Below are 57671 nucleotides of genomic sequence, written 5' to 3' on the forward strand. Positions count from 1 at the left end.
CCGCCTGTCCAAGGACTACGAGTACCGGATCGACACCTCAGAGAACACGATCTACCTGGCCATGATCATGATCCTGCTCCACCGCCTGGGGAACGCCCCGAACTGAGCTTTTCAAACACCCTCTAGCGACATGAGCTTTCTCCGGGTTGAAGTGGGAATTGAGTGCCCGGTTGATCGGACGGCTTGAACAGCTCGTCTTCCTGGTCAGATGACTGACTCGCTTCGGACTGGAGTTTTCGACACAAGGTGGTCGAACCGGCTGGTGAAGCCGCCTTGTCGGTGGGGCACGCTCGGAAGGTGGTGCCGTCAGGCTCTACCGGCCAGTGTTAATTGCACGAATGCGATTCACGCGGCCTGACGGCACGTCGAAGTGGCCTGGATTTATCGCCGCGAGATCACGTTCTGTCCTGGAGTGTTCGCCGGCGCGCTGCCAGGAGCGTTGCGGCCACGATACCGACGGCGCCGGCTGCGCCGGTGACGATGTGTGGGTCGAGTAGTTCGGCAGCAAGGCCGCCGAAGGCGACACCGGCACCCTGGCCTGCATCGCGGTGATGGCGAAGCCGACGGTCTGGCCGCGGTGGGCGTCGGGTGTGCGCAGCACGAAGGTCGGCTGCGCGATGACGTGGTAGCTGGAGGCGGCGCCGGACAGGACGAACAGTCCCACGACGACGGTCAGCGGCGGGTCGAACAGGCAGCCCAACAGGGGTACGCCGGTTCCGATGGCCAGCAGCGGCATCAACCGGAGTTGAACGGGTTCGGGCAGTGCGGCGACGGCGAGCGAGGCCGCGGCGCAGCCGGTGGAGTAGGCGGCGAACAGGATGCCGACGACCGCCGGCCCGCCGCCCAGATGTGCGGAGTAGGGGGCGGCCAGGGTCGCACCGCACGCGTCACCCAGGTCGCCCTTGGACAACACGAGCAGGCCCGCGCGGTGTGGCAGGAGGCGCTGGAGCTGTACCGGGAACAGGGTCGCGACACCGACGCCGAACGCGTCCAACACCAACTCGCCGACCTCCACAACACCACCAACACGTGGGGCCCTCACCGAATCACGGGCACGAGCCGCCCACCGTTCGAAATCCCGGTTCACCTGGCGAACCTGCCTGCCGAGAGCTGAGTCGGGCGCCGCACTGTCGGGTGTTCGCCGGACACCGGAAACGTAGTCGTACTCCTACCTTGTGGGTAGCCGCGGCGTCGCGGCAGCGAACTGAGGGTGGAGTGCAGATGGGACAGACGACGCGCCGCGCCACGAGTATGGGGCTCATGGCCGGCCGCGAACGCGGTCGCCACCTGGTTCTACGCCGTGCCCACCAACGCCACGGACGTGGAGGTTGTGATGGAGGAGGAGCTGAGTGCCGGCGGCTACCTCCAGATCCGACGCGGCAAGTACGACGGCAGGACGTATCTCTGGGGCCGGGTCGCCTCGCCTGGGTCGAGGTACAACAGCGACCACACCCTGCGATTCCAGGTCGGCGCGTGCACTTCCTCCACGACGTCCAAGGACATCGACCGGACGACCTATACCGCCGCCGCGACGCGGGACACCGCCTGCATGTACTTCGCGAACATCGTCCAGAGAAGCACCGGCGAGGTCGTCGCGGGTCTCCAGCTCAACCGTCCCTGACTCGTGGACCCGGGAGCCCCGCCGCGAACCGCGGCGGGGCCCGTCCGCAGCGTGGACTGCCTGCTCATGTACGTCGGTTCCTGCACCAGCCGCAGCGTGGTGTCGGGATGCCCGCTGTCTGTGAACCCGCAACTCCGAAGTAGTTCCTCCACCCGCTGCCGGACCCGGTCTACCTTGTCCGAGTTCAGCGAAACCCGGTCATACGAAGCGAGCGCAGCCGACCTCGACAACACCACCAACCACGATCCGAACGGATCGGCTGACCCTTCACAGGTGGCCATCCAGGTGGGGAACGATCATCGGTAGCGCGGGAAAGACGCCAGTTGACGCCACCCGAAGTTGCTGGTCAACGGATTCCGTCGGCCGCCCCCCGGTTGCAGGGGGATCCCGAAGGGGGCGACGCCGAACGCCCGTGCCGACGACCGAATTGTTGACCTCGCAGAAAACGGCGCGCCGGAAATGCCGACGACGTGATGAGGGGGACATGTGCCGGAACTCATTAGTCTCGATGAGGCCGAGAAACTGGAAGTCGAAGACGTGCACGAGCTCTACCGCACGTACATCAACAAAAGTCAGGTCCGGTTGATGACCTCCTTCGGCTTCGGCCGGGAGTTGATCGACCACGCCGAGGGCGCCTACGTCCACACCCGTGACGGCCGCGCGATCCTGGACTTCACCGGTGGCGTAGGCGTGCTCAACCACGGGCACAACCACCCGCGCATCCTCGCCGCCCGCCGGCGTTTCCAGGAACAGCGGCGCATGGAGGTGCACAAGACGTACTTCTCGCCGTACCTCGCCGCGCTGGGGCACAACCTGGCGGCGGTCCTGCCCGGCGACCTCACCCGCTCGTTCCTGCCGAACTCCGGGGCCGAGGCGGTCGAGGGCGCGGTCAAGCTGGCGTACAAGTACCACGGTGGCAGGCGACGCCAGATCCTGCGGGCGGACAACAGCTTCCACGGCAAGCTGCTCGGTTCCGGCGGTCTCACCGGCGGGACGCAGAACCACTTCGAGTTCCCCACCATCCCCGGCATCCGGACCTTCGGGTACGACGACATCGACTCGGTCCGCCAGGTCCTCGCCGGCGCCCGGGACGCACGCGGGCGCAGCGACGTGTACGCGCTGCTCATCGAACCGTTCAGCGCGTCCACCATGCGGTGGTGCTCGGAGGAATTCCTGCGGGAACTTCGCGAGCTGTGCACGGCGGAAGACATCGTGCTCATTTTCGACGAGATCTACACCGGTTGGGGGAAGACCGGCAGCATGTTCTACTTCACCCGGTACGAAGGTCTCGTGCCGGACGTGGTCACGACCTCGAAGTCGTTCGGCGGCGGCAAATCCTCCATCTCCGCCTACGTGGCGCGCGAGCCGATCTTCCACAAGGCCTACGACAACATGACCGACGCGATGATGCAGAGCACGAGTACGACGTACTACGGCTTCGGTGAGGAAACCGCGACGGCCATCGAGGCGATTTCGATCGCGGTCGAGGACGATTACCCGGGACGGGCCCGTGCCCTCGAAGCAGTGCTCCGACCAGGGCTCGACCGGATTCGGAAGACCTATCCGGACCTGATCGCCGACGTGTGCGGAGCCGGTGCGCTCTTCGGGGTTTTTCTCTCCGGTGGTCCGAAGTTGCTGGACCTCGTCGGCAAGCTGCCGACCGGCGGTCTGGCCAACGACCCGCTGATCCGAACGAAGATCATCACCGCGGCGGTCATCCACACCCTGTACCGCAAGCACGACGTCTACACCTACAACACGCTCAACGGCCGCAGCCCGCTGGTGGTGAGCCCACCGCTGGTCGCCGGCCCTGAGGAGGCGGAGCGGTTTCTCGACGCCTTGGACGCCACGTTGGCCGAGGGCATGAACCGGCTGCTCGGCCGCTTCATCCGGGAGCGGGTGAGCTCGTGGTGACGAACGTCCTCCCCGCCCGTGTCGCCGTCACCGGTGCCGCGGGGGTGCTCGGCACACACCTGGTCGACCGACTGCTGCGGGAGGGCCGTCACGTCCACGCGTTCGACCGGCGGCCGGTGCGGGCGAAGCCCGGACTGATGTCGTTCGGCGGGGACATTCGTGATCCCGAAGCCCTCGCCGAGGCGTTCGGCGGCGTCGACGCGGTCGTCCACTGCGCCTCCGCGCTGCCCAGCTATCCCACGGCCGACATCAGGTCGATCATCGTCGAAGGCACCACCACCGTGCTGACGGCGGCTCGTGCGGCGGCCGTGCCCAGGGTCGTGCACATCTCCTCGACCGCGGTCTACGGGCTGCCCCGGCTGGTGCCGACACCCGAGGACCACCCGCACGAGCCCGTGGACCCCTACAGCTCCGCGAAGGCGGCGGCGGAGCAGGTCGCCGAGCGGTTCCGGGCGGAGGGGATGTGCCTGCCGGTGCTGCGGCCCAAGACCTTCCTCGGCCCCGGCCGGATGGGGCTGTTCGACATGCTCTTCCAGTGGGCCGAGGAGGGCAGGCACTTCCCCGTGCTCGGGCGGGGTGACGTGCGCATCCAGATGCTGGCGCTCGATGACCTCGTGGACGCGGTCGTGGCCGTGCTGTGCGCACCGGACGAGGTGGCCCGCGACACCTACAACATCGGCGCCGCCGAGTTCGGCACCCTGCGGGAGGACTTCCAGGCCGTGCTGGACGCGGCCGGGCACGGCAAGCGGGTGGTGTCGATGCCGAGCGGACCGGCGGTGGCGGCGCTGCGCACGCTGGAGCGGACGCGGCTGTCCCCCGTGTACGGGAGGCTGGTGTCCAAGCTGCTCGCCGACTCCTACGTCAGCGTCGACAAGGCCCGGGAGAAGCTCGGCTTCCGTCCCCGGATGTCCAACCGGGACGCCATTCTCCAGACCTACGACTGGTGGCGCGCGCAGCGTGCGGCGGCGACACCCGGCTCGGCGGGCAAAGGCGGCGGGCAGACGAGCCGGGATCCCTGGCGGCAGGGTGTGTTGGGACTCGTGAAGGTGTTCTTCTGACATGCCCGCCGAAATGCCCGTCGAAGACGTGGTGGTCGAAGAACCGCTGACCGACTCGCCCCCGCCCGTCGACCGTTGGCGCACGCTGACGCGGCTCGTGGTGGCGGTCACGGCGGCCTGGGCGGTGTTCCTCGTCCTGCACGTGCTGTTGACCGGCCGCTGGTGGCTGTGGCTCATCGTCGACGCCACTCCACCACTGGCCCTGGTGGTGGTGCCGGTGCTGCTGCTCGGGCTCGCGCTCTTCGCGAGACCGGTGCGCGGCCGACTGTCCGCGGTCCTGGTCGTCCTGTTGCTGGTCGGGGCTTATCTGGCCGGCTACGTGCCCACGTGGACGAGCGACGCCACAGGTGGTTCCGGTGGCACGGAGGTCAAGGTCTTCGCCTGGTCCACGGATTACTGGCAGATGTCCGACGACAAGGACGCCTTCTACGCCTTCCTGCGCCGGCACGACGCCGATGTGTACCTCCTGCAGGAATACCTGTACTGGGAAGGGGACGGGCCGATCCGCATCGACGACTCGGCCCGGCTGCGCGCGGAGTTCCCCGGCTACCAGCTGTCGGTCGACGGCGAGCTGCTCACCCTCACCCGCCTGCCCATCGTCTCGACGCACCACCAGCCGGACTCCGGCACGGGTACGGACTGGTACTGGAAGGGCACGAAGACCCAACGCACCGACATCCGGGTCGGCGAGCGCACGGTCTCCTTCTACAACGTGCACCTGCCGGTGCCCTTCCGGGTCGGCGACCACCCGTTGAGCAGCCGTTTCTACCGATTCGTCAAGGAGCAAAGCGCCTGGCGGCTCCGCGAGCTGGACAAGCTGCGCGCGGACCTGACCGGCAACCCCCACCCGGCCGTGGTGGCCGGCGATTTCAACTCGCCGTGGATGGAGCTGTCCTCGCTGGGCGGCGGCACGCAACTGCACAACCCCACGGACGGCGTGTCGTCCAGCCCCTCCTGGCCCGTCTCCGACTACCCGTTCCCGAGGCTGTGGCGGCTCGACTGGCTCTACACCTCGGGCGGCCTGCCGGTCCGCGGCTACCACTTCGGCGGCGGCGAGGCGTTCTCCGACCACGCGGCACAGGAGATCCGGGTGGTCGTCCCCGACCACCCCGCGCACACCCCATGAGGATCCAAGAAGGGACGCACCATGCTGCAACCCAACAGGTTCGACGTGACGGTGATGCTCGACTACTACACCCCGTACATCAGCGGTCTCACCGAGGCGGCGCGGCTGACCGCCGAAGGGCTCGCCGGTCGCGGCTGGAAGGTCGCGGTGGTCTGCGCCCAGCACGATCCCGCGCTCGCCCGTCATGAAGTCGTCAACGGTGTCCACGTCTTCCGGGCGCCGGTCCTCGCCAAGGTCAGCCGGGGCTTCATCAGCCCGCAGCTCCCATTGCTGGCCCGGCGTCTCGCGGCCCGTTCGGACATCGTGCACATGCACCTGCCCAATCCCGAGGCGGCGTTCGTCGCCGCGCTCAAGGGCAGCGCCCGGCTGGTCGTGACGCACCACATCGACGTCTTCCTGCCCGACAGCCCGGTCAACCGCTTCGGGATGTGGGCCGTCGACCAGATCTGCAAGGCCGCGCTGCGCAAGGCGGACCTGGTCATCACCAACAGCGCGGACCAGGCACGCGGGTCCCGCATCTGGCCGACGATCCGGCGTCGCCCCCTGCTGCCCATCCCGTCGCCGTGCCTGGACCAGAACGGCGGCGTGCCCCGGCTGCGTGACGGGGACGGGCTGCACATCGGCTTCATGGGCCGGATCAACGTGGAGAAGGGCATCGAATACCTCATCCGGGCCTTCCGCTCCATCACCGACCGTGACGCACGCCTGCTGATCGCGGGGGACTACACGTCCGTGGCGGGCGGCAGCAACATCGCCCAGCTGCGGGAAGAGGCTGGTGACGATCCGCGGATCCGGTTCACGGGTCTCCTGCGCGGTCAGGCGGTTCGGGACTTCTACGCGTCGATCGACGTCTTCGCGCTGCCGTCGATCGCGGAGTCCTTCGGGATCGTCCAGGTCGAGGCGATGATGACGGGCGTCCCGTCGGTGACCACCGATCTGGCCGGTTCCAGATATCCCGTCGAGGCCAGCGGGTTCGGGCGGCTGGTCCCGCCACGAGATCCGGAGGCGTTGCGGGAAGCGCTCCTGGAGATGGCCGAACTGCACCCCGACGACCGACAAGCGGGACAGGAGGCGGCAACGAAGCTCTTCGGCGGCGAGGCGTTCCTCGACGCGCACGAAGAGGCGTTCCGGCGGATCCTGAGCGGTACCCGGCCGTGAAGCGGCTGAGCAGCGAGGACACCGTGGGCGGCGCGGCCGCGGTGCCCGAACCCCGAGCGGCCGTGCCCCTCCCGGCGAAGCCCGCCCCGGACCCGATCCGGCGGCCGCGGTTACCGGCGGCGCTGGTGCTGCTGCGCCCGCGCCAATGGGTGAAGAACATCTTCGTCCTCATCGTCCCGTTGGCCGTGGACCCGGTGGCCCTCTGGCACAACATGGCATTGGCACTGGCCACCACGGCCACGTTCACCGCGGCCTCCGCGGCCGTCTACGTGCTCAACGATTGGCTGGACCGGGAAAAGGATCGCCTGCACCCGGTCAAACGCCACCGGCCGTTGGCCAGTGGACGGGTCGGTCCACGCGGTGCGCTGCTGCTGGGTGCCGGCTGCCTGGCGGTGCTGGCAGCCGGTGGAGCGCTGCTGCCACCGGGCGTGCAGGCCGCCGTCGCCGGGTACGCGGTGCTCAACCTGGCCTACTGCCTGGCGTTGAAGCACTACCCGCTGGTCGATGTCAGTGCGGTGGCGGCGGGCTTCGTCCTGCGTGCCGTGGCGGGCTGTCTCGCGGTGGCGGCGCCGTTCAACCCGGCCCTGATCCTCTGCGTGTACTTCACCTGCCTGCTGATGTCGCTCGGCAAGCGGCGGTACGAGCTGTCGCACCTCAGGGAACAGGCGGACGCGCAGCGGCCCGCCCTCACCGGGTACTCGGTGCCGCTGCTCGACCAGCTCGTCGCCGTGCTGCTGGCGGCCACGCTGGTCAGCTACGAGATGTTCGTCCTCTCCGGGCCGCATCCGCAGGCCGCCGTGCTGGCCGTCGTCACCGTGCCCTTCGTCGTGTTCGCCCTGTGCCGGTACGCGTACCTGCTCGCGGCGCACCGCGGCGGCGGGGAACCGGGCCGGGACGTGCTCACGGACGTGCCGCTCATCGTCAACGCCGTGCTCTGGCTGGCCTGTCTGGCCGTCGGCCGACTGCTGTGAGGTGCAACCCGATGCGACCACCCCCGGAAAGGCAGGGCGGCGACGGGCCGGCGGGCGGCCGGCCGCTCCAGGCGTGCGGCGGGGCGGTTGGCCGGTGACCAAGGCAGGCGTACCGACGCGGCCCGGCCGCGCCGTCAAGCTCCGCTCCTGGGGCCCCGCGATGGTCTCCGTCGCCGCCAGCGCGCTGGTGACGGTCGCCAGCCTGGCGATCGCCCGGTACGACGGCTTCGGCTCGTTCGGGCTGTTCGTGGCCGTGCAGGCGATCGGCGTCATCCTCGGCATCCCGATGCTGTGGGGTGTGCACGTCAGCGCCAGCCGGGCGCTGGCCACCGGGTCCGACGTCGGCACGGTCGTCCGGACGGCGGTGGCGGTCGTCGCCGCCGCGTGCCTGCTGACCTCGGTCGCCTACTTCGGCCTGCTGGCGCTGGCCCGCGACGTCGTACCGCTTGCCGCTGGGAACCTGTTGTGGCACGCGCCGGGGCTGGGGGCGTCGGCCGCGCTGATGTCCCTGGCCGAGTCGCTGCTGCGGATCCGGGGCCGCCAGCTGCTGGCCTCCGGCCTCCGGCTGGCCTGTGCCGGGGGGTACCTGCTCGCGGTGGCCGCCGTCCTGGACGGTGGGCAGGGCAGCCCCGCCGTGTACGCGGTGCTGGTCACCGGCGGCAACGTCCTCTGCGCGGTGCTCATGCTGATCGGCCTGCGCCGAAGACGCCCGACCGCCACCACCTCGCCTCGCTGGGACCAGGGGCTGGCTCGAACCTTCCTGCACGAGGGCCGGGCCTACAGCACGAGCCAGTCGCTGCTGGCCCTGCTGTTCGGGTTCGACGCCATCCTGTTGATGCAGGCCGGCGGCCCGGCCGCGGTCGCCGTCTACGCCCTGTACATCGGCAGCTGCCGCCGGCTGATCGGTGTCCTGTTCACCGACTCGCTCGCCTCGGTGCTGATCGCGTTGCTGGCCCGCGCGAAGGCGTCGACCGGCGGCCGGGCCGTCCTCAGGTACGCACCCCGCCTGTTGGCACTGGTCGGTGTCGGGACCGCCGTGCTGGTGCTGGTGAGCCTGGCCGCCGCCGATGCACTGCACCACCTGGTGGCCGGCTGGGTGGTGCTCGCCGCCGTCGGCTGCACCGCGCACGCGCTGGTCGTCGTGATGTTCTGCATCTTCACCGTCCAACCGGCACTGGGCCTGGCCCGCGTCCGCACGGCGCTGACCGCGGCGTTCCTGCCCGGCCTCGCCCTGCAAGCCGTGGCCGCCGCGGTCGGTGGCGCTCCCGGCGTGATGGCGGCGTTCGCCGTCCTCAACGTCGTCCTGGCCGGGTGGTTCCTGCTGGTGATCCGGCGTTCGACAGCCGACCTGTCGCGAATCCGTTGACACGAAGAGGGGATCCGACGATGACCAATCTGATCACACGTCCGCTCAAGTTGCTCCCGAAGGCGGGACTCACGCCCACGAGCACGGTCGACCACCCCCACTGGAACTACCTGCCGTTGCTGCGCAGCGTCCAGCGGTTGCGGTTCCGGATCATCGTCGAACTGCTGGGCGACACGCACTTCGATCGACTGCTCGAAATCGGCTACGGCAGCGGCGTCTTCATGCCGGAACTGGCCCGCCACTGCGACGAGCTCCACGGAATCGACCCACACCCCAAGCGCCGCGAGGTCGAGGCGAACCTGGCCCGACACGGCATGAACGCCACCCTGGCCACCGCAACCGCCGAATCCCTCCCCTACGACACGGGATTCTTCGACTGCCTGGTCTCCGTGAGCACACTCGAATACGTCCCCGACCTCGAAGCCGCGTGCCGCGAGATGCGCCGCGTGCTGCGGCCAGGAGGCGCACTGGTCGTCTGCACCCCCGGAGCCACCTCCATCTGGGACCTCCCGCTCCGCGTGCTGACCCGAGAGGGCCCAAGCCAGTACGGCGACCGGCGCGAGAAGCTCCAACCCACCCTGCGCGACCAGTTCGACCTGGTCCGCGAGATCCGCGTGCCCAGCCTCGGCGCCGGCGCACTGCGCCTGTACACGGGCTTGCGCCTGCGGGCCTGAAGCACCTTCGCAGGCCTCTCACCACGGCTTGGCCGAGCCCATCTCAAGCCACCCGGCTGTACCCACGGCACCACAACCACCCGGCACCCCACCACCGCTGGTGACCCCTGACCTGTCGCGGCAGGTCAGGGGCATGCCGTACTGGCGCCCCCGGCGGGATTCGAACCTGCGACCTCGGGATCAGAGCGAGACGCCTGTCATTGTTCGCCATGATCGCCGGATGTTAGTCCTCACCTGGACTTATGTCCTGCACCGGTCCAGCATCGCATCGCCAACCGTCCACAGCGGTCATCTGCCGTCGTTTCACAGGGGGTAAGGCATGGAAACGATCTCAACCCTGCACGGGGGCAAGCCTGTGGACTGGCTGATGAAGTCAAGGCGCTACAGGCGCGGGTCATGCGCCCGCCGACGCTGCTACGGCGTGTCACACGCCGCTACGGTGTGTCGCGCTGTGCAGCGGACCGGAGACCAGTCGAGTGGTCGAGTGTTGGTTCGGTCTCGGCCATGACTAGCCGCTGGAATGCCGGCTGCCCTGGACAGGTTCCAGAAGGTGCAGCATGCCGCCAGTGCTGCCTGGAGCGTTGGAGGAGGGCAGATGACCGTGTCTACGATCATCCACGAGGTCAGCGAAGCGCGCCAGGTCGCGAACGAGCTGCTGCCTGCCCGTGACTTCACCCGTCCGGGTGATGCTCCCATGTCTCTGGACGACGCGGCCCACAAGATCGCCATGGAGTACAGCGAAGCGCTGGGGATTCTTGGCAAGATCTAGGTGGCTGGTGTTTTGGGTTGCTAAGGATCGGGGTGCCGATGCCTCGTTCGGTGATCGGTTCGGCAGGATGTCCGAGTGACGTTGGGGCGGGCGCCGCGGCAGGGCGATCTGTTGCGGTCGACGGTGGACTACTGCGAGGGCCGGGTCGCGCCCGACTCGATCTACGGGGTGCTGCACCGGGAGTGCTTCGCGTTGTTCCCGGACGGGATGTTCGCGGACCTGTTCACCGATGTGGGTCGCCGGTCGGTGCCGCCGATGATCGTGGCAGTGGTGATGGTGCTGCAACGCATCGAGGGCCTGTCGGACCGGGAGGCGGTCGAGCGGTTCGCCTTCGACGCCCGGTGGAAGTACGCCGCCGGCGGCCTGGATTTCGATTACCCGGGGTTCGTGCACACGGTGTTGGTGGACATGCGGGCCAGGTTGGTCCGCTCGTCTCGGCCGGACCGGATCTTCGAGGCGGTCCTGGAGGTGGCCCGGCGGGCCGGTCTGGTGGGGCGCAGGCGGGTGCTGGACTCGACCCCGTTGTACGACGCGGTCGCCACGATGGACACCGTCACCCTGGTCCGCTCGGCGATCCGGGGCCTGCTGACGGCCGACCCCGGGTTGACGGCCGGGCTGCGCGGCCTGGTCACCTCGGGTGACGACTACGCCGACGCCGCGAAGCCGCGGATCGACTGGGACGACCAGGCCGCCCGTGACCCGCTGGCGCGACCTCACCCCACCGGTCGCCGACACGGCGCTCGACCTGTCCGCCGATTGCCGCGAACTCGGCCGCGCCCTCGAAGCCGCCATCAACACTGACCGCGACGACACCGGCTTCACCATCGCCCCCAACCTCCTGTGGCACACCGCCCTCGCCGTCGGCGCTACCTCCCCGCCCTACCGGGGACTGCGCCTGCTCGAACTCCCACCCCACGACGACGGCAAAGAGGTCGAATTCTCCCTGGACAGCCCACCCATCCCGATCAGCACACCGCCACCGGTCGACCTGCCGGAGGTCCAATCTCACCGGTGACTTCCTTCAGCATCACTGGGAACACTCAGTCCCAGAAGTTGAACATGGACAGCCAGGCCGACGTCGCCGCGGTAGGCGAGGGCGTGCTTGGCTTGTCGTAACGGGTGGCGATGGCGCGCCACTGCTTGAGGATGTTGCGCGCGGTACGGCCGAGGGCCCGAGTGCTGCTGCCGGCGCTTGGGCCCTCGATGAAAGGTGTTCAGGTCGTGGGGTAGAAGGTGTTGATCTCGGTCAGGACGCGGTCGGGTGCTTCGCGGACGAGGAAGTGTCCGGCACCGGGGACGTCGTCGGCGGTGGCGTCGGGGGCGGCGTCCTGGAAGGACGGCAGAAAGACCGTGATACGCGACCGTGACCTCGTCGAGGACTACCCGCTGGTCCAGCTCGCCGATGACGCTCCGGCAGCGGTGCGGATGATCGCCGAACAGCGTCGACCGGGGTCGTGGTCATCGACACGGACGGCCGTCCGGTCACCGTGCTAGCGGGATCACAGGTGCTGCGCTTCGTCGTCCGGTCGACCGGCGCACGGGTTCGTTCGGTCCGGGTGGTTGGACTGCTGCCGGTCGAGGGCGGCGGTCGTGCCGTCGATGAGCGTTCGCAGGCCGTGTTCGAAGGCGTCGTCGCCGGTGGTGCCGCCGCCTTCGCGGATCGCGACGAGCAGGGGGGCCGACGTGCCCGCGTCCAGTAGCTCGGTCAGCGCGGCGAATTGGTCGGCGGGGTCCTCGGTGGGCCGGCGGGGTTTGGTCTGCTCGGTGAGGACGAATCCGTTGACGTACTGGGAGATGGCGGTGATGGTGCGCAGGGCGAGGACGGGGGTGAAGCCGCGGTCGACCATGGCGGCCAGTTCGGTGTCGAACGTCCTGATGGTCGCCGGGCTGAGCCCGGCGGCGCCGGTGACGATGCGGGCGCCGTCGCGGTGGGCGAGCAGGGACCGGCGGTAGGCGCGGGCCCGGTGGGCGAGCCAGTCCTGCCACGGTTCGCCGTCGCGGGGCGGGCCCATCCCGGCGGCCAGGACGATCGCGTCGGCCATGCCGTCGAGCAGTTCCTGCTTGCTGCGGATGTGCCAGTACAGCGCGGGTGACCGGACACCGAGCTCGGTGGCGAGCCGGCGCACGGTCAGCCCCTCCAGCCCGACCTCGTCCAGCAGCCGCAGCGCCGTGTCGATCAGCGTCTGCCGGGTGATTCCGGGCCGTTTGGTCGCGCACATCGGTTGACACCTTAGCAGCGCTAAGTCCATCCTTAGCGCTGCTAAGGCAGCGTGGTCCGAGATGCCGCGAGGGAGCGCCATGGACACCACGACCTCGGCCGACGGAACCGACGTCCGAGTGCACGACGAGGGACACGGACCGGTCATCCTGATGGTCGGTCCCGGGCTGGACGACGGGACGCGGACCAGGAAACTCGCCGGCGTCCTCGCCACCCGGTTCCGGGTCCTGCGCCTGCACCGCCGCCAGTACCGGCTGGACCTCAAGACCGCCGGCGGGCCGTGCTCGATCGCCCAGGAGGTCGAGGACGTGCTGGCCGTGGCCGCCGCGGTCGGCGAGCCGGTGATCGTCTACGGCCACTCCTCCGGCGGAGTGGTCGCACTGGAGGCCCTCGCGGCCTCCCCGCCGTCGTTCGCCGGGGCGGTGGTCTTCGAGCCCGCCGCGGTGACCGGAGCGCCGCTGGCCGGCGCGCGCGGTGAGGTCATCACGCGAGCGCGGGCCGCGCTCGTCGCCGGCAAACCCGGCACCGCGCTGGCGATCTTCATGCGGGACACGGTCGGCATGCCACCGTGGCAAGCGTGGTTGGCCGGCGTGCTTACCGCACTCGTGCCGCGTTACCGACAGTTCGTCCCCGCCCAGATCGATGACCTCGAAGCATTGGACCGGCTGGGTGTCCGCCTCGACGTCTACGCCCGGATCACCGTGCCCACCCTGCTCCTGGGCGGCGACCGCAGCCCGGCACACCTGGTCGACCGGCTCGACGCCATCGCACGCGTGATGCCCCACGCCGAACGGGTTGTGATGCGCAAACGAGACCACGGCGCGGATCTCAAGGCCCCGGAACACGTTGCCCGCGTCATCGGGACATTCGCCGACAACGTGCTGCACCACCCGAGCAGCTAGCGGAGGTGGGCGTTCCGGCGGAACCACCGGCAAGGCGATGACCGCGGCCGACCCGTGAACGGCCGGTCCGGTGCCGTCGATTGAGGGCGGATAGGATTTCCGATCGCCATCCCGACCAGGTTGCGGCAGGTCCGGTGAGCACCAGGGTCAGCTTGCGGCGGCGGACGCCTGTGGGGTGCCAGAACTCTGCACCAGGTCGCTGAGCTGCGGTGATCGTGCACCGTGGATTACAAGAGCATGATCGTGAAGCGTGGCGTTACGACTGCTGTACCTGATCTTCGTTCGGCTCGGTGGTTGGCTGGTGCTTCTCGGTCGGTCTTCCGCGGCCAAGGACGTCGAGCTGCTGGTGTTGCGGCACGAGGTCGCCGTGCTGCGCCGGGCCACTCCCCGTCCGCAGTTGGACTGGGCCGATCGCGCGGTGCTCGCCGCGTTGATACGGCGCCTGCCTCGGCTGCTGCGCGAGCACCGGTTGGTGACACCGGGCACCGTCCTGCGCCGGCACCGGCGCCTGGTCACGAGGAAGTGGACCTATCCGAGTCGGACCGGGCGCCCACCAGTCGACGATGCCGTGGTGGCGTTGATCGAGCGCATGGCGCGGGAGAACAGCGGCTGGGGCTATCGCCGGATCCAGGGCGAGCTGCTCAAACTTGGCCACCGGGTCGCCGCGACGACCATCCGCCGCGTACTCAAGCGCCTACGCATACCACCGGCACCGGGGCGTGACACCGACCTGTCGTGGCGGCGGTTCCTGCGCGCCCAGGCCACGAGCATGCCGGCCTGCGACTTCTTCCACGTCGACTGCGCCGTCACCCTCAAGCGCGTGTACGTGTTCTTCGTGATCGAGGTCGCCACCCGGTACGTCCACGTTCTTGACACCACCACCAACCCCGACGGGGCATGGACCACCCGACAAGCCCGCAACCTGCTCATGGACCTCGGTGGTCGGGATGCTGACTTCCGGTTCCTGATCCGCGACCGGGCAGGCCAGTTCACCGCCTCGTTCGACGCGGTCCTCGCCGACGCCGGTATCGAGGTCGTGAAGATCCCGCCACGGAGTCCGCGAGCGAACTGCTATGCCGAGAGGTTCGTCGGCACCGTCAGACGCGAAGCCACCGACCGGTTGCTCATCATCAACGAGCACCACTTGAGATCAGTGCTGGACTGCTACGTGGCCCACTACAACCACCGCCGACCTCACCGAGCCCGACAACTCACACCACCACGACCGGACCACCCGATTCCGGGGCCGAGTCGCACGTCGGTACGCCGTCGACCGACCCTCGGCGGACTTATCAACGAGTACGAACCCGCAGCAGCCTGACCCGCAGGTCAGACCGCATGGCCGACTTTAGGCACCCCACAGCCACAACCGAGGCCGCGGGCACGTTCGAACGCGGCCTGGCGGTCCTCCGCGCCATCGCGACCCACCCCGACCCGAGGTTGCGCCGGGGCGACCTGACCAAGGCGACCGGCCTGCCGCGATCCACCGTCGACCGCATCACGGCGACCCTGCTCCACCTCGGCCACCTGCGCGCCGAAGGCCAGGACCTGGTCCTCGCCCTGCGCGCCATGGAACTCGGCAACGCCTACCTCGCGTCGTGCGGCCTGGTCGGCCCGCTCGCACCGCTGCTCACCCGGCTCGCCGACGAACTGGACGAGTCCGTGACCCTCGCCGTGCCCGACGTGGACGGCGCCCGGCTCATCGCCCAGTCGACCCGCCGGCGAGCCGTCTACCTCGCGTTCCACGTGGGCGGCGTGCTGCCCGACGACCGCACCGCCGCGGGCGTCGTGCCGGCCACGACCTGGGACGAGGAGCGGTTCGAGACGTGGCGGCACCGCCGCACCGCCGATCCGCTCGACGCCGGATTCCCCGCCGTGCCGATGCTGACGACCCCGGCCCCCGACCGCGAGGCCGTGTTCCGCGCCCGCGTGGAGACCGCCCGCGCCCGGGGTTGGTCACTGGACGACCAGTGGGTCGAGCCGGGTCTGCTGGCCGTCAGCGCCCCGGTGTGCAACCCACCCGGGCAAGACCCGACCGGACGGCCGGTGGCCGCGGTGAACGTGCTCAGCCACACCAGCAGGCACACCGCCGAGACCTTCCCGGACACCGTGCTGCCCCGGCTGCGCGTCGCGGTCGAGGACATGGAGGCGGCGCTGGGACAAGCCGCACTGACACAAGCCGCACTGACACAACCCGGCACCGGAACCGTCGAACCGGCCGCGCCCACCGCCGACGACCTCAAGTCCGCGAAAGCGGAACTCGGCATGGGCTTCCTGGAAACCCTCGCCCGGGGCCTGGCCGTGCTCAAGGCGTTCCGCTTCGCCCCGCACGGCGGCCTCACCATCTCCACCGCCGCCGAAGCCAGCGGCCTCCCACGCGCCTCCGCACGCCGTGCGCTGCACGTGCTGTGCGACGCGGGCTACGCGGAAACCGACGGCAAGCGGTTCACGCTGCGCCCCAAGGTGCTGGACCTCGGCTACGCCCGCCTGGCCCCGCTCACGCTGTCCGACATCGCCCAACCGCACCTGGCCGACCTGGCCGCCGCCGTGGGCGAGTCGGTGTCGATGGCGGTGCTCGACGGCGACCAGGTCCGGTACGTGGCACGGGTCCCGGCCGGCCGGGTCATGCGGGTCGACATCTCGATCGGCACCCGGTTCCCGGCGTACGCGACGTCGATGGGTCGCGTGCTGCTGGCCGGACTGCCCGCCGCCGACCTGGCCGACCTGATCCGTCACTCCGACCGCCGCCCGCTGACCAGCCGCACGCTGGTGGACGCCGCCGACCTCGAAGCCGCCGTCGACGCCGTCGCCCGGGACGGCTGGGCGATGGTGGACGAAGAACTGCACGAAGGCCTGCGGTCGCTCGCGGTCGGCGTGCGCGACCGGTCCGGCACGGTGGTCGCGGCCGTCAACATCGCCCTGCACGTCGGCCGCACCACGCCGGCGGAGACGGGGGAACGGCTCCTGCCCGCACTCCGGGCGACCGTCGCGCGGATCGAGGCAGACCTGGCGGTGGCGTTCGACCAGGCCCCGCTCGTCGTCCACTAACCCTGGTGGGCCCGCACCAGGTCCTCGACGGCCTGCGGGATGGTGGTCTCGAAGTCCAGCAGCTTCGCCCAGCGCGGTTCGATCCTGATCAGGACCATCTGCTCGTACAGCGCCCGCACGCCCGCCTCCCACGCGGCGAACTCGCCCGCGGGCACCAGCTTGCGGCTGGCCTCCACGTACTCGTACGGCACACCGTCCACCAGTTCGACGCTCGCCGTGCCGCGGATCAGCAGCACGTGCGGCGGGTACTGGCCCGCGGTGTCGATGGTCAACGACACGTTCGGGTTGTGGCGCAGCGCCCGCACCTTCGCCGACTTCGGCACGGTGCCCATGACGATCCGCGCCCCGTCCCACAGGAACGCGATCGGCACGACCCGAGGATCGCCGTCCACCCCGATGTACGCGAGCCGCGCCGGGATCGAGGAGGCCAGCAGCTCCTGGGCGATCGGCTTGTGCAGAACCTCGTTGAGTTCTTCGCGTTCCATGTCCGTCTCCTCCACTTCGCCGGGCGCCCTCGGTGGCGCTTGCCGGGCAGGACGGAGCCGGCGCGGCGTTCTCGACATCGGTGTCCGGGTGGTCTGCCCGAGCAGCACGCCGGACAGCACCAGCACGAGTCCCAGCACCTGGTGCCCGACGAGCGACTCACCGGCCAGCAGCAGGCCAAGCATCACCCCGGTCACCGGGTTGAGCAGCCCGATCAACCCGACCGTTCCCGCTTCCAGGTGACGCAGGCCGGTGAACCACACGACGAAGGCGATCGCGGTCGCCACCACCGACACGAACGCGAAACCGAGCAGGGCGGTGCCGGTGAGCGGCGGGGGAGCGCCCTCGACCACAAGCGCGGGCACCACGAGCACCGCACCACCCGCGATGAGCTGCCACGACGTCACGGACAGCAAATCCGTGCCCGCGCCCCACCGCTTGGTGAGAAGGTGCCCGAACGCCGACATCGCCATCGCCGCGACCGACACCACGACCCCGAGCGGGTCGACGGAGTCCACGCCCGACGCGAGCATGAGCACGACACCGAGGATGCCGGTGACCGCGCCCAACACCGCCCGGCCACGCGGGCGTTCACCGAGCAGCGGCCACGCCAACGCGATCATCGCGACCGGCGACGTGGCCATGATCGTCGAGGCCAGGCTGGTCGGCAGCAGCTGCGCGGCGAGGTAGACGAGGGCGAAGAACGCGCCCATGTTCAGCGTGCCGAGCACCAGCGACCGCCACCACCACTGGCCACGCGGACGTTTGCGCCGCAGGACGAGCAGCAGCACACCCGCCGGCAGGGCGCGCAGCACCGAACCCCACAGCGGGTGGTCGGCGGGCAGGAAGTGGTGCGTGACGTAGTACGTAGACCCCCACGCGATCGGCGCGATCGAGGTGATCAGTGCCCACCGGATATTTTCCACGGAAGACATTGTAGCTTCCGTGGAAGCTACACTCCCGTGTCATGCACCTCGACCGCGTCGCCCGGATCCAGGCCGAGTGGGCCCGTGAACGGCCCGACCTCGACGTCACGCCGCAGGGTGTGATCGGCAGGCTGCACCGCCTCGCGGACGTGCTCACCGAGCAGTTGGCCGTCGTCTACCGGCGGCACGGCCTCGGTGAGGGGGAGTTCGACGTGCTCGCCGCACTGCGCCGCGCGGGGGAGCCGTACGAACGCGCGCCGGGCGAGTTGGCGCAGCACACGATGGTGACCACCGGTGCGATCAGCAAGCGCATCGACCGGCTGGAACGGGACGGCCTGGTGACCCGCCGCCCCGGCCAGGACGACGGCAGGCGGCGCGTGGTCGCGCTGACCGACGCGGGCAAACGCGTCATCGACCAGGCGTTCACCGAGCACATGGCCAACGAACGGCGGCTCCTCGACGCCCTCGACGCCGACGACGCCCGGCGGTTGGAGCAGATCCTCACCACCTGGCTCGCCCGGTTCGAACCCCCGCACTGACCTTCGGTCGCACCTGGTCAGAGGCGTCGAGCCCGGGAAACGGCACGGACCACCCACACGTGCACGAACTTCGCGTTCCGTCGTTTGCGGTCACAGGCGCCGGGTAGTCGGACGAGAACTGAAGCGGGTTCTGCGATGCGACGGGAGTCGACATGTCCCGACCCAACACGGCAACGACGCGCACACCGATCCAGTTGGCCGCCATGGCCGTGGGTGCGGTGTTCGTGGTCGTGGGCATCGCCGGGTTCATCCCCGGGGTGACCACGGACTACGACACGCTCCAGTTCGCGGGCCACGAATCCCGGGCCATGCTGCTCGGCGTGTTCGCCGTCTCCATCCTGCACAACATCGTGCACCTGGCGTTCGGAATCCTCGGCCTGGCCATGGCCAGAACGGCGAGAGGCGCCTACTTCTTCCTCGTCATCGGCGGCGTGGTCTACCTGGTGCTGTGGCTGTACGGCCTCGTCATCGACCGGGACAGCGCCGCCAACTTCGTGCCGGTCAACACCGCCGACAACTGGCTGCACCTGGTGCTTGCCCTCGGCATGATCGCGCTCGGCTTCGCGTTGGGCCGCTCGGTCCGAGCAATCGGCGTGCCGCGGACACGGTGACGGGACGACCGCGGCGACCGGGACCTCACCCGGTCGCCGCCGTCGTGACAACAGGGGGTGGAGGCGGTGGACCCTGATCTCGATTACGGCGACGCGCCCGCCCGCGGCCTCCAGCGGTACGTGCGGGCGGTCGCGGCGGAGTTGGGGTTGGACGGGGAGTGCGCGTCCGCCGACCCCGGCCCACCCGCGTCCGCCTACCTCGCCGTGGACGGGCACCTACCGTCCTTCCCCGACCGCGACCTCGCCCTGATGTGGGACGAGGAGTACGGCTGGGCCGCCGCCGTGGAGACCCGCTCCGACGAACCGCCGGTCGTCATCGCCTACCTGGGCGGCGACGTGCTGCCCGCGCCGGGGACCGTGGCCGCGTTCCTGACCGCGTTGCTGCGCGGTGAACACCCCGGCGACCCCCGGCCGATCCGGCTGCGCGCGTACGGCGCGCCCGACGACCTCATGGACCGCCTCAGCGCCTACCCGCCGTGACCGCTCCTGACGGAGGGGACTACCCGTCCTGAGCCGACACCTCCAGGGTCTCCGGCTGACCGGCCGCCTGCCGGTAGACGCGCACCGTCTCGGCGGCGATCCGAACCGTGCTGTAGCGCGCTTGCACGCGGTCGGCGCCCGCGATGCCGTACGCCTCACGGCGGGCGTCGTCGGCCAACAGCGGGCGCAGCGCGCGGCCGAGCGCCCTCGCGTCGTTCGGCGGCACGAGCAGCCCGGTGACACCGTCCACAACCGTGTCGACCGCCCCGCCGACGGTCGCCGCCACCACCGGCACACCGCACGCCATGGCCTCCAACGGCGTGACACCCGACTCGTCCGACGCGGCGCACACGACCACGTCGGCGGACCTCAACAACGCGGGCATCGCCACCCGCGGCACCCGGCCGACCAACCGCACCCGGCCGCCGACCTCCTGCGCGCGGGCGTGCTCCCGCAGCCTGCGGACGTCGCCCGGCCGGCCACCGACGACCACCAACTCGGTGTCCCACACCGACCGCAGTGCGGTGATCACGTCCTCGGCGCCGGCCGCGGGCGCGACCACCTGGTGGGGCAGCTGCCGGTTGAGCCGCGGCCCGTCCGGCTTGAACCGCTCGACGTCGACCCCCGGCGGCACCACCGCGATCCGCGTCCGCGCCACGCCCAGCCGCACCAACTGCGCCATCTCGTCCGTGCACCACGCCACGAGCCGGCGCGCCTCGCGCCTGATCAGCCGTTCGGTGGACACCCGCGCCTCCGGCACGGCCTCAGCGCCGGTCTGCTGCTCCACCACGCCCAACGAGTGGAACGTCTGCACCACCGGCACGTCGAGACCGTTCGCGGCCAGCACCGACGCCACCCCGGACGTCCAGTAGTGGGCGTGCACCACGGCCGGCGGCTCGGTCCGCCACTGCTGACGCAGGAACCGGGTGAACTCGTCCAGGTGAGGCAGGAGTTCGTCCGGGTGAACCGGACTCGGTGGCCCGGCCGGCACGTGGACCACGTCGTAGCCGTCCCGGGTGTGCACCAGATCGGGCGGCCGCACCGAATCGCGCCGGGTGTGCACCACGACGTCGTGCCCGGATTGGGCCAAGGCCGCGGCCAGATCGGCCACGTGGACGTCCTGACCGCCCTCCTCGGCGTCGCCGAGCACGGACAGGGGGTTCGCGTGCGCCGAAACGACCGCGATTCTCATTGGGTGCCTCCAGCCGCGGATGCGGATGTCGCCGCGCCACTGACCAGGCTGTCGTCTCAACCCATTCCGGACCGTACAAGCAACCCCGGACCCCTGCCACTCAGCACGACCACGTCCGGGCGGTTGGCCGGGCGACTGCCGGGTATGGCACAGACGACCACTCTCGACACCGAGGAGGGGACCATGGCCACCGGCGAGACCGGGTTCGACGATGTCACCTACGACCTCATCTCCGTGCAGTACCACGCGCTCAAGGCGGGCCACGACTACGGCCAGTACGTCCGAGATGCCGAGAACGCGGGCCACACCGAGATCGCCGACTTCTTCCGCCGGGTGATGGAGGAGGACTCCGCGCGCGCCAAGCAGTGCCACGAATTCCTCAAGGACCTGACCATCCACCACGCCGCCGGCCCGGCCGTGACCTGAACCCCAGAGGTGAAGTCACAGCGGTACCGTCGGCGCCATGCGGGTAGTCGTGCTGGCCGACACCCACGCGCCCCGGCGGTGGAAGTCGTGTCCCCCGGAGGTGGCGAAGCACTTGCGCCACGCGGACGTCATCCTGCACGCCGGTGACGTCTGCGTGGCGTCGGTGCTCGACGAACTGGCGCAGTACGCGCCGGTGACCGCCGTGCGCGGCAACAACGACGGCCCGGACGTGGCCGAGTGGGGCGCACCGGAGACCGTGGAAGTGGACCTCGCGGGCCTGCGCGTGGCGATGATCCACGACAGCGGCCAGGCCACCGGCCGCACCGCAAGGATGCGCCGCCGGTTCCCCGAGGCGGATCTGGTGGTGTTCGGCCACTCCCACATCCCGATGGACGTCACCGGCGACGGCGTGCGCGTCTTCAACCCGGGCTCACCCACCGACCGCCGCCGCCAGCCGCACGGCACCGTCGGCCTGCTCGACATCGAGGACGGCGAACTCGTCGCGGCCCGGATCGTGCCGGTGACATAGACCGATGCCCTTGACCGACACCCCTGACCGGCGGCGTGGGCCAACACCCTGACCGGCGACTCGGACCGGCGGCGGCGCGCACCAGCGGCGGGGCCGGGCGCTGTGCGTCAGGTGGCGTGCGTCAGGTGGCGGGTCAGGCGGGGATCGAGTCGAGTTGGCGGCCCCACTCCGGGTACTTCGCGACCTTGGCCAAGTGCAGCGCGAGGACCTTCGCGCCGACCTCCGGGTCCCCGTCGTCGGAGAACCGCACGGCGCCGAACCTGCCCAGGTGCGGCAGGATCGTGTCGTCACCCGCCAGGTGGACCGGATCGTGCATGTACCGCTCCAAAGCGTCGAGATCCGCGATGCCCACCACGTAGGCGTGCGTGAACCCCTCGTCCGGAATGCCCAGGTCGCGACCGACCGTGGAGAACGACACCCATTCGAGCGTCGCCGTCCGCCGCATCGCGGCCAGGACCTCGGCTTCCTGCTCGGGCGTGGTGCCTTCGCGGAAGCTGAAACGAAGCACGTTGACGATCATGAACACCCCTCTCGATTGAACCCGTGGGTTCAACATACTGGTCCAGTTGATCCATTTACCAGTTGGTCCTGAAACTTGAACCCATGAGTTCATCCGGGCTACCGTGTGCCGGTGGTGGAGACGGCTTCACGGGCGCGGGTGGACAAGCGGCAGGCGATCCTGGCCGCCGCGTTCGACGTGTTCGCCAGGCGCGGCTACGCGCAGGCGTGCGTGAAGGAGATCGCCGAGGTGGCGGGCGTGGCGAAGCCGACCGTCTACAACCACCTCAACGACAAGGAAACCCTGTTCCGCCAGGCGGTGGACGCCGCCGCCGACGCGGTACTGGCACAGAACCTCGCCGTGGTCGAACGGCTGCGCGAGCCCGGCGACGACCCGCGGGCGACGTTGGAGGACGTCGCCTACCGGCTGGTCCGGACGTGCGACGACGAGCGCTCCCGATCACTGAAGTGGTTGACCTACGCCCAGGTGGCCCGCTTCCCCGACGTGGTCGACGCCGTGCACGCCCGCACCGGGCTGCGGTTGGCGGAGGCCCTGGCCGACCGCCTGGCCAGACTCGTCCTGGCCGGCCACCTGCGCCCGTGCGAACCGGCCGACGCCGCCGAACACCTGCTCGCCCTCCTGACCGGTCCGATGGAGGCCCGCTCGGGTTTCGGAATGCGCAAGGTCCCGACGGCACAGTTGCGGGCGGTGGCGGTCAACGCGGTCGACGTGTTCCTGCGTGCCTACGGCGCCTGACGTCGTCGCCGAGTGTCGTGTGTCCGTTCCGCGTCAGGCCGGTGGTCTACGACTCTTTCGCCTGGTCCGGCGAGGCTTGTGCGAGGGAGTCGATGATCAAGCGTGCGGTCTTGCGAGCCTGTGCCAGGGGATCTGAAGGAGCGCCTCGCAGAAGGCTGCCGAGCACGCCGTTGTAGAGCAGCAGCAGCATCGAGGCGACGGCGGCCGGGTCGGTGCACCGGGCGTCCTCGGCCAGCTGTGCAAGCCGTTCGGTCACCAGTTGGGTGTCCTGGCGGATCAGCTCGAACACCGGGTCGGTGCGACCGTCTTCCGGGGTGGGGCGTTCGGAGGCGGTGGCCAGGAAGCAGCACCACTGGGTGGGGTTGGCCGCGGCACGGAAGGTCTCGACGGCTTCGAAGATCGCCAGCAGGCGTTCTTCCGGGGAGTCGGCCCTGGCGATGGCCGCATCCCAGTGCCGGGTCCACGCATCGAGCCGGCGGGATAGCACCTCGCGCAGGAGGTTGTCCTTGGCCCCGAAGTGCTTGTAGAGCGTCACGATCGCCACTCCGGCCGAGGTGGCGACCTGGTCCACCCCGGTGACCGCGATGCCTTGCTGGAAGAAGAGCGCCTCGGCGGCGTCGAGGATGCGCTTCCTGGTGTGCTCGGGAGAGGCCACGCCTGCAGTGTAACGTTCGTTATGCCGAAACGACCGTTATGTCGAGATGAGGTGCCGGGATGCTAGCGACAACCCACCGACGCGGATCCGGTCTGGGTGCGGCAGTGGCGGGGATGTTGCTGGTCGCCGCCACCTACGGGATGGCCCGTTTCGGGGTCGGTCTGTTCGCTCCGCTGCTGGTTGCGCTGCGCCCGGACCTGATCGGCGTCATCGGCTGGGCCGCGGCCGCGCAGTTCACCTCGTACTCGCTGGCTGCCGCGGTGGCCGCCAGGTTGGTCGACCGGCGCCCCCGCGCGGGGCTGGTCCTCGCCGGTGTCACGTCGACCGCGGGGTGTCTGGGGGTGGCGGTGGCCTCGGACCCGGTGGTGTTCGTGGTCGCGGTCTTCATCGGCGGGATGGGTGGCGGATTCGCTTCTCCTGCTCTGGTCCCGGTCATCGACGCGGTCGTGGCCCGCCGCGCGACCGCAACGGCTCAGTCCGTGGTGAACTCGGGAACGGCTGTGGGCGTGATCGGCGCCGGTGTGGTGGCCTCGGTTGCCGCTTCGGTCGGCCCGGCATGGGTGTTCATGGCACTGGTGTGCGCGGTGACCGCGGTGGCGGCTTGGTATCCCGTGCGGGCACGCACCGACCTGACTGCTTCTCGGCACGCCACAACGGAAACGCCTTCGGGCTCGGTCCCAGGGTCGTGGCGGCTTCTCGTCGTGCCGGGTGCGGCCGCGGTGGTCGCCGGCGCCGGGGCGGCCCTGATCTGGACGTTCGGGCCGTTGTTGGCCACCGGGTCCGGTTCGGTGAGCCCCGACCGGGTGGGGTGGCTGTGGATCGCCCTGGGTTTGGGAGGAATGCTCGGAGCGCTCACGGGAGTGGTGGTCGAGCGGTTGGGACGACGAGGCGGGTGGTGCCTTTGTGCCGGTGTCCTGGCGCTGGCCAACGCCGGCCTGGCACTGTCCGTGGTTGCGGGCAGTTCTTGGGTGGCCTACGCCGCCATGGCGCTCTTCGGCGCCGCGTACATGGGCTTGTCCGGTGTGCTCATCCTCTGGGCCCGGCGGATCTGGCCGAACGCCGCGGGAGCGGGCACCTCGGTGCTGTTCATCGCCTTGGCCGTCGGACAAGCTCTCGGATCCGCCGGCTTCGGAATCGCCCGGGACGCCCTCAGCCCGGGACCCCTGGCGCTGCTGGCCGCGGGCTTCTGCGTCCTGGGCGGTCTCACCGCCTTGATCAGAACACGGTAGGAGCACCGGGTCCGGACTCCGTCGACTTCGGCCGGACAGGAGGACAGCCGAGTTGACCGGGGGAAGCGTCTCAGCGAGGATTGCCTCAATGGAAGTTGACGCCAACCTCCGGGATCGGGCGGCCCTGCACCGCGCGCTGGCCGATCCGGTCCGGCTCGGCATCGTCGAATTGCTGGCGGTCGGTGATCGGGCGCCTGGTGAGCTGGGGCAGGCCTTCGGCCTCACGTCCAACCTGCTGGCCCACCACCTCAAGGTGCTCCGCGAAGTCGGTTTGGTCGTTCGCGCGCCCTCGTACGCGGATCGCAGGCGCGCCTACGTCCGGCTCACCCCGGAACCGCTGGACAGGCTCGGGCTCACCGCGTCGGTCACCGCGCCACGCGTGGTGTTCGTGTGCACCCGAAACGCGGCCCGCTCGCCGCTCGCCGCAGCCGTGTGGAGCGCGCGCAGCACCATCCCGGTCACCTCCGCCGGCACCCACCCCGGTCCCCGCCTCAACCCGCGCGCGATCAGCACGGCGGCACGCCACGGGCTGCGCCTCGGCCGCGACGGCACCGCGCACGTCCGCGACGTGGTCGAGCCGGACGACCTGGTGGTGGCCGTCTGCGACAACGCCTACGAAGAACTCGGTCCCGGCGACCGGCGCGTGCACTGGTCCGTGCCCGACCCCGGCGCGGTCGACACGGACGAGATCTTCGAGGACGTCCTGGCGCAGCTCACCGAGCGGGTCGACCGGCTCGTGGCGATCGCGAGCGCACCGTGACCCGAGTCGGCCTGGCGACCATCGCCCGCGAGTGGGGGCGCATCGGCTGCATCGGCTTCGGTGGACCGCCCGCGCACATCGCGCTGCTGCGGGACCTGTGCGTCACCCGGCGCGGCTGGCTCACCGACCGCGAGTTCGAGGACGGCATCGCGGTGACCAACCTGCTGCCCGGTCCCGCCTCGACGCAGCTCGCGATCCTGTGCGCGTGGCGACTGCGCGGCACGGCGGGCGCCCTGGTCGGCGGCGTGTGCTTCATCGTGCCGGGACTGCTGCTGATCCTCGCGCTGGCCGTGCTGTTCCTGGCCGACAACGCCCCCGCGTGGGTGACCGGTGCGGCGGCCGGAGCGGGCGCGGCCGTGCCCGCCGTGGCGGCGCACGCGGCGTGGGGCCTGATCCCCGGCAGCCGGAACCGCATCGGCGCCGCGTGGGCGGCACGCGTCCGGTGGGTGCTGTACCTGGCGGTCGGCGCGGTCGCGGCGGCGGTGACCGGCCCGTGGCTGGTGCTCGTGCTCGCCGCCGCCGGTCTGGTGGAGATCGCGGTGCGGACGCCGTCCGGTCGCCGTGCCGCGTGGCCCGTCGTCCTGGCCCTGCCCGCCGCCGGGGGAGGCCTCGGCGCACTGGCGTGGGTGGCGGCCAAGGTCGGCGCGCTGTCCTACGGCGGCGGGTTCGTCATCATCCCGCTGATGCGGCAGGACGCCGTGCACACGTACAGGTGGATGTCCGACGCCCAGTTCCTCAACGCGGTGGCGCTCGGCCAGATCACCCCGGGACCGGTCGTGCAGACCGTCGCGGTGGTCGGCTACGCCGCGGCCGGTCTGGGTGGCGGGCTGCTGGCGGCGTTCGTCGCGTTCGCGCCCTCGTTCGTGTTCGTCATCGCGGGCGGCCCGAGGCTGGAACAACTGCGGGACAACGACAAGGCCCAGGCGTTCCTCACCGGCGCGGGCGCCGCCGCCATCGGCGCGATCGCCGGTTCGACCGTGCCGCTGGCCTGGTCGCTGCACGAGCCGTGGCAGTTCGTCCTGCTGGGTGCCGCCGCGCTGTGGCTGCTGGTCCTGCGCCGGGGCGTGGTGACCGCGCTGGTCGCCTGCGGCGTCATCGGGGCCCTGATCGCGCTGTTCTGACCGACTTCGCGGAGATGACGTCCGCAACCGACCGCCGCGCGGCGTCGAGGCCGCGCGGCGGTCGGAGCACAACCCGGCCTCAGTCCATCGCGGCACGCAAGGAGGCCGGCCGCATATCGGTCCACACCGCGTCCACGTGCGCCGAGCACTCGTCCTTCGTGCCCTTGGTGCCCTCGAACCGCCACCCCGCCGGCACGTCGTGGTGCGCCGGCCACAGCGAGTACTGGCCCTCGTCGTTCACCAGCACCTGGTAGGTGATGTCGTCCCTCATGCCTTCTCCTCCTCGTCGACTGGAACCGCCCCGTACCCGCGCAGAGTCGGGCTGACGGTGACGAATACGGTGATCAGGAAAATCCCCACCGCGCACACCACGACCGCGGTGCGGGCGGACAGGAGTTCGGTCAGCACGCCGCCGACCAGGGGCCCCAACGCCCCGGCCAGCCCGACGACCACCGCCATCACGCCGCTCAGACGTCCCCGCAGCGCGTCCGGGGTGAGCAGCAGCTGGTGCGTGCCGATGGTGGTGTTGGCGGTCGGCGCGAGGAACGTCATCAACGCGAACAACCCGCCCAGCAGATAAGCCGACTGCACCACCAGCGCGACCGGCGTCAGCAGGCACAGCACCCAGAACACCGACGCGATCGACCGGTGCGGCCCGAGCCTGCGGTGCAGCCACGGCGCGACCAGCGCACCGAGCACACCGCCCACCCCGAGCATCGCCGCCATCACGCCGATCTCGGCGGACGACGCGCCCCGCCCTTGCGCCAGCACGATGACCACCAGGTAGAACGCGGTGAAGAACAGGTTCAGCACCACCGCGCACACCGCGGTCACCCGGATCTCCGGCCGGCCCCACACCCACCGCAGCCCCTCACCGATCGACCGCAGGATGTGCGGCGGCCGAGACGACACCCGCTCCACCGGCGGCACCCGCAGGAACAGCAGCGTCACGAACGCCAGCACGTGCGTCACCATGTCCACCAGGAACGGCAACCACCGCGTCACGGCGAACAGCACACCGCCCAACGCCGTCCCCGACATCTGCCCCAACGACGACCGCGCCGTGTTCATCGCCACCGCCGTGGCCAACTGCGAGTCCGGCACGAGCCGAGGCAGGCAGGCGTCCTCCGCGGGCTCGAACAACGCCCGGCACACCCCCAGCACGGCCGCCACCGCGACCAGGTGCGCCACCGAAACCGCGTCCGCCCACACGGCCAACACCAGCCCGCCCAGCGCGAACGCCTGGGCCGCCTCGCAGCACAGCATGATCCGGCGCCGATCCCACCGGTCGACCAACGCGCCGGCGGGCAACCCGGCCACCAGCTGAGCGGCGGCATCGGCCGCCAACACCAGCCCGGACACCGCCGGCGACCCGGTGACCGCCAGCACCAGCAGCGGGAACGCGATCATCGAGGCGCTGAACCCCACTTCGGCCAACGCCTGACCGCTCCACAACAACGTGTAGTTCCGATTGCGCGCCAAGGACGTGGTCACATCGCACCCCGGCAATCCGCGGCGATCGCCCGGAGCGCGGTGGCGAAGTCGGCGGCCACCGACTCGATCTCCGCGCCCGAGTGCACCGACGGGTGGTAGTACCAGGTGAATCCCAACGTCCGACCGGCCTCGCCGACGACGTCGAGCACGTGGTCGCCGACGTCCGCCGGGTCGTGTTCGTGGCCGACCGACGGCAGCACCGCCCGGTACAGGCCGGTCGACTCCGCCGAACCGCCGTCGAACTGGCCCAGGTAGTTGAACGACACGGCGGGCCGCCCGGCGTCGGGCACCAGACCGTGCTGCCGCAGCGCCCCGTACCCGAAACCGTTGCCCGGCACGGCCCGCAGCTGCCGCCGCACCGCCTTCACCCGGTCCCGCCAGGTCCCGTCCGGCACGTCCAACGCCACCGGGAACACCGTGGTGAACCAGCCGACGGTCCGCGAGAGGTCCACGTCCAGCACGTCCTCCCGCCCGTGCCCCTCCAGGTCGACCGCGACCCGCGACGACCCGGTCCACCGGGCCAACGCCCACGCCAACGCGGCCAGCAGCACGTCGTTGATCCGCGTCCGGTAGGCGACCGGCGCACCGCGCAACAGCGCGTCCGTGTCGTCCGCCGACAACTCCACCGTCACCGCCTCCGCCGCACCGCGAGGCGTCGGACCGGGCGGGAACGTCGCGCTCCAGTGCGCGACCTCGTCGTCCAACCCGCCGCCGAGCACGTGGGCCTCCAACCGCCGCGACCACTCCTGGTACGAGGTCGTCTTGGCGCCCAGGTCCTCACCCCGGTACGCGGTCTCCAGGTCGTCCAGCAGGATCCGCCACGACACCCCGTCCACCACCAGGTGGTGCGCCACCAGCAACAACAGCGGCTGTTCGGCCCGGAACAACACCGCCCGGAACAGTGGACCGGACCCCAGGTCGAACGACGCGTGCACCTCGTCCGCGACCGCCTCCAACTCCTCGGCCCCGTCCACCACGGTCAGCACGTCGACGTCGACATCACGAACACCGTCGTTGTGCTGCCGCCACACCCCGTCGACCGACGTGAACCGCAGTCGCAACGCGTCGTGGTGCGCCACCAGCACCCCCAACGCCCGCCGCAGCGCCGCGACGTCCACCGCCGGATCCAGCTCCACCAGGTGCGACTGGTTGAAGTGGTGCGGGTTGCGCCGCCCGGACGTCAGGAACCAGTGCTGGATCGGCGTCAACGGCACGTCACCGACCACCGGCGCCCGCTCGGCTCCCGACACCACCTCCGCCGACACGTGCGGCGCCAACGAAGCGATGGTCTGGTGCACGAACAGGTCCCGCGTCGCGAACCGGTACCCGGCCTGCCGCGCCCGCGCCACCACCTGCATGCTCAGGATCGAATCGCCGCCGAGCGCGAAGAAGTTGTCCTCAACCCCGACGCGCGGCACACCGAGCACATCGGCCCACACCGCCGCCAACGCCTCCTCCACCGGCCCACCGGGTGCGACGTACCCGGCACCGGCCGGCGCCGAGAAGTCCGGCTCGGGCAGCCGCGCCCGGTCCACCTTCCCGTTCGGGCTGATCGGCAACGCCTCCACCGGCACGAACAGCGACGGCACCAGGTAGTCCGGCAGCGACTCGCCCAGGAACTCCCGGACCTTCGCCACCTCGCCGACGACGTACGCCACGAGCCGCTTGTGCCCACGCCCGTCGGCCCGAGCCACCACGACCGCCTCGCGCACGTCCGGGTGCCGCAGCAAGGCCGTCTCGACCTCGCCCAACTCGATCCGGAACCCCCGGATCTTCACCTGCTCGTCGGCCCGCCCCAGGTAGTCGAGAACGCCCGACCGCATCCGATCGCCGGCTCCGCCGACGGCGGTCCACCGCACCACGTCACCCGTGCGGTACATCCGCGACCCGGGTGGCCCGAACGGGTCCGCCACGAACCGCGACGCGGTCAACCCCGGCCGGTCCAGGTACCCGCGCGCCAACCCGACACCCGACACGTACAGCTCACCGGCCACCCCGACCGGCACGGGCTGCAACGCGCCGTCCAACACGTGCACCCGCGTACCGGGGATCGGTCGCCCGATCGGCGGCACACCACCGGGTTCCAGCGGCTCGCTCCACGACGTGACCACAGTGGACTCGGTCGGCCCGTACGCGTTGATCATCCGCCGCCCCGGGGCCCACCGCCGCACCAGATCCGCCGAACACGCGTCACCACCCACGACCAGCGTGCGGAACGTCGGCAGCTCCACATCCGGCACGGTGGCGAGCGCGACCGGCGGGATCAACGCGTGCGTCACCCCGAACGAGTCGATCACCTCGGCCAACTGGTCACCGAGCAGCGGCCCCGGCGGCGGCACGACCAGCGCCGCGCCCGCCGGCAGCGCCATGCACAGCTCCAGCACCGAGGCGTCGAAGCTGGGGGAGGAGAACTCCAGCACCCGATCACCCGGCGACACGTCGAAGTGCGCGATCTCGGCCGCCGAGAACGTCCCCAGCCCGGCGTGCGACACCACCACGCCCTTCGGCCGCCCGGTCGACCCGGACGTGTAGATCACGTATGCCGGGTGTTCGGGGCGCACCACCACACCGGGATTCGTGTCCGGCTGCCCATCCGACGCCACCGGCCCGTCCAGCACCACCAACGGCCGGGCGTCGGCCAGCATGAACGAGATCCGCTCCGCCGGGTACTCCGGATCGACCGGCAGGAACGCCGCACCGGCCTTCAACACCGCCAGCTCGGCCACCACCAGGTCCACCGACCGGGGCATCCGCAACGCGACGATCCGCTCCGGCCCGGCGCCCAACCCGATCAGGTGGTGCGCCAACCGGTTCGCCCGCGCGTTCAGCTCGGCGTACGTCACATCGACCGCACCGGTCAGCGCCAACGCGTCCGGCGTCCGCGCCACCTGAGCCTCGACCGACTCCACGAAACCGGGACCGTCGACAGCCGGACCGGCCGAACCCCACGCCGCCAACAACTCCCGCTCACCGTCGGGCAGCACCGGCAACGCCCACAGTGGGCGGTCCGCGTCGGCCGCGATCCCGGACAGCAGCACGCCGAGGTGCTCGACCAGCCGCCCGATCGTGTCCGCGTCGAACAGGTCCGTGTTGAACTCGACCGACCCGAGCAGCCCGCCGTCACCCTCCTCGGTGAACTCCACCGTCACGTCGAACCCGGTGCTCACCACGGGCTGCGCGACGTCGACCGCCTCCAGCCCCGGGAAACCGGGTGCCTGCGGCGCGTTCTGCAACGCCACCACGGCTTGGAACAACGGCGTGCGGCTGGTGTCGCGGTCCGGCTGCACCGCGTCCACCACCCGCTCGAACGGCACGTCCTGGTGCGCGAGCGCGTCCAGCACGGTCTCCCGCGTCCGGGCCAGGAACTCGGGGAACGTCGCGGACGGCGAGATCCGCGCCCGCAACACCACCGTGTTGACGAAGAACCCGACCAGGTCCTGCGTCTCCGCCCGCTCGCGCCCGGACGCCACCGTGCCCACCGCGAAGTCGTCCTGCCCGGACCAGCGGTGGAACAACACCTGGCAGGCCGCCACCAACGCCATGAACAACGTGCCGTCCACCGCCCGAGCCAGTTCCCGCAACCGTTCCGCCACCGGTGCGGGCACGACGAACTCGGTCTGCGCGCCCGCCGTCGTCTGCACGGGCGGCCGTGGCCGGTCGGTCGGCAGCTCCAACGCGGGCACGTCCGCCAACTGCTCACGCCAGTAGTCCAGCTGAACGTCCAACGGCTGTTCCCGTTGCCAGGCCGCGAAATCGCCGTACCGGATCGGCAGCGGCGGCAACTCCTCACCGTCGTACAGCGCGGCGAGATCGGACATCAGCACGCCGCCGGACCACCCGTCGGTGATGATGTGGTGCATCGTCAACGCCAACACGTGATCGTCCGGCCCGAGACGCACCAACACCGGCCGGAACAGCGGCCCTTCGGCCAGGTCGAACGGCTCCACCGCAGGCATCTCATCGACCACCGGCAGCACCACGTCCGCAGCCGACCGGACCACCGCCACCGGCAACCCGTCCACCGCCGGGAACGTCGTGCGCAACGGCTCGTGCCGCGCCACCACCCCCGACAGCGCCCGCTCCAACCGAGGCACGTCCAACCCGCCACGCAACCGCACCGCCAACGGCGTCACGTACTCGGTCCCACCGGGCGAGAACTGGTCCAAGAACCACAACCGCTGCTGCGCGAACGACAACGGCAGCTCACCCTCGACCCGCGAAATCACCGACCCCGCAGCACCGGACAACCGAGCCGCGAGTCCCGCCACCGTCGGGTGGTCGAACAGGTCGCGCGGCGACACGTCGAACCACGACCGCAGCCGCGACACCACTCGGATGCTGGAGATCGAGTCGCCACCCAGCGCGAAGAAGTTGTCCTCCACGCCCACCGCGGCCAACCCCAACACGTCGGCCCACACCGAGGCGACCACCCGCTCGGCCTCCGTGCGCGGCGCGACGAAGCCACCGGCGGCCGACGCCTCCCGTTCCGGAGCGGGCAGTGCGGCACGGTCCAGCTTGCCGTTCGCGTTCAGCGGCAAGCGTTCCAGCGGCACGTACGCGGTGGGCACCATGTAATCCGGCAACGCCCGCGCCACGTGCTCGCGCAACCCGACAGCGGACGCCGCCTCGGCCGGCACGTAGTAGGCGACCAGGCGGTCCTCCCGCACCACCACCGCGACCTGCGCCACGGCCGTGTGCGCGGCCAACACCGCCTCGATCTCACCCAACTCGATCCGGTACCCGCGGATCTTCACCTGCTGGTCCGCCCGCCCGAAGTACTCCAACCGACCGTCGACCCACCGGGCCAGGTCACCGGTCCGGTACATCCGCGACCCCGCCGGACCGAACGGGTTCGCCACGAACCGCGACGCCGTCAGCCCCGGCCGGTTGAGGTACCCACGCGCCACGCCGGGACCGGCCACGTACATCTCACCGACCACCCCGGCCGCGACCGGCTGCAACTCCTCGTCCAGCACGTAGACCCGCAGATCCGGGATCGGCACACCGATCGACCCGTCACGCCCGGAAGAGGAGACAGCGCTCCACGTCACGTGCACGGTCGTCTCGGTGATCCCGTACATGTTGACCAGCGCGCCCGACCCGCGCCACGCGGACAGCTTGCGCACGTCCAGCGCCTCACCACCGAAGATCACGTACCGGACGTCGAGATCCGGCGCCTCCGCGAGCAGTTGGTAGAACGCCGACGGCGTCTGGTTCAGCACCGTCACGCCCTCGTCGGCCACCAACCGGGCGAACTCGCGCGGCGACCGCGACACCTCGTACGGCACCACGACCAGCCGCCCGCCGTGCAACAACGCGCCCCACAGCTCCCACACCGAGAAGTCGAACGCGTAGCTGTGGAACAACGTCCACACGTCGTCCGCCCCGAACCCGAACCACCGGTCGGTCTCCGAGAACAACCGCACCACGTTCGAGTGCGGCACCACGACACCCTTGGGCCGGCCGGTCGAACCCGACGTGTAGATCACGTAAGCGGCGTTGTCCGGCCGCAGCGGCACGTCCGGCGCGTCCACCGGCAGCCCGGACCGGTCGGACAGGTCGGGAAGGGAGTCGAGGGTTGTCGTCGGCTGGGAGTCGCCGATCATGTAGGAGACACGATCGGCCGGGTACGAAACATCCAACGGCAGATAAGCCGCCCCCGCCTTCAACACCCCCAACACCGCCACGACGAGGTCCAGCGAGCGCGGGAACCTCAACGCCACCAACGACTCCGGCCCGGCGCCCACCCCGATCAGGTGGTGTGCCAACCGGTTGGCCCGCTCGTCCAGCTCCCGGTACGTCAGGTGAGCGCCCTCGCACGTCACCGCCACCGCATCGGGCGTGCGCGCGGCCCGCGCGGCGAACAGCGACGGGATGGTGTCCTCGACCACGGCCCCGGACACTGTGGCGCCGGACGGTGTGGCACCGGACGATGGGCCGTTCCACGACACCAGCACCTGGTCCAACTCGGCGTCCGACAGCCACGGCAGCTCGAACACCCGCCGGTGCGGGTCCGCGCCGATCCCGTCGAGCAGCCGACCCAGCCGGTCGCCCAGCGCGGCAATGGTGGAGGCGTCGAACAGCCGGGGGTCGTAGGTCAACTCCACGTGCAAGGCGTCGTCCACGTGCGCGCGCACGGCGAGCGGGAACGTCGTGGTGTCCAAGCCGTCGACCTCACCCACGCGCGGCGCGCCGTCGGGCGTGTCCTTGTCCACCGGGTAGTTCTCGAACGCCAGCAGGCTGTCGAACAGGCGGGTGCCCGCCCAACCCTGCACCTGGGCCAGCGACACGTGCTCGAACTGCCGGGACTCGCTCTGCGCCTCCTGCAACCGGCGCAGCCAGGCGACCACCTCGGCCTCGGACTCCACCGACACCCTGGTCGGCACGGTGTTGATGAACATGCCCACCATCGACTCGACGCCGGGCAGTTCGGCCGGGCGGCCGGACACCGTGCTGCCGAACACCACGTCCCGCCGGCCCGACATCCGCGCCAGCAGCAGCGCCCACGCGCCCTGGACCAGCGTGTTCACCGTCAGACCGTGCGTCCGGGCGACCGCGTCCAACGCGGTGACCGGCAGGTCCAGCACGATCTGCGCGGACGACTCGGCGCGGTGCGCCTCGGCGGGCGGCCGGTCGAACGGCAGGGGAGTGGGCGTGTCGAACCCGGCCAGCACACCCCGCCAGTACGACTCGGCGGCCGACTGGTCGAGTTCGGCGAGCCAGGCCAGGTAGTCGCGGAACGGCCGGCGCGCCGGTGCGGTGCCGCCCGCGTACTCGTTCAGCACCTCTCCGAACACCTGCGCGGTGCTCCACCCGTCCAGGAGCACGTGGTGCGAGGTCCACAACAGGTCGATCTCGGTGTCCGACACCCGCCCGATGGCCAGCCGCATCAACGGCGCGGTGGTCAGGTCCACGCCCGCCGCCGCATCGGCCGCCACCAACTCGTCGGTGACGTCGGCGCAGGTCACCGGCACGGTCACCCCGCGCCGCACGACCTGCACCGGCTCGTCCAAGCCCTCCCACACCACGCTGGAACGCAGGATCGGCGTGCGGTCCACGACCCGCTGCCACGCCGCGCCGAACCGCGCCGGATCATCCACACCGGACAGTCGCACCCGCAGCTGGTTCACGTACGCGGTGCCGTCGTCGACCAGGCTGTGGAACAACATGCCCGCCTGCAACGGGGTGAGCGGGTAGATGTCCTCGACGTCGGGGGAGGCGATCCGGTCCACCTGCTCGGCGGTGAGCTTCGCCAGCGGGAAGTCCGACGGCGTGCGGCCCCAGGCGTCGGGTCGGGCGCAGAACGCGACGATCCCGCGCAGCGCGTCCAGCATCCGGTCGGCCAGTGCCCACACCGCGACCTCGTCGTGGGCTTCGGTCGAGTACTCCCAGTCCACCACCAGCTCGCCCGCCGACACGGCGGCGGTGATGTCGAGCAGGTACGGGCGGGTCAGGTCGTCCGGCACCTCACGGCCGTGATCTGCTCCGGCTTCGGTGTCCGATCCGATCTTGGCGAGTTCGTCGTCCCACCGGCCGAGGTAGTTGAAGCACACCCGGGGCAGCGAGCCGGTCAGGCCGCGATCCCAGTGCTTGAGGGCTTCGTAGCTCAACCCCTTGTCCGGGACGGCCCGCAGCTGTTCCTTCACCGATTTGAGCGCCGCACCCCAGTCACCGTCAGGCAGCTCCAACGCCACCGGGAACTGGGCGGTGAACCAGCCGACCGTGCGGGACGGGTCCACGCCCTCGAACAGCTCCTCCCGGCCGTGACCCTCCAGCGTCACCAGCGCCCGCCCGGCGAACGCCGAGGTCAACGCGGTGAGCAGCACGTCGTTGACCTGCGTGCGGTAGGCGTCCGGGACGGCGTGCAGCAGCGCGTCCGTCTCGGCCCGACCCAGGCGCACCGACACGTTGCGCGCGGTGCCCGCCGTCGTCGGCACTGCCTCCTGGACCGGAACGGCCTCCACCGGCACGGCGGCCCAGTGCGCGAGGGCGTGGTCGAACCGGCCGTCGCGCACGTGCCGGTCGAGCCTGCGCGCCCAGTCGGTGAACGCGGTGCTCTTCGGGCCGAGGTCACCGCCGGCCAGCGCGGTGTCCAGGTCGGCCAGCAGGATCCGCCACGACACCGCGTCGACCACCAGGTGGTGCGCGGTGACGAACAGCCTGCCGTCGGCGAACAGCACCGCGCGCAGCAGCGGACCGTGCCGCAGGTCGAGGCTGGTCCGGGCGAGTTCGGCCTCGGTGGCGAGGTCTTCGGTGGACGCGAGGTGGAACACCTCGGCGGACTCGACGTCAGCGACCTCCTGCTGCCACACGCCGTCGACCCGGGTGAACCGCAGCCGCAGCGCGTCGTGGTGGGCGACCACGGCCCGCACGGCGTCGCGCACGACAGCGGGCTCGACGTCACCCACCTCCACGACCACCGACATGGTGAAGTGCGCCAACGGCCCGTGGTTGGTGAAGAACCAGCGTTGGATGGGGGTGAGCGGCGCCTGGCCAGAAGGAACGGGCACCGTGACGGCCTCGTGGGCCGGCCCGGCGTCGTCGGTGACGGCGAGCGCGAGATCGGCGACGGTTTGGCGCAGGAAGACGTCCTTGGACGTCAGCTTCAGACCGGCCTGCCGGGCGCGTGACACGACCTGCATGCTCAGGATCGAGTCGCCGCCGAGCGCGAAGAAGTTGTCCCGCGCGCCGACCCGTTCGACGCCCAACACCTCGGCCCAGATGTCCGCGAGCGTGGCGGCGACACCCGCTTCGGGCGCCACGTACCCGGCGTCGGTGAACGTCGGCGCGGGCAGCGCCCGCCGGTCCACCTTGCCGCTCGGCGTCAGCGGCAGCGCGTCCAGCGGCACGAACGCCGACGGCACCAGGTAGTCCGGCAGCCGCTGCTTGAGCCAGCCGGCCAGGTCGGTGGCCGTGCCGGCGGTGTAGGCGACGAGCCTCTGGTGGCCGTTGTGCTCGCGTGCTGTCACGGCCGCCTGAGTTACGTCGGGGTGGTGCAGCAAGGCCGCTTCCACCTCGCCCAGCTCGACCCGGAACCCGCGAATCTTCACCTGGTCGTCGTCACGGCCGAGGTATTCGAGCTGGTCGCCGACCCAGCGGACCCGGTCGCCGGTGCGGTACATCCGCGAGCCGGACGGGCCGAACGGGTCCGGCAGGAACCGCTGCGCGGTGAGGCCAGGTCGGTTGAGGTAGCCGCGGGCCACCTGCGCGCCACCGATGAACAGCTCACCGGGCACGCCCACCGGCACAGGCTGGAGGTCGGTGTCCAGCACGCGGGCCACGAGGTTGGCCAGTGGACGTCCGATCAGCGGGCGGTCGCCGGTGACCGGCGTGGACACCGCGTCCACCGTGGTCTCGGTGGGGCCGTAGAAGTTGTGGGCGGTGGTTCGAGGCGACGCGGCCAGCTCCCGCCACAGCGACTCGGGCAAGGCTTCGCCGCCGAGCGTGACGATCCGGGGCGCGTGCCCGCCGTCGAGCAGTCCCGCCGGCAGGAGCTGCTGGAGGTGGGACGGGGTGAAGTCGACCATGTCGATCCGGTGGTCCCGCACGTACCGCACCAGCGCGGTGGGCTCCAGTCGCACCTCGTCGGTGATCACGTGCAGCTCGTGACCGTCGGCCATGAGCAGCACGCCTTCCAAGGCGGTGTCGAAGGAGAACATGGCGGTGTGGGCGACCTTCATGGGCACGGTGTCGCCGCCGAAGGTCCGGCGGTGGTTGTGCAGCAGGTTCGCCAACTGCCGGTGCTCGACCACGACGCCCTTGGGCTTGCCGGTCGAGCCGGACGTGTAGATCACGTACGCTGCCTGCTCCGGGCGCACGGTGTCCGGGCGCACGGGCACGTCCGGCGAGGTGTCCGGGAGGGTGGCGAGGTCCTGCCCGGAAAAATCGGGTACGGCGTCCAGCACCAGCGCGGGGTTCGCGTCGCGCAGCAGGAAGTCGACCCGTTCACGCGGCAGGTCGGGGTCGATCGGCAGGTACACCGCGCCCGCCTTGTGCACGGCCAGGATCGCCACCACGGAGTCGGCCGAGCGCGGCAGCGACACCGCGACCGCCCGTTCCGCGACCGCCCCGGCCGCGATCAGGTGGTGGGCCAGCCGGTCGGCGCGGGCGTCCACCTCGGCGTAAGTGAGCCGGGTGTCGCCGCACACCAGCGCGGTGGCGTGAGGAGTCCGGCGGACCTGCGCCTCGAACAGCGCGGGGAACGTGGTGTCGGGGACGTCCAGCCGCACGCCGTGCCCGTCCGGCTCGTCGCCGAGCAGCAACGGCACCTCGGCCAACGGCCGGTCCGGTCGCGCGGTGATCCCGGCGAGGAGGGCGACCAGGTGCCGGGACATCCGGTCGACCGTGTCCGCGTCGAACAGGTCGGTGCTGTACTCGACCGCGCCGCGCAGCACGCCGTCCGACTCGCCGAACTCGAACGTCACGTCGCACAGCGAGGTCAGCAGCGGTAGCCGGACCTCCTCGACCCGCAGCCCCGGCAGTTCCGGCACCTCACTGCCGGTGTTCTGCAGCAGCACCATGACGTCGAACAGCGCGTTGCGGCTCGGATCACGCTCCGGCCGCACCGCCTCCACCACCCGCTCGAACGGCACGTCCTGGTGCGCGAAACCGTCCCGCACGGTGGTCCGCACGTCGGCCAGCAACTCCGCGAACGACCGCCGCAGGTCCACTGTGGACCGCAGCACGACGGTGTTGACGAACAGGCCGACCACGTCGTCCAACTCGGCCCGCCCGCGCCCGGACACCGCCGTGCCGACCGCGATGTCGTCCTGACCGGTGTACCGGGCCAGCAGCACCTTCGTGGCTGCCAGCAGCGCGGTGAACAGGGTGTCGCCGTGCTCGGCGGCCAACGCCTTCACCGCCTTCGCGACCGGCGCGGGCACGGTGAACTCGTGCATCGCGCCCGCCGTGCCGCGCACCGCCGCACGCGGTCGATCCGTCGGCAGCTCCAGCGGCGGCACCCCGGCCAGGCGGGTCGCCCAGTAGTCGACGGGCGGCTCGGGCTGCCACGCGGTGTAGTCCACGTACTGCACGGCGAGCGGCGGCAGCTCCTCGCCCGCGTACAACGCGCCGAGGTCGCGGGCCAGCACGCTGGTCGACCAGCCGTCCGTGACGATGTGGTGCAGCGTCAGCACCAACACGTGCTCCTCAGGCGCCACCCGCACCAGCCGGGTCCGGAACAGCGGCCCTTGGCGCAGGTCGAACGGCGTGCTCACCTCCTCGCGCAACACCGCCTCCCACGACCCGTCCTCGACCGCGAGCGCCACGTCGAACGGCTCGTGCACGACCTGCACACCGTCGTCGAACGTCGTGCGCAGCGACTCGTGCCGCGCCACCAGGCCGTTGAGGGCACGTCCCAGGGCGGCCAGGTCCAGCGGTCCGTGCAGGCGCAGTGCGGTGGGCGTGACGTACTCGGTGCCGCCGGGCTCGAACTGGTCCAGGAACCACAACCGCCGCTGCGCGGGCGACTGGTCGAACGCGGCGTGGGCGCCATCGCGCGGGATCACCGGGATGGCGTCCACCCCGCCCTTGCCGTGCCCCGCCCCGTCGAGCCCGTTGAGCCCGTCGAGGATGGCGGCGGCGAGCCCGGACACCGTGGGGTGTTCGAACACCGCGCGCGGCGACAGCTGCACACCGAACGCCGCGCGCAACCGTGAGGTCACGCGGATGCTGAGGATCGAGTCACCGCCGAGGCGGAAGAAGTGGTCCAGCGCGCCGACCCGCTCCAGGCCCAGCACGTCGGCCAGCACCTCGGCGACGACCCGTTCGGCATCGGTGCGGGGCGCGACGAACTCGCCGGTCAGGTCGGGCTCGGGCAGCGCCCGGCGGTCCAGCTTGCCGCTGGGCGACAACGGCAGCTCGTCCAGCACCACGACCGCCGACGGCACCAGGTAGTCCGGCAACGTGCGGGCCAGCGCGGTGCGCGGATCGGTCTCCGGAGTGCCCGTCACGTACCCGATCAGCCGGTTCCGCCGGACCACCACGGCCGACTCGCGGACACCGGGCACGTCGAGCAGCGCCGCTTCGACCTCGCCGGGCTCGATGCGGAAGCCCCGGATCTTGACCTGGTCGTCCGCGCGCCCCAGATATTCGAGGATTGCCGGCTGTGTCCGATTGTCGGCTCCGCCGACGGAGACCCACCGGACCCGGTCACCCGTGCGGTACATCCGCGAGCCGGGCGCGCCGAACGGGTCGGCCACGAACCGCTGCGCGGTCAACCCCGGCCGGTCCAGGTAGCCGCGCGCGACCTGGGTGCCACCGACGAACAGCTCACCGGGCACACCGGGCGGCACCGGCCGCAGGTCGGCGTCCAGCACGTACGCGGCGAGGTTGGGCAGCGGGCGACCGATCACCGGCCGCTCGCCGACGACCCGCGTCGCCACCGAGTCGACCGTCACCTCGGTGGGCCCGTACTGGTTGAAGCCCTCCACCGGCGAGTCCGCGATCTGCCGCCACAGCGCCGCGTCCACGGCCTCGCCGCCGAGCATGATCCGGCGCAAACCCGACTCCAGCAGCCCGGCCTGCACCAGCTGTCGCGCGTAGGACGGGGTGAGGTCGACCGTCCCGATGTCGTGCTCGGTCACGTACCGCACCAGCGCGGCCGGGTCCAGCCGCAGCTCGTCGTCGATGACGTGCAGCTCGTTCCCGGCGGCCAGGAACAGCAGGCCCTCCCACGACGTGTCGAACGAGAACGTGGCGGTGACCGCGAACCTGGTCGGCTCGTCCATCGACAGGCCCTCGTGGTTGGCGTAGAACAGGTTCGCCAACTGCCGGTGCTCCACCACGACGCCCTTGGGCGTGCCGGTCGACCCGGACGTGTAGATCAGGTAGGCGGCGTACTCCGGGCGCAGTTCGACCGGGGGCGGGGTGTCCGGCAGACCGGTCAGATCGGGCACGGCGTCCAGCACCAACGCCGCCCGCGCGTGGCGCCCCGAACCCGACTGTGCGTCGCGCAGCAGGAAGTCGATGCGTTCGGCGGGCAGCTCGGGGTCGATCGGCAGGTACACCGCGCCGGCCTTGAGCACGGCGAGCACGGCCACCACCAGGTCGGCCGAGCGCGGCAGCAGGACCGCGACGATCCGTTCCGGGCCCGCGCCGTGCGCCAGCAGGTGGTGCGCCAACCGGTTCGTGCGCGCGTCCAGCTCCGCGAACGTCATGGAGGTCCCGTGGAACACCAGCGCGGTCGCGTCCGGCGTCCGGCGGGCCTGCTCGGCGAACACCTCCGGGTACAGCGTGGACGGCATGTCGCGCGCGGTCCGGCTCCACTCCACCAGCACCTGGTGGCGTTCGGCCTCCGACAGCCACGGCAGGTCCGCGATCGTGACCGCCGGGTCGGCCGCGATCGCCCGCACCAGCTCCCGCAGCCACCCGGCCAGCCGCTCGGCCGTCGTGGCGTCGAACAACTCCGGGTCGTAGGCCAGGTCCAGGTTGAGCCGGTCGGTCAGGGACGCGCTGAGCGTCAACGGCAGCGTCGCGTTGTCGACCGCGTCCACCTCGACCACGCGCGGCCCGGCGCCGTCCCGCTCGAACGGGTAGTTCTCGAACACCACGACGCTGTCGAACAGCCGGGTACCGGTCCAGGACTGGATCTCGGCCAACGACGTGTGCTCGAACCGCCGCGACTCGCTCTGCGCGGCCTGCAGATCGCGCAGCCACGCACCCACCTCGGCGGTGCCGTCCACGACCGCCCTGGTCGGCACGGTGTTGATCAGCATGCCCACCATGGACTCGACACCGGCCAACTCGGCCGGGCGGCCGGACACCGTGCTGCCGAACACCACGTCGGACTCACCGGAGGCGCGGGCCAGCAGCAACGCCCACGCGCCTTGCACGACCGTGTTCACGGTCAGGCCCGCGCGCTGCACGGCGTCACCCAGGTCCAGCGAGAACCGCACCGATTCCGATGCCTCCGCGCGGTGGGCCTGGGTCGGCGTCCGGTCGAACGGCAGCGGCGTCGGACCGTCCACATCGGACAGGACGGCGCGCCAGTGCGCCTCGGCGGCGGCCTGGTCCTGCGAAGCCAGCCAGTGCAGGTAGTCCTGGAACGGCCGCCGCGCGGGCAGCCGGGCGGGCGTGCCGGTGGTGATCGCCCGGTACTGCTCCAGCACCTCGCCGAACACCTGCGCGGTGCTCCAGCCGTCCAGGATCACGTGGTGCGACGACCAGACCAGCTCGACCCGGTCACCGCCGAGCGGCGTGACGCCGACCCGCAGCAGCGGTGCCACCCCCAGGTCAAAGGGGCCATCCACCGGTCCGCTGGGCAGCTCCACGTGCCGGTGCACGACCTGCACCGGCTCGGCCACCCCGTCCCACACCACGCTCGACCGCAGCACGGGCGTGCGGTCGACGACCCGTTGCCACGCCTGCCGCAACGCCGCCGGATCGCTGACACCGTCGAGCACCAGCCGCATCCGGTCCACGTACGCGCCGGGCTCGACCAGGCTGTGGAACACCATGCCCGCTTGCAGTGGCGTGAGTGGGTAGAGCGTCTCCACGTCCGGCCCGGCCAGGGCGTCCACCTGCTCCTGGGTGAGCCGGGCCAACGGGAAGTCCGACGGCGTGCGCCCACCGACACCGGGCTGCGCGCAGTGCGCCACGATCTCGCGCAGCCCGTCGAGCGTCCGCTCGGCCAGCCGCCGCACGGTGTCCTCGTCGTGCACGTGCGCCGAGTACTCCCAGCTCAGCTCCAACTCGCCGCGCTCGACCAGGCCGGTCACGTCCAGCAGGTGGCTGCGCGTCGCGTCGGGCGCCAGGTCCTCGCCGACCGCGTCCTGGCGGGCCCGGTAGAAGCCGCCGTCGGCCACGTCGAACCGACCGTGGTAGTTGAACGAGACCTGCGGCAGCGGCCCGCCGCCCAGCGCCTCGAAGCTCAACCCCCGGTGCGGCACCGCCCGCAGCGACTCCTTGACCGACTTCAGCGTGCGGTCCCACCGCGTCGCGCCACCGTCGCCGAACGTCTCCAGCACCACCGGGAACTGCGTGGTGAACCAGCCGACCGTGCGGTTGAGGTCCACGCCCGGCAGCAGCTCCTCGCGGCCGTGGCCCTCCAGCGCCACGCTCACCGCGTCCCGACCGGTCCACTCCGCCAACGCCCGCCCGACCGCGCTCAGCAGCACGTCGTTGACCTGCGTCCGGTACACCGGGGGCACGGCGGTCAGCAACGCGTCCGTGGTCGCCCGGTCCAGCCGCACCGACACCACGCGCACCGAGCCGGCCGTGTTCGCGCCGTCCCGGTCCACCGGCAGCGCCTCGGGGTCGGGCAGCGAACGCCAGTGCTCCCGCGCGTCGTCCAACGCGCCGGACCGCACGTGCTCGGCCAGCCGGTGCGCCCACTGCGTGAACGACGTGCCGACGGGCTCCAACGGCACGCCCCGGTAGGCCTGCTCCAGGTCGCCGAGCAGGATCCGCCACGACACGCCGTCCATCACCAGGTGGTGCACGGTCAGCAGCAGTCGCGGCCGCGCACCGGGGAAGAACACCGCCCGCAGCAACGGCCCCCTGCCCAGGTCGAGGCTGCGCTGCGCCTCCCGCGCCGTCGCCTCCACGTCCGCCTCGGTCGAGATCCGGAACACGTCGGCCTCGGTGTCCGCGACCTCCTGCACCCACTGCCCGTCCACCTCGCGGAACCGCAGCCGCAGCGCGTCGTGGTGCTCGACCACGGTCCGCACGGCGTCCCGCAGCGCCGCCGCCTCCACCTCCGGGTCCAGCTCGACCAGCAGCGTCATGGTGAAGTGCGGCAGCGGTTCGTGCTCCGCGAAGAACCACCGCTGGATCGGGGTGAGCGGCGCCGGCCCGGTGAACAGCGGTTCCGGCGCGACCTCGGCGGCCTCCGACACCACCGGCGCCAACTCGGCGATCGTCTGGTGCCGGAACACGTCCCGCGAGGTCAGGTGCAGCCCGGCCTGCCGGGCCCGCGACACCAGCTGGATGGACAGGATCGAGTCGCCGCCCACCGCGAAGAAGTTGTCCTCCACCCCGATCCGCTCCGCGCCCAGCACCTCGGCCCAGATCCGGGCCAGCTCGGCTTCGACGGGTGTGCGCGGCGCGACGAACTCGCCGTCACCGACGGCCTGCGGCGCGGGCAGCGCGGCCCGGTCCAGCTTCCCGTTCGGCGTCAACGGCAGCCGGTCCAGCTCCACGAACGCCGACGGCACCTGGTACTCCGGCAACAGGTGCCGCAGGTGTTCCCGCAGGTCGGCCGGCCCGGTCGTGACCACGTACCCGACCAGGCGGGTGTGCCCGTTGTCGGTGCGCGCGACCACGGCGGCTCCGGTGACGTCCGGGTGGCTCAGCAGCGCGGCTTCGACCTCGCCCGGCTCGATCCGGAACCCGCGGATCTTGACCTGGTCGTCGGTCCGCCCCAGGTACTCCAACGTGCCGTCGGCCAACCACCGGACCCGGTCACCCGTGCGGTACATCCGCGAGCCGGCCTCACCGAACGGGTCGGCCAGGAACCGGTCCGCGGTCAACCCCGGCCGGTTCAGGTAGCCGCGAGCCACCTGGGCGCCCGCGATGAACAGCTCACCGGGCACGCCAACCGGCACGGGCCGGAGGTCGTCGTCCAACACGCGTGCGGTGAGGTTGGCGAGCGGTCGGCCGATGACCGGCCGATCACCGGTGATCAGGCAGGACACCGCGTCCACCGTGGTCTCGGTCGGTCCGTAGAAGTTGTAGGCCGCGACGTCGGCCCGCGCCAACTCCCGCCACAGCGCCGTGCCCAGGGCCTCGCCGCCGAGCATCAGCACCTTGGGCCGGTGCTCGCCGTCGAGCAGCCCGGACCGCACGAGCTGCTGCACGTACGACGGGGTGAGGTCGAGGAAGTCGATCCGGTGGTCCCGCACGTACCGCACCAGCGCGGGGGGCTCCAGCCGCACCTCGTCGGTGAGCACGTGCAGCTCGTGGCCGTCGGCCATGAGCAGCGGGCCCTCCCACGAGGTGTCGAAGGAGAACACGGCGGACACCGCGACCCGCATGTGCTCGGTGGCGAAGTCCTCGCGGTGGTTGTGCAGCAGGTTCACCAACTGCCGGTGCTCGACCACGACGCCCTTGGGCTTGCCGGTCGACCCGGACGTGTAGATCACGTACGCGGCGTTGTCCGGCCTCAGCGGCACGTCCGGCGCGTTCCCGGGCAGGCCGGAGGTGTCGACCGGCGCGTCGATCACGCGCACCGCGCCGGAATCCTCGAGCAGGTACCGCCGGCGGGCCTCCGGCAGACCGGGGTCCACGGGCAGGTACACCGCACCCGCCTTGAGGATTCCGAGGATGCCGACGACCCAGTCGAGCCCGCGCGGCAACGACAGCGCGACGACCTGCTCCGGCTCGACGCCCTCGCGGAGCAGGTGGTGCGCCAGCCGGTTCGCCCTCGCGTCGACCTCCGCGAAGGTGAGGCTCGTGCCCTCGCACACCAGTGCCGTCGCGTCCGGCGTGCGGCGGGCCTGCGCCTCGAACAGCGCGGGGAACGTGGTGCCCGGGACGGCGAGCGCCTTGCCCCGGCCGTCCGGCTCGTCGCCCAGCAGCAGTGGCAGCTCCGACATCGGCCGGTGCGGGTCGGCGGTGATACCGGCCAGCAGCACGAGCAGGTGCTGCGCCATGCGGTCGATCGTGGCCGCGTCGAACAGCTCCGTGCTGTACTCGACGAGTCCGTGCAGGCCGTCGTCGGTCCGGGTGAAGTCGATGCTCAGGTCGAAGTTCGACCACTGCCGGGTGAGCGGGTACTCCTCGACGCGCAGGCCGGGCAGCTCCGGCAACGCGCCGCCAGACCCGTGGAACGACGCGTTCTGCAACACCACCATCACGTCGAACAGCGGCGTGCGGCTCGGGTCGCGTGACGCGCCCACCGCCTCCACCACCCGGTCGAACGGCACGTCGTCGTGCGCGAACGCGTCCAGCGCGGTGCGGTTGGCCTCGGCCAGGAACTCGGCGAACGACCGCGACCTGTCCACAGTGGACCGCAGTACCACGGTGCCGACCAGGAACCCGACCAGCCCGGCCAGCTCCGGCCGGTTGCGCCCGCTGGTGACGGTGCCGATCGCGATGTCGTCCTGCCCGGTGTACCGGGCCAGCAGCAGCTGGCACGCGGCCATCAACGTGGTGAACAGCGTGGTCTCGTTGACCCTGGCCAACTCCGCCAGGTCGGAGGCCAACCGGCCGGGCACGGTGAACTCGTGCGTCGCGCCTGCCGACGTGCGCTCCGCCGGTCGCGGCCGGTCGGTGGGCAGGTCCAGCGGCGTCACCCCGGCGAGCCGGTCGATCCAGAAGCCCACGTCGACGGGCCGTTCGCGCTGCCAAACGGCGTAGTCGGCGTACTGCAACCGCGGTGGGGCAAGCGTTTCGCCCCGGTACAGCGCGCCCAACTCGTCGGCCAGCACGCCCAGCGACCAGCCGTCCACCACGATGTGGTGCGAGGTCAGCAGCAGCACGTGCACGTCGTCGGACTCGGTCATCAGGGCGGCGCGGAACAGCGGGCCGCCCTGCAGGTCGAACGGCCGGTCCAGCTCCGCGCGCAGGTCGTCGGTCGCGACCACCACGAGCCCGCCGCCCTCGCCGCCCGCCTGCGCGGGGTCGTGCACCACCTGCACCGGACGGCCGTCGACCTGGTCGAACGTGGTGCGCAGCGATTCGTGCCGCCGCACCAGCTCGCACAACGCGCCGGTCAGCCGGGGCAGGTCGAGGGAACCGGTGAGCCGCAACGCCATCGCGCTGGTGTACTCGGTGCTGTCGGGCTGGAACCGGTCCAGGAACCACAGCCGCTGCTGGCCGGCGGACAGCGGCAGCGGCTCGTCGCGCGGCGCGGGCGGGATCACGTCGGCGCTGGGCGCGGCCCGGCCGGCGAGCCGGTCGCGGAGCCGTTCCCGCAGGTGTTCGGGCAGCGCGGAGATGCGGTCTTGCTTGGACGTCGTCATGTGGTCACGCCTCTCCATCCGCGAGAGCCAGGGCTTCGAGATCGGCCAGCACCAGTTCCTCGACCAGTTCGGCCAGCGCGGAGACGGTGCGGGCGGTGAGGACGTCACGCGGGGAGAGGTCGACGTCGAACGCCGCCTTGGTGCGCGCGGTGATGTGCAGGCCGCGGATCGAGTCGCCGCCGAGGGCGAAGAAACTGTCCTCCACGCCGACCCGGTTGACGCCGAGCACGTCGGCCCAGATCGCGGCGATCGCCTCTTCGGTCTCGGTGCGCGGTGCCACGTACTCGTCGGACGTGACCGCGTCGCGCTCGGGCGCGGGGAGCGCGACGCGGTCGAGCTTGCCGTTCGCGGTCAGCGGCAAGCTGTCCAGTGCGACGAACGCCGCCGGGACCATGTGGTCGGGCAGGACCCTGGACGTGTGGTCGCGCAGCTCCGATGCCGTTGTCGGCTTGTCCGGCACGAAGTACGCCACCAGGCGGTGCTCGTTCGCCACTACAACGACTTGGGCGACGCCGGGATGCGCCAGCAGCGCCGCTTCCACCTCGCCGAGTTCGACCCGGAAGCCGCGGATCTTCACCTGCTGGTCCGCTCGGCCCAGGTAGTCCAACCGGCCGTCGGCCCATCGCGCCAGGTCACCCGTGCGGTACATCCGGTCGCCGGGTGGACCGAAGGGGTTGGCCGGGAAGCGTTGCGCGGTCAGGCCGGGCCGGTTGAGGTACCCGCGCGCCACACCGGGACCGGCGACGTACATCTCGCCGGGCACGCCGGGCGGCACCGGCTTCAGGTCGTCGTCCAACACGTAGACCCGCAGATCCGGTATCGGCACGCCGATCGAGCCGTCGTGCCCAGAAGAGTCGTGCCCAGAAGAGTCGTGCCCAGAAGAGTCGTGCCCAGAAGAGTCGTGCCCAGAAGAGTCATGCCCAGAAGAGGGGACAGCGCTCCAGGTGACGTGGACCGTGGTCTCGGTGATCCCGTACATGTTGACCAGCGCGCCACGTCCGCGCCACGCGTCGAGTTTGCGCACGTCGAGGGCTTCCCCGCCGAAGATCACGTATCGGACGTCGAGGTCGGGTGCTTCGGCGAGCAGTGGGTGGAACGCGGATGGGGTCTGGTTGAGCACGGTGACGCGCTCGTCGGCGATGAGGCGGGCGAAGTCGCGTGGCGACCTTGAGACCTCGTGGGGGACGACGACGAGGCGTCCGCCGTGCAGGAGCGCGCCCCACAGTTCCCAGACCGAGAAGTCGAAGGCGTAGCTGTGGAACAGGGTCCACACGTCGTCCGGGCCGAACCCGAACCAGTGGTCGGTGGCGCTGAACAGCCGCACCACGTTGGCGTGCGGCACCACCACACCCTTGGGCTTGCCGGTCGACCCCGACGTGTAGATCACATACGCCGCCTGGTCGGGCCTGGCCGGGACGTTCGGGGCGGTGCTCGGCAGGCCCGTGAGGTCCGGCAGGCGTTCCAGGGTGTGTATTGGCCGAGAGTCGGTGATCATATATGAGATACGATCGGCCGGGTATGAAACATCCAACGGCAGGTAAGCCGCCCCGGCTTTCAGCACCCCGAGGATCGCGACGACGAGGTCGGCCGATCGGGGGAACTTCAACGCCACCAACGTTTCCGGCCCCGCGCCCGCCGCGATCAGGTGGTGCGCCAGGCGGTTCGCGTGCTCGTCCAGCTCGCGGTAGGTCAGGTTCGTGCCTTCGCACGTCACCGCCACCGCATTCGGTGTGCGCGCGGCCTGTGCGGCGAACAGGGACGGGATGGTGTCCGTGATCGGGGTGCGGGCCGCCGAGCCGTTCCAGTCGACCAGCACCTGGCGGATCTCGGCCTCGGACAGCCACGGCACGTCGGCCAGCGGCCGATCCGGGTCCTCGACCAGGCCGACGAGCAGTCTGCGCAGCCGCTCACCGAGCCGTTCGACGGTGGTGGCGTCGAACATCGCCGGCTCGTACCCCAGCAGCACGCCCAGCCGTTCGGCCGGGTAGACGGTGGCGCCGAGCGGGAAGCTGGTGGTCTCGACGGCGGACAGCTCGCGCAGGCCCACGCCTTCGTGCCCGAGGGCTTCGCTGAGGTCGGCCGGGTAGTTCTCGAACACCACGACGCTGTCGAACAGGTCCGTGCCGCGCTCGACCCCGCTCCAGCCCTGGATCCTGGTCAGCGGCACGTGCTCGAACCGGCGCGACTCGACCTGGCCGTCCTGCAGCGAGCGCAGCCAGTCCGCGACCGGCGCGGCGCCGTCGACCTGGACCCGCACCGGCAGGGTGTTGATGAAGATGCCGGTGATCCCGTCCACGCCGGGCAGGTCCGCCGGGCGGCCGGAGACGGTCGCGCCGAAGCACACGTCACGCCTGCCGCTGGACCGGGCGAGCAGCAGCGCCCACGCGCCCTGCACGATCGCGCTCGGGGTGAGCCGGTGCCGGCGGGCGAACTCGTAGAGCTGTTCGGACTCGGTCGCGGTCAGTTCGACCGAGAGGCGTTGCGACGAGGTGCCGTGCGGCGCCGTGCGGTCGGCGGGCAGCGGGGTGGGTGAGTCGAACGTGCCGAGCACCCGCCGCCAGTGCGCCTCGGCCGCGTCGTCGTCCCGCTGCCGCACCAGCCAGGCGACGTAGTCGCGGAACGGTCGGCGTTCCGGGAGCTCGCCCGGGTTGAGCACGTCGGACAGCACGTGGAAGACGCTCCAGCCGTCCAGCAGCACGTGGTGGAACGTCCACAGCACCTGGACGCTGGTGGGGGAGAGGCGGGCGATCGCGACCCGCATCAACGGCGCGACGCCGAGGTCGAGGCCCTGCGCCCGGTCTTCGGCCAGCAGTTCGCGCAGCCGGTCGGCGCGGGCGTTCTCGTCGAGGTCGCTCCAGTCCAGGAAGGTGAACGGCACGCGGGCGTGTTCGTGCACCACCTGCAACGGCTCGCGCACGTCCTCCCACAGCACGGAACTGCGCAGCACGGGCGTCCGGTCGACCACGCGTTGCCAGGCGCGGGCGAACTCGGCCGGGTCGGTGACGCCGTCGACCACGAAGGTGGTCTGCTGGAAGTACAGGTTCTGATCGCCCAGGCCGTGGAACACCATGCCGGCCTGCATCGGGGTGAGCGGGTAGGCGTCCTCGCCGGTGATCCGGTCCACCTCGGCCTGGGTGAGGTTCGCCAGGGGGAAGTCGGACGGTGTGCGGCCGCCCGTGCCGGGCTGGGCGCAGTGCGCCACGATGTCGCGCAGCGCGGCGGCGAACCCGTCGGCCAGGCCGGTGATCGTGGTTTCGTCGTGGGCGTTCTCGCTGTAGTGGAAGGTGAACTCCAGCCGGTCGCCGCGCACTTGGCCGACGACGTCCAGCAGGTGCGGGCGCGGCGCGTCCGGATCGGCGGACAGCTCCAGGTCGCGTTGGTCCTCGGCGAACCGGCCCAGGTAGTTGAACCCGACAGGCGGGTCGCAGGCGGGCGCGGTGCGGGCGAGGTGGCGCAGCGCGCCGTAGCCGATGCCACGCCGGGGGACCGCCCGCAGCTGTTCCTTCACCGACTTCAGCGCGGTGCCCCAGTCGCCGTGGGCCAGGTCGAGAGCGACGGGGAAGACGGTGGTGAACCAGCCGACCGTGCGGGACAGGTCCACGTCGGGGAACAGCTCCTCGCGGCCGTGGCCTTCGAGGTTCACCACTACGCGTGGACGGCCGGTCCACTCCGCCAGTACCCGGCCCAAGGCGGTCAGGAGCACGTCGTTGACCTGCGTCCGGTACACGCCGGGCACGTCGCGCAGCAGTGCGGCGGTCTCGTCGGCGGTGAGCCGGACGGTGACCTCCCGCTGTGAGCCGACGGTGTTCGGGCCGTGCCGGTCGAGCGGGATGGCGGCCGGGGTGGCGGCCACGGTCGTCCAGTGGTCGAGCTCGTCGTCGAAGCCGTCGGTGGCGTGCTCGGCGAGCTTGATCGCCCAGTCGCGGAACGAGGTGGTCTTGCGTCCGATGTGGATCGCCTGGCCGGCGCGGGCCTGGCGGTAGGCGGTGGTCAGGTCTTCGACCAGTACGCGCCAGGAGACGCCGTCCACCACGAGGTGGTGCGCGGTCAGCCGGACCGACCGTCCGTCGAGGACCTGTGCGCGCAGCAGCGGGCCTCGGGTGAGGTCGAAGTGGTCGAGCGCCTGCGGGTCGGTGTCCGGTGGGTCGGTGTGCAGGGTGGGTGCGACGACTTGGCGGTCGCCCTCGAACCGGGTGCGGAGTGCGTCGTGGTGGTCGACCAGCGCGGTGAGGGCGGTGCGGAGGGCGGGGAGGTCGAGGTCTTCGTCGGCGTCCAGGTGGGCGACGACGGACTGGTCGAAGTGTTCGGGCCGCACGGTGTGGTTGTCGAGGAACCAGCGCTGGATCGGGGTGAGCGGTGCGTCGCCGGTGACCGGGCCCTGGTCGGCGGTGGGCGGCAGGTCGCGGGTGACGTGCGGGGCGATCGCGGCGATGGTCTGGTGCTCGAAGATGTCCCGCGAGGTCAGCACCAGGCCGGCGCGACGGGCGCGGGTGACCACCTGGATGCCCAGGATCGAGTCGCCGCCGAGGGCGAAGAAGTTGTCCCGCACGCCTACGCGGGTCGCGCCGAGCACGTCGGCGAACACGTCCGCCAGCACCGCCTCGACGGGCGTGCGCGGTGCCACGTAACGGGCTTCGGTGCGTTCGTCGGGCGGTGCGGGGAGCGCGTCGCGGTCGAGGTGGTCGAGGCCGACGAACGTCGTGGGCACGGCGTGCGCGGGCAGCACCTGGCCGAGGAAGCCGGTCAGGGCAGCCGGGTTGACGGCGGGCGTCACGTACGCGACGAGCCGCCGGTCCACCGCGACCACGGCCGCGTCGGTGACCTCGTGGTGCCGTCGGATCGCCTGCTCGACCTCGGCGAGGTCCACTCGGAAACCCCGGATGCGGACCGTGTCGCCCACCGGACTGTCGTCTGACGGGGGGCGCAGTTCCACCAGGCCGCGCAGGGGGCGGTCCGGGTCGTCCACCACCGCGCGCAGCAACGCTTCCAGGTCGTCGCTCAACGCCTCGATGGTCGTGGCGTCGAACAGGTCCTTGTTGTACTCGACGGTCAACGCGAGGTCGTCTCCGCGTGGCCAGAACTCCACCACCAGGTCGAACCGGGCCACCGGGCGCGGTAGGTCGTGCTCGGCCGCGGTGAGGTCGCCGAACGCGGGGTCGCGCAGCAGCGGCTGGTGCAGCGCCACGACGGCCTGCACCAGGGGAGTGCGGCTGGGGTCCGGGTCGGGGCGGACTTCCTCCACTACGCGGTCGAACGGCACGTCGTCGTGCGCGAACGCCTCCAGCGTCGTGTCCCGCACCTGGTCCAGGAAGGCGGTGAACGGCAGGTCCGGGTCCACCCAGGAGCGCAGCACCAGCGTGCGGACGAAGAACCCGACCGCGCGTTCCAGGTCCGCCCGGTCGCGGCCGGAGCTGACCGTGCCGACCGCGATGTCCCGCTGCCGGCTGCGTGCGGACAGCAGCACCTGCACGGCGGCGGTGAGCGTCATGAACAGGGTGGCGTCGTGGGCGCGGCCCACGCCGGTCAGCCGTCGGACCAGGTCGGCGGGCAGCGGGCGGCGCAGCACCGCGCCGGACGTCGTGCGCAGCGGTGGGCGCGGCCGGTCGGTGGGCAGGTCCAGCGTCTCGATGCCGTCCAGCCGGTCGCGCCAGTACGCCGGGTCGCCCTCGGGCCTGGCCCGCTCCCACACCGTGAAGTCGGGGTACTGCACGGTGTGGTCTCCCTCGGCGGGGTCACCCGGCTGCCCGCCCGCGTACAGCTCGGCCAGCTCCTCCAGCAGCACCTGCACCGACCAGCCGTCGGTGACGATGTGGTGCTGCACCAGGACCAGCAGGTGCTGGTCCGGCCCGATCGGGCTGAGCACGGCGCGGGTCAGCGGGCCGTGCCGCAGGTCGAACGGCTCGTCCAGGCCGAGTTCGTCCGGGCCGGAGGTGCCGACGTGCGTCGGCAGGACGCGCAGCGGGATCGTGCCGTGTGGCGCGACCACCTGCACCGGCTCGTCGTCCAGCACGTCGAACGTGGTGCGCAGGGCGTCGTGGCGACCGGCCAGCGCGTTCAGCGCCTTCGCCAGCCGCGGCACGTCCAGGGGGCCGGTCAGCCGCAGGCCGACGGCGGTGTTCTGCTCGGCGGTGCCGTCCAGCGAGAACAACCGGCGTTGCGCGGACGACAGCGGCAGCGGTTTCCCGCGCGGCACGCGGGGGATCGGGGTCCCACCCCGTCGGGTCCCGTCCCGCTGGGTCTCTTCCCGGTGGGGCAGGGCTTCGGCGAGGGCGGCGACCGTGCGGTGGTCGAACATCGTCCGCACCGGCAGGCCGCCGAGCCGGGACAGCGCCCGCACGGCACGGATCGAGTCGCCACCCAGGGCGAAGAAGTCGTCGTGCGCGCCGACCTGCGGCACGCCGAGCACGTCCGACCACACCGCGGCGACCCTGCGTTCGGCCGGGGTTCGTGGCTCGACGTAGCCCTCCGGTGTGTCGCCGATGACCGGCGCGGGCAGCGCGGCGCGGTCCAGCTTGCCGTTGGGTGTCAGCGGGAACGCGTCCAGCGCGACGAACGCGGACGGCACCAGGTAGTCCGGGAGCTTCGAGGCCAGGTGCTCGCGCAGCCCCGCCACATCGCCGGCCGTCGCCGTGTCGCCCACCACGTAGGCCACCAGCCGCTTCGGCTCGTCCCGGGCGACGACCACGGCGTGCTCGACGCCGGGGTGGGCGCGCAGCAGGGCCTCGACCTCGCCGGGCTCGACCCGGAAGCCGCGGATCTTCACCTGGTGGTCGGCGCGGCCGACGAACTCCAACTGACCGTCGTCGCGGGTGCGGACCACGTCACCGGTGCGGTACATGCGGGAGCCGGGCGGGCCGAACGGGTCGGCCACGAACCGCTGCGCGGTCAGACCCGGCCGGCCCAGGTAGCCGCGCGCCAGGCCGACGCCCGTCACGTACAGCTCACCTTCGGTGGCCGGCCGCATTTCGTCGTCGAGCAACCGCACTTCGGTGCCGGGGATGGGGCGGCCGATGGGCGGGGTGCCGCCGGGTGTCAGCGGCTCGCTCCACGACGTGACCACAGTGGACTCGGTCGGACCGTAGGCGTTGATCATGCGGCGGCCGGGCGCCCACTTCGCCACCAGGTCCGGCGGGCAGGCGTCACCGCCGACGACGAGCGTGCGGAACGTCGGCAGCTCGACCTCGGGCACGGTGGCCAGCGCCACCGGCGGGATCAGCGCGTGCGTGACGCCGAAGTCCGTGATCACCCGGGCGAGTTGGTCGCCGAGCAGCGGGCCGGGCGGCGGGACCACGAGTGCCGCGCCGGCGGGCAGCGCCATGCACAGCTCCAGCACGGAGGCGTCGAAGCTGGGTGAGGAGAACTGGAGCACCCGGTCGCCGGGCCGCACGTCGAAGTGGGCGATCTCGGCGGCGGAGAACGCGGGTAAACCCCTGTGCGTCACCACGACGCCCTTGGGGCGGCCGGTCGAGCCGGACGTGTAGATCACGTACGCCGGGTCGTCCGGCCGGATCGCCACGTTGGGTGCGGTGGTGGGCTGGTCCGCGAAGTCGGGTGGGCCGTCGAGCACGAGCAGCGGGTTGGCGTCCTCGACCATGAACGCGATCCGGTCGGCCGGGTAGTCCGGGTCGATCGGCAGGTAGGCGGCGCCGGTCTTCAGCACCGCGAGCCGTGCCACCACGTTGTCCACCGAGCGCGGCATGGCCAGCGCCACCACGCGTTCCCGCCGCGTGCCCTTGGCGATCAACAGGTGCGCGAGCCGGTTCGCCCGGTCGTCGAGTTCCCGGTAGCTCACCACCCCCTCCGCGGATATGACCGCGGGCGAGTCGGGGGTGTGCAACGCCTGCGCGGCGATCAATTCCGGCAGAGTGAGGGCGTGCGTCATCGCGAGAGGTGCCTTTCTGGCTGAGCGGGCCGCGTCTTACCCGTTGCGCGGAGGGTTCAAACGTGGTTTCAGGCCATTGCCGCGACCTACCTGCGGGCCAGTCGCCCGCCGATCTGGATCCATCGGATCCCGCCGTCACCGGGGTCGCGCAGGAATCGCCCGGTCTGGTTGGTGTCACCGGTGTCCGAATCACGCATCGCGAACACCAGTCCGTCGAACAACGACAGGTCCGCGAACGGCTCGCCGTCCACGGTGAGCGCCAGGTGCTCTCGACCCACGGCCCGCACGGCGTATTCGACATCACCGTTGCGGAAGCTGCCGGTGCAGTCCGGCGGTGGTGGGATGCGGTGGTGCAGGCCGCGCATTCCGTCGTAATCCGCCACCGGAAGTCCCGCGTCGACCAAATCCGGCACGAGTTCGCGCCACAACGCGAAACCGCTGCTCCCGTTGGTCGTCAGGGCTACCGCGGTGCCGTCCGCCGGGTTGATCCGGAGGTGGCACGAGGTGCCGTCGGCGGTGCCGTCGTGGCCGACCCAGCGGACGCCGTCCCGCTGGAACAGGGCGAGGCCGAGGCCCCACCCGTCGGCCATGCCGAACGGCTCGGCGTGCCGGACGGGGGTGCGCATCAGCGCCAGGTCGTCCGGGTCGATCAGGTGCGGCGCGGCGCCGCCGAGCATGCGGCCGAACGTCACCAGGTCCGTCGCGCTGGCGGCCACGGCGCCGGCCGGCGCGTCGACGGGCGCCAGTGACTGCCGCACCGGGACGACCCGGCCCGTCGCGGGGTTGACCGCGTGGCCGGTGACGACGTCGGCGTCCGGGCTCGTGGTGAACCTGGCGCGCAGGCCGAGCGGGCGCAGCAGGACCGCCTCCACCGCCTCCGACCAGGTCATCCCGGTCGCCACCTCGATCAGGTGGCCGATCAGGGAGTAGCCGATGTTGGAGTAGGAGAAGCCCGCGCCGGGGCGGTGCAGCGGGTGCAGTTCGCGGACGGCCTGCCGCACGTGGCGGCGCAGGGACGTGGTGCGCACGTCCTCCGGGTCCGACGGCAGGCCGCCGGTGTGGCTGAGCAGGTGGCGCAACGTGAGCTCGTCGGCCATTCCTGGGAGGTGGTCGGACAGCGGCGCGTCCAGGTCGAGGTCGCCGTCGGAGACGAGGGCCATGGCCACGGTCGCGGTGAACGTCTTGGTGATCGAGCCGATGGGTACGGCGGCGTCGGCGGGCAGGCCCACCTCGTACGTCCAGGTGCGTCCGGCGTGGTGCACGGCGAGCTGCGCGCCGGGCACCAGGTGCTCACGGGTGAGCGCCGTTAATCGAGTGGTGATCCGGTCGGTGTCCATGCTTGATCCTCTGAGAAAGCCACAGTGTGCAGGGGCTAAGCGGCTACGGACCAACGTTGACTGTCGCGACGAGCTCGTCGCGACCGCCAAACGGAGCATTCGCGGAATGGACATTCCCTATTTTGTTGGTGTGTAAACCTTGAGTTGGGAGCGGTGCTGTGTATTTTCACTCGAACGGTTGGTTTGGACTGTGCCGTCTCGTAAATATCCGCAGTACGCGAGGGTTATTCGCAGTCGGGTGGCAACGGTTGTGAGACCGCGATACGCCGGTCCATCCAGTGGGCATGAAATGTTTCGCCGTGCTCCATCCAGATGGATTTACGGAGAACTGTCGTGTCGGCCGTAACCTTCTTCGACGGGAGTCGTTTGACGTTACTCAGGCGTAGTCGCAGACGTCCGCGGGGCGCGCACGATTACCGCACCCGGTGAGCACCTACTCGCGTCTCGGGTGGTGCTTCACAAATTGCACGACGTGCAGTCGGAGTCGACTGCCGGCGTCCGCTAGTCGCGCTGGACTTCGTGGTGCAGGGACTCCATCCGGGCGTCCAGCTCGGCCGCGATGGCGGCGGTGGTGGTCAGCTCCTCGACGAAACCGGCGGGCACCTGGTCGTCGTACTTGTAGTACAGCTTGTGCTCCAAAGTGGCCCAGAAGTCCATCGCGATGGTGCGCAGCTGCACCTCGACCTTCACGTGCTCCACCCGGTCGGACAGGAACACCGGGATGCGCATGATCAGGTGCAGGCTGCGGTACCCGTTGGGCTTCGGCGCGGCGATGTAGTCCTTGGTCTTCAGGATCTCCACGTCGTTCTGCCGGGCCAGCATGTCGCGCACGCGGTACACATCGGACACGAACGGGCAGACCACGCGCACGCCCGCCACGTCGTCCAAGTGCTCGGCGGCCAGCGACAGGTCCGCCGGCAGCCCCTTGCGACGGAGCTTGTCGAGGATCGCGTCGGGCCGCTTCACCCGGTGCGTGACGTGCTCGATGGGGTCGTGCCGGTGGACGAGGTCGAACTCCTCACTGA

General features: G+C 71.1%; 34 protein-coding genes (1 of these 34 running past the window's edge). 22 read left to right on the top strand and 12 right to left on the bottom strand.

Annotated features, from left to right (window positions below; translation table 11 throughout):
• Positions 1 to 313 precede the first annotated feature (313 nt).
• On the bottom strand, positions 314 to 994 hold the full coding sequence (locus FM051_RS00010; RefSeq protein WP_158839277.1) for an MFS transporter: 681 nt from the start codon (positions 992 to 994) through the stop codon (positions 314 to 316).
• A 339-nt stretch (positions 995 to 1333) separates the two neighbouring features.
• On the opposite strand from FM051_RS00010, the gene FM051_RS00015 reads away from it, so the two are divergent.
• The 10 genes from FM051_RS00015 (at position 1334) to FM051_RS00060 (ending at position 11458) form a co-directional block, all read left to right on the top strand.
• Complete coding sequence (locus FM051_RS00015) at positions 1334 to 1621, top strand: hypothetical protein (RefSeq protein WP_158839284.1); 288 nt, start codon at positions 1334 to 1336, stop codon at positions 1619 to 1621.
• 486 nt (positions 1622 to 2107) lie between these two features.
• Entirely contained in the window at positions 2108 to 3535 is a 1428-nt protein-coding gene (locus FM051_RS00020; protein WP_202918603.1) for an aspartate aminotransferase family protein, read from the top strand.
• Positions 3532 to 4593, top strand: coding sequence for an NAD-dependent epimerase/dehydratase family protein (locus FM051_RS00025; protein ID WP_158839286.1), 1062 nt, complete (start codon positions 3532 to 3534; stop codon positions 4591 to 4593). The genes FM051_RS00020 and FM051_RS00025 overlap by 4 nt, the downstream gene beginning before the upstream one ends.
• Position 4594: 1 nt before the next feature.
• A complete protein-coding gene (locus FM051_RS00030) occupies positions 4595 to 5719 on the top strand; it encodes an endonuclease/exonuclease/phosphatase family protein (RefSeq protein ID WP_158839288.1) in 1125 nt (374 codons plus the stop codon).
• Between the two features lie 21 nt (positions 5720 to 5740).
• A complete protein-coding gene (locus FM051_RS00035; RefSeq protein WP_158839290.1) occupies positions 5741 to 6877 on the top strand; it encodes a glycosyltransferase family 4 protein in 1137 nt (378 codons plus the stop codon).
• Positions 6874 to 7848 carry a UbiA prenyltransferase family protein gene (locus tag FM051_RS00040; protein ID WP_158839291.1) on the top strand — a complete coding sequence of 325 codons (975 nt, stop codon included), beginning with the start codon at positions 6874 to 6876 and terminating at the stop codon, positions 7846 to 7848. Before FM051_RS00035 ends, FM051_RS00040 begins: the two co-directional genes overlap by 4 nt.
• 94 nt (positions 7849 to 7942) lie before the next feature.
• Complete coding sequence (locus FM051_RS00045) at positions 7943 to 9214, top strand: hypothetical protein (RefSeq protein WP_158839293.1); 1272 nt, start codon at positions 7943 to 7945, stop codon at positions 9212 to 9214.
• A gap of 20 nt (positions 9215 to 9234) precedes the next feature.
• On the top strand, positions 9235 to 9888 hold the full coding sequence (locus tag FM051_RS00050; protein WP_158839295.1) for a class I SAM-dependent methyltransferase: 654 nt from the start codon (positions 9235 to 9237) through the stop codon (positions 9886 to 9888).
• A gap of 595 nt (positions 9889 to 10483) precedes the next feature.
• On the top strand, positions 10484 to 10657 hold the full coding sequence (locus FM051_RS00055) for a hypothetical protein (RefSeq protein ID WP_158839297.1): 174 nt from the start codon (positions 10484 to 10486) through the stop codon (positions 10655 to 10657).
• A gap of 75 nt (positions 10658 to 10732) precedes the next feature.
• The gene (locus tag FM051_RS00060) at positions 10733 to 11458 is read left to right on the top strand and encodes a transposase (protein WP_158839298.1); all 726 of its coding nucleotides are present in this window, start codon (positions 10733 to 10735) and stop codon (positions 11456 to 11458) included.
• Positions 11459 to 12156: 698 nt separating this feature from the next.
• Here FM051_RS00060 and FM051_RS00065 read toward each other — a convergent pair.
• On the bottom strand, positions 12157 to 12876 hold the full coding sequence (locus FM051_RS00065; RefSeq protein ID WP_158839300.1) for a TetR/AcrR family transcriptional regulator C-terminal domain-containing protein: 720 nt from the start codon (positions 12874 to 12876) through the stop codon (positions 12157 to 12159).
• A gap of 79 nt (positions 12877 to 12955) precedes the next feature.
• Here FM051_RS00065 and FM051_RS00070 point away from each other — a divergent pair, with 79 nt between their 5' ends.
• The 3 genes from FM051_RS00070 to FM051_RS53600 all read left to right on the top strand — a co-directional run bounded on the left by FM051_RS00070 (position 12956) and on the right by FM051_RS53600 (position 16825).
• Positions 12956 to 13777, top strand: coding sequence for an alpha/beta fold hydrolase (locus FM051_RS00070; protein WP_158839302.1), 822 nt, complete (start codon positions 12956 to 12958; stop codon positions 13775 to 13777).
• A gap of 250 nt (positions 13778 to 14027) precedes the next feature.
• Complete coding sequence (locus FM051_RS51365; RefSeq protein WP_158839304.1) at positions 14028 to 15098, top strand: integrase core domain-containing protein; 1071 nt, start codon at positions 14028 to 14030, stop codon at positions 15096 to 15098.
• Positions 15099 to 15115: 17 nt separating this feature from the next.
• Positions 15116 to 16825 carry an IclR family transcriptional regulator domain-containing protein gene (locus FM051_RS53600; protein ID WP_158839306.1) on the top strand — a complete coding sequence of 570 codons (1710 nt, stop codon included), beginning with the start codon at positions 15116 to 15118 and terminating at the stop codon, positions 16823 to 16825.
• On the opposite strand, the gene FM051_RS53605 is transcribed toward FM051_RS53600, so the two are convergent.
• Complete coding sequence (locus FM051_RS53605) at positions 16822 to 18234, bottom strand: EamA family transporter (RefSeq protein WP_338019434.1); 1413 nt, start codon at positions 18232 to 18234, stop codon at positions 16822 to 16824. The two genes, FM051_RS53600 and FM051_RS53605, sit on opposite strands and share 4 nt — an antisense overlap.
• Positions 18235 to 18275: 41 nt before the next feature.
• Between FM051_RS53605 and FM051_RS00090 the strand changes: the two genes are divergently transcribed.
• From FM051_RS00090 to FM051_RS00100, 3 genes are all read left to right on the top strand, one after another.
• Entirely contained in the window at positions 18276 to 18773 is a 498-nt protein-coding gene (locus FM051_RS00090) for a MarR family winged helix-turn-helix transcriptional regulator (protein WP_158839310.1), read from the top strand.
• A gap of 152 nt (positions 18774 to 18925) precedes the next feature.
• Complete coding sequence (locus tag FM051_RS00095) at positions 18926 to 19384, top strand: DUF4383 domain-containing protein (RefSeq protein WP_158839312.1); 459 nt, start codon at positions 18926 to 18928, stop codon at positions 19382 to 19384.
• 66 nt (positions 19385 to 19450) lie between these two features.
• Positions 19451 to 19864, top strand: a complete 414-nt coding sequence (locus FM051_RS00100; RefSeq protein ID WP_158839314.1) for a DUF6292 family protein — start codon at positions 19451 to 19453, stop codon at positions 19862 to 19864.
• A 19-nt stretch (positions 19865 to 19883) separates the two neighbouring features.
• Here the strand turns inward: FM051_RS00100 and FM051_RS00105 are convergent, their stop codons facing one another.
• Entirely contained in the window at positions 19884 to 21056 is a 1173-nt protein-coding gene (locus FM051_RS00105; protein WP_158839316.1) for a glycosyltransferase, read from the bottom strand.
• Between the two features lie 183 nt (positions 21057 to 21239).
• Here FM051_RS00105 and FM051_RS00110 point away from each other — a divergent pair, with 183 nt between their 5' ends.
• Positions 21240 to 21482: an acyl carrier protein gene (locus tag FM051_RS00110; protein ID WP_158839318.1), complete on the top strand. Its 243-nt coding sequence runs from the start codon at positions 21240 to 21242 to the stop codon at positions 21480 to 21482.
• A gap of 37 nt (positions 21483 to 21519) precedes the next feature.
• Entirely contained in the window at positions 21520 to 22011 is a 492-nt protein-coding gene (locus FM051_RS00115; RefSeq protein WP_158839320.1) for a metallophosphoesterase family protein, read from the top strand.
• Between the two features lie 133 nt (positions 22012 to 22144).
• On the opposite strand, the gene FM051_RS00120 is transcribed toward FM051_RS00115, so the two are convergent.
• A complete protein-coding gene (locus FM051_RS00120) occupies positions 22145 to 22531 on the bottom strand; it encodes a Dabb family protein (RefSeq protein ID WP_158839322.1) in 387 nt (128 codons plus the stop codon).
• Positions 22532 to 22642: 111 nt separating this feature from the next.
• Between FM051_RS00120 and FM051_RS00125 the strand changes: the two genes are divergently transcribed.
• Positions 22643 to 23266 carry a TetR/AcrR family transcriptional regulator gene (locus FM051_RS00125; protein WP_238411999.1) on the top strand — a complete coding sequence of 208 codons (624 nt, stop codon included), beginning with the start codon at positions 22643 to 22645 and terminating at the stop codon, positions 23264 to 23266.
• A gap of 46 nt (positions 23267 to 23312) precedes the next feature.
• Here FM051_RS00125 and FM051_RS00130 read toward each other — a convergent pair whose 3' ends face one another.
• Entirely contained in the window at positions 23313 to 23921 is a 609-nt protein-coding gene (locus tag FM051_RS00130) for a TetR/AcrR family transcriptional regulator (protein ID WP_158839326.1), read from the bottom strand.
• A 59-nt stretch (positions 23922 to 23980) separates the two neighbouring features.
• Between FM051_RS00130 and FM051_RS00135 the strand changes: the two genes are divergently transcribed.
• The 3 genes from FM051_RS00135 to chrA all read left to right on the top strand — a co-directional run bounded on the left by FM051_RS00135 (position 23981) and on the right by chrA (position 27031).
• The gene (locus tag FM051_RS00135) at positions 23981 to 25150 is read left to right on the top strand and encodes an MFS transporter (protein WP_158839328.1); all 1170 of its coding nucleotides are present in this window, start codon (positions 23981 to 23983) and stop codon (positions 25148 to 25150) included.
• A gap of 88 nt (positions 25151 to 25238) precedes the next feature.
• Entirely contained in the window at positions 25239 to 25910 is a 672-nt protein-coding gene (locus FM051_RS00140; RefSeq protein WP_158839330.1) for an arsenate reductase/protein-tyrosine-phosphatase family protein, read from the top strand.
• Positions 25907 to 27031, top strand: coding sequence for a chromate efflux transporter (gene chrA, locus FM051_RS00145; RefSeq protein ID WP_158839332.1), 1125 nt, complete (start codon positions 25907 to 25909; stop codon positions 27029 to 27031). The genes FM051_RS00140 and chrA overlap by 4 nt, the downstream gene beginning before the upstream one ends.
• Positions 27032 to 27110: 79 nt before the next feature.
• Here the strand turns inward: chrA and FM051_RS00150 are convergent, their stop codons facing one another.
• The 6 genes from FM051_RS00150 to FM051_RS00175 all read right to left on the bottom strand — a co-directional run.
• Positions 27111 to 27302 (bottom strand): MbtH family protein, encoded by a 192-nt coding sequence (locus FM051_RS00150; RefSeq protein WP_158839334.1) that lies wholly within the window; start codon positions 27300 to 27302, stop codon positions 27111 to 27113.
• Positions 27299 to 28525 (bottom strand): MFS transporter, encoded by a 1227-nt coding sequence (locus FM051_RS00155; RefSeq protein ID WP_158839336.1) that lies wholly within the window; start codon positions 28523 to 28525, stop codon positions 27299 to 27301. The genes FM051_RS00150 and FM051_RS00155 overlap by 4 nt, the downstream gene beginning before the upstream one ends.
• A complete protein-coding gene (locus tag FM051_RS00160) occupies positions 28522 to 47427 on the bottom strand; it encodes a non-ribosomal peptide synthase/polyketide synthase (protein ID WP_158839338.1) in 18906 nt (6301 codons plus the stop codon). The genes FM051_RS00155 and FM051_RS00160 overlap by 4 nt, the downstream gene beginning before the upstream one ends.
• 4 nt (positions 47428 to 47431) lie before the next feature.
• A complete protein-coding gene (locus FM051_RS00165) occupies positions 47432 to 55282 on the bottom strand; it encodes an amino acid adenylation domain-containing protein (protein ID WP_420803558.1) in 7851 nt (2616 codons plus the stop codon).
• A 113-nt stretch (positions 55283 to 55395) separates the two neighbouring features.
• Positions 55396 to 56646 carry a serine hydrolase domain-containing protein gene (locus FM051_RS00170; protein ID WP_158839341.1) on the bottom strand — a complete coding sequence of 417 codons (1251 nt, stop codon included), beginning with the start codon at positions 56644 to 56646 and terminating at the stop codon, positions 55396 to 55398.
• Positions 56647 to 57147: 501 nt separating this feature from the next.
• On the bottom strand, positions 57148 to 57671 hold the 3' portion of the coding sequence (locus FM051_RS00175; protein ID WP_158839342.1) for a GTP pyrophosphokinase. The gene runs 91 nt beyond the window's last position; the window shows 524 of its 615 coding nt (coding positions 92–615); the start codon falls outside the window, past its right edge; its stop codon occupies positions 57148 to 57150.

Origin of the sequence: Saccharothrix deserti (genome assembly GCF_009769385.1) — a bacterium.
Lineage (GTDB): Bacteria > Actinomycetota > Actinomycetes > Mycobacteriales > Pseudonocardiaceae > Actinosynnema > Actinosynnema deserti.

Excerpts from the sequence above, each read along its gene's own strand:
- FM051_RS00015 (WP_158839284.1), top strand. The coding sequence starts at position 1,334 with ATGGAGGAGGAGCTGAGTGCCGGCGGCTACCTCCAGATCCGACGCGGC.
- FM051_RS00030 (WP_158839288.1), top strand. The coding sequence starts at position 4,595 with ATGCCCGCCGAAATGCCCGTCGAAGACGTGGTGGTCGAAGAACCGCTG.
- FM051_RS00035 (WP_158839290.1), top strand. The coding sequence starts at position 5,741 with ATGCTGCAACCCAACAGGTTCGACGTGACGGTGATGCTCGACTACTAC.
- FM051_RS00050 (WP_158839295.1), top strand. The coding sequence starts at position 9,235 with ATGACCAATCTGATCACACGTCCGCTCAAGTTGCTCCCGAAGGCGGGA.
- FM051_RS00055 (WP_158839297.1), top strand. The coding sequence starts at position 10,484 with ATGACCGTGTCTACGATCATCCACGAGGTCAGCGAAGCGCGCCAGGTC.
- FM051_RS00065 (WP_158839300.1), bottom strand. The coding sequence starts at position 12,876 with ATGTGCGCGACCAAACGGCCCGGAATCACCCGGCAGACGCTGATCGAC.
- FM051_RS00070 (WP_158839302.1), top strand. The coding sequence starts at position 12,956 with ATGGACACCACGACCTCGGCCGACGGAACCGACGTCCGAGTGCACGAC.
- FM051_RS53600 (WP_158839306.1), top strand. The coding sequence starts at position 15,116 with ATGGCCGACTTTAGGCACCCCACAGCCACAACCGAGGCCGCGGGCACG.
- FM051_RS00090 (WP_158839310.1), top strand. The coding sequence starts at position 18,276 with ATGCACCTCGACCGCGTCGCCCGGATCCAGGCCGAGTGGGCCCGTGAA.
- FM051_RS00095 (WP_158839312.1), top strand. The coding sequence starts at position 18,926 with ATGTCCCGACCCAACACGGCAACGACGCGCACACCGATCCAGTTGGCC.
- FM051_RS00105 (WP_158839316.1), bottom strand. The coding sequence starts at position 21,056 with ATGAGAATCGCGGTCGTTTCGGCGCACGCGAACCCCCTGTCCGTGCTC.
- FM051_RS00110 (WP_158839318.1), top strand. The coding sequence starts at position 21,240 with ATGGCCACCGGCGAGACCGGGTTCGACGATGTCACCTACGACCTCATC.
- FM051_RS00115 (WP_158839320.1), top strand. The coding sequence starts at position 21,520 with ATGCGGGTAGTCGTGCTGGCCGACACCCACGCGCCCCGGCGGTGGAAG.
- FM051_RS00120 (WP_158839322.1), bottom strand. The coding sequence starts at position 22,531 with ATGATCGTCAACGTGCTTCGTTTCAGCTTCCGCGAAGGCACCACGCCC.
- FM051_RS00135 (WP_158839328.1), top strand. The coding sequence starts at position 23,981 with ATGCTAGCGACAACCCACCGACGCGGATCCGGTCTGGGTGCGGCAGTG.
- FM051_RS00140 (WP_158839330.1), top strand. The coding sequence starts at position 25,239 with ATGGAAGTTGACGCCAACCTCCGGGATCGGGCGGCCCTGCACCGCGCG.
- FM051_RS00150 (WP_158839334.1), bottom strand. The coding sequence starts at position 27,302 with ATGAGGGACGACATCACCTACCAGGTGCTGGTGAACGACGAGGGCCAG.
- FM051_RS00160 (WP_158839338.1), bottom strand. The coding sequence starts at position 47,427 with ATGACGACGTCCAAGCAAGACCGCATCTCCGCGCTGCCCGAACACCTG.
- FM051_RS00170 (WP_158839341.1), bottom strand. The coding sequence starts at position 56,646 with ATGGACACCGACCGGATCACCACTCGATTAACGGCGCTCACCCGTGAG.